This is a genomic window from Algoriphagus confluentis, from assembly GCF_036245625.1.
Classification (GTDB): Bacteria; Bacteroidota; Bacteroidia; order Cytophagales; family Cyclobacteriaceae; genus Algoriphagus; species Algoriphagus confluentis.
In genome coordinates this window covers 114,934-172,604 of the sequence record NZ_BTPD01000004.1, presented here as the reverse complement: position 1 = coordinate 172,604, position 57,671 = coordinate 114,934, and the positions used below count along the sequence as shown (strand labels likewise).

The following is a 57,671-nucleotide window of genomic DNA, read 5'->3' as shown; positions in this document are numbered from 1 at the left end:
CCCACCTGCAGCCCGGCGACCTCAGTCAGGTGGCTTGGCTTCATGCCAAAATCTATTTTGAAGAGCAGGGATTCGGGCTGGGCTTTGAAGCCTATGTTTTGGAAAGTTTGGTGGAGTTTTATGGACAATATGATCCAGAAAAAGACGGGGTTTGGGTCGTGGATGCAGAAGGGAAGATGGTTGGGTTTCTCTGCCTGATGCATAGACCGGATAATCAAGCCCAACTCCGGTATTTTGTGCTGGAAAAGACCTTTCGAGGAATTGGATTGGGAAATCAGTTGATGCAAAGTTGGATGGACTTTTATAAGCAAAAAGGATACTCCTCTGCTTACCTCTACACCACTTCAGGTCTGGACCCCGCCGTTCACCTCTATGAGAAATTCGGTTTCAATAAAGAATCGGAAAAATTCTCGGAGAATTTCGGCGTTCACTTGAAAGAAATGCTTTTCAGACTATCTTAAGGCTTTTCCCAACAGAAGCCATGAAATCGAACCTGCCAGGAGCTGACAGGGAAGTCGGAACCGACATTCCTGGGAATGATTAAAAATCAGGCGAGATTCTCCCGATGCTAATCTGAACAGGCTATATGACAATTAAAAAACCAAATGAGGAACACATGAAAAAGTACCTTTCCATCCTATTGTTTTTTGCATCTCTTCCGTTTTCCTTCGCCCAAAACTGGGATTGGGGTGGGCCTTTAGACCCGATTCAGGCCAAGATGAAGATCAGACATTATCGATTGGAACTGGAGTTGATTCCTGAGACTCAGTCCATCCTTGGATCGAATACGATTACTTTTTCTTCTGATGAAAAATTGGATACGCTGAGGTTTCAGCTCATCGATGAATATGAGGTAAGTCGGGTCTTGATGGATGGAAAGGAAGTTGTGTTTTTTCACCAAAATGATGTTTTGGATATTCTTCCGGTGGATTGTACTTGCGACCAAGTACAGGTTTTTTATGGAGGGAAAACACCCATCGCCCAAAATCCGCCTTGGACAGGTGGATTTACCTGGGAAAAGGATCAGTTGGACAATCATTGGATGGGCCTGTCCAGTCAGGGAGAGGGAGCGAAGATCTTCATGCCTGCCCTAGACCATCCTTCCAGCGAACCCAGCGAAGGGGTAGATTTGATCTTCACTGCACCCAAGCCCTATTTCGTAGCGTCCAACGGGCGCTTGATTCAGACCGAGGAAAAAGGCGCCCATGTTTCCTATCACTGGTCTACTGCCTATCCGATCAATAATTACAATATCAATTTTACGCTGGGAGTATTTCAGGAGGCAAAAATGGAGTTTGAGTCCATTTCCGGAAATAGGATTCCCATGCATGTCTGGGTCCTGCAGGAAAACCGGGCCAAGGCAGAAGAGCTTTTGGAGGTTTTGAAAATCAGCACAGAAACGCAGGAAAAGTACTTTGGGCCTTTTCCATTCCCCAAGGATAAAATAGCCGTAGTCGAAACGCCCTATCTGGGCATGGAGCATCAGACGATCAATGCTTATGGCAATAATTTTCAGTTTGTGGCGATGGGAGAGGTCAATTACGATTGGCTGCTCCATCATGAGCTCGGCCATGAGTGGTTTGGAAATAAGGTGTCCGTAGGAGACTGGGCCGATATGTGGATTCATGAAGGCCTGACTGCCTATGGAGATTGGTTGTTTTACTGGGAGCATGGAGGACCTGAGGCTTACTTTGCCAAAGTCAAATCTGAATCCCGGAATATTCCCCATGCCAAGCCCGTGGTCAGTCCTCCCAATTCGACAGAAGAACAGGCCTATCATCCAGAGATTTATACCAAAGGCGCCATGGTCATCCATTCCCTCAGAGGAGTATTGGGAGATGAGTTATTTTTCCCAGCCATTAAGGCCTTTGTCATGGACGACCGATTTACTTATCAAAATCAAGTCAATACCCGCGATTTCACCGATTTCATTCAAAGCTTTACCGGTCAAGACCTAAGCGGATTTTTCGACCTGTATCTTTACACCACTTCCCTTCCCAAAGTAAAAGTGTCCAAAAAGGGAAAAGACGGCTATGTGGTTTCTTTGCAAGGCATTGATTTTGAAATGCCGGTGGAGGTAGAGACTTCAGAGGGCATTCAGCGAGTGAGTGTGGGGAAAAAAGGCACGGAAGTCAAAAGCAGCACCCCGGTGGTCGTTGACCCAAGAGGTTGGCTGATGCTGGAAAAGTAGTTTCATTCCCTTATTGAGTATTTGAAGGATTTATGTCCTCGATTGGGGACGGGGGTTTTTAAAAGATTTCCCGGTTCCAAAAGGTAGTTTAGATCTAAAAAGCCCTGTTTCTTTTGGATTCAGGGCTTTAATTTTATTTATTGCCCCTTACCCAGTAGCCTTTTTTTATTTTCTCACCTTAATCATTGATTGATGAACTCGCATATTTATGACTCTGGGCTAATCGGAAACTGTTCCTACATCGCCCATATTCAAAAGGACACGAATGTTTCCTGGCTTTGCTTTCCCCGTTTTGATTCAGATTTTGTGTTTGGCAGTATGCTGGATAAAGACCGGGGTGGGGAATTCACCATTTTGCCAGAGGAGGACTTTGAATCCACTCAGAGCTATCTGGAAAACACCAATATTCTCGAGACCACCATCAAAAGCAAAAAAGGAAGCTACCGGGTGACTGATTTCGCTCCCCGATTCAAGAATTTTGACAGATACTTTAAGCCTCTGATGCTCATCCGGAAGCTCGAGCCTATCGAAGGTGCTCCCAAAGTGAAAATCACCTGCCAGCCTGTTTGGGAAAGAGGGACCAAGGAACTCACCCCAAGTATGGGCAGCAATCATATCCGCTATATGGGCCAGGAACAGGAAATCCGCCTGACTACGAATGCACCTTTGAGCTATATCTGCGAGGGAAAAGCCTTTGTCTTGCAGCGTCCTGTGTACTTGGTGTTTACTTATGGGAGACCTCTTGAAGCGCCGGTGGAATCCACCAGTGAGCGGTTTCTCCAGGCTACGACCGAGTACTGGCAGTCTTGGGTCAAGTCCACCAGTATTTCCACTTTTCACCAAAGACTGGTATTGAGATCTGCCTTAATTCTGAAAATTCATCAATACGAGGATACGGGAGCAATTATAGCGGCTTCTACCACCTCTCTTCCTGAATCTCCGGGATCGACCCGAAATTGGGATTACCGCTACTGCTGGATAAGAGATAGCTACTATACGCTGACCTCCTTCAATAGCGTAGGACACTTTGAGGAGTTGGAGAAATATTTTGAATACATCCAGAATCTTCCAACCGGGTCTGATGGACGGTATCAGCCTTTGTATTCGATCACCGGCGATAGCCTGCTGACCGAGGAGATTTCAGATCTTCAGGGCTACTTGGGCAATCAGCCGGTGAGATTTGGCAATCAGGCCTATACCCATATCCAAAATGACCTCTATGGTCAGGTTTTGGTTTCCCTCTTGCCTTTGTATTCCGATCAGCGGTTTACTGCCAAAGAAAAGAGCTATTCGGAACCGATGATCATGAACCTTCTGGATAAGATCGAGAAGACTATGCATGAGAAAGATGCCGGGCTGTGGGAATTCAGAAATCTTGCCCAAGAGCACTGTTACACGTTCTTGTTTCATTGGGCAGGGGCCTGTGCAGCAGCCAAAATCGGCACCCGATTGAAAAACCAGCGCATGTACGATAAGGCCATTCAGCTGAGAGATGAGGCTGTGAAAAAAATCGAGGCCTGCTATCTGCCTGACCGCAAAGCCTACGCTCAAGCGATCGGTTCACGGCATATGGATGCTTCCACGCTCCAATTGATCACCATGGGATATTTTGGCAGGGACCTTGAGCGCGCCAACGACCATCTGAAAGCTTTGGAAGAGGATCTTCTGGCTAAAGATTACCTGTTCTACCGATACAAGCACATGGATGACTTCGGAGTGCCGGAGACTACTTTCCTGATTTGTGCATTTTGGTATATAGAAGCTTTGGCTTGTGTGAATAGATTGGATGAAGCCATTGAAGGGTTTGAGACGCTAAGCAAATATTGCAATCATCTCAATTTATTTTCAGAGGATGTGGATCAGGCCACAGGGAGTCAGTGGGGGAATTTTCCTCAAGCTTATTCTCATGTAGGGCTAATGAATGCCGCTTTCAGGATTGGGAAAAAATTGGATCGTCCGAATTTTCTTTAATGCTTCCAATAGGTTTTCAAGGCAAGAAAAGGTCTTTTTAGGCCTTTTCCTGCCTTATCTCACTGAGTCAGTTTGGTCAAAAGACTCCTTACTTCCCGGAAGGACTTGATGTTGTAATTGGCTTGGGTATAGGCATAGCCCACTCGGATGGTAAAGGCATTTTTCGGCATGGCTTTGAACGTGTCCTCATCCGTCCAATCATCTCCTATAGCGAGGATGAAGTCGTAGGTTTCTCCTTTCATTAGGGCACTGGCTGCTCTCCCTTTGTTGATGTCCGGGCGCTTGATTTCCAGGACCATGTTGCCTTCCAACACTTGGAGGTTGTGTCCGCGTGCCATGTATTTCAAGTGGGAAAAAAGCTCCCTCATCCTCAAATCCCCGAGTCCACTTTCCACTTTTCGATAGTGCCAAACGAGAGAGTGGTGCTTTTCTTCGATAAATGCCCCCGGGGTCCGCTGCACGTAGTAGTCCATTACTTTTCGGATATCCTCTTTCCAGAAGTCATCCACTTCGGCGTACAATTCCCACTGAGCAGGATCTTCTTTTCTCCTCACCCAGACTCCATGCTCGGCGATGAGATCTACGTTTTGACTGTCAAACCATTTGCCCAAGGTATCTTTATCTCTGCCTGAAATGATGACCACCTGAGCCTTTTGGCTGAGTTTTTTGACCAGATTTCGGAGCTCTGTGTCCGGCTTTGCATCTTGTGGATTTCCCACAAAGCCCGTCAGCGTACCATCGTAGTCCAAGAATAAAACCGGGTTTTTGGCACTTTGAAACTGCTCGGTGATTTCTTTTTCTACTTTGCTGTCTACCTCTTTGGAAGTTAGTTCATTTTGTTTGGATTTTACGTGCTCGAGCCGATCCATGAATACTTTTACCCATTGGAAAATATCGTAGCGTTGCAAGACTTCCTGCATGGAAGCCATCCGCGTTTTTTGCTCTGATTCATCCAAAGTAAGACCTTGGTGGATAGCTGTTTTTACCCCTTCCCGGTCATTGGGATTGACTAAGAAGGCATCCCGGAGCTCCTTGGAGGCGCCGGCCATCTCAGATAGGATCAAGACTCCTCCCTGATCTCCCCGGCTGGCCACATACTCCTTGCATACCAGATTCATTCCATCCCGAAGGGGGGTGACCAAAGCAATATCCGACATGCTGTAGAAGGCACTCAATTCCTCAAAAGGAAAACTTCTGTAGAAATAATGCACCGGAACCCAATTGAGCGTGGAATATTCCGCATTGATTCTACCGACCAAGAGGTCGATTTCCTCCCGCAGCTCTTTGTAGGATTTGACCTTGTCCCGGCTGGGGACCACGATCATGATCATGGATACTTTGCCATGGAGTTCCTTATGGTCCTTGAGCAAATCATGAAATGCATGAATGCGCTGGGGAATTCCTTTGGAATAATCCAGCCGGTCAATAGTCAAAATGAGCTTCTGATCGCCGACTTGATTCCGGAAGTTTTTGACGATGTTTTGGGTCTTTTTGCTTTTTGCCTGCTTGACAAACTTCCCATAGTCGATTCCCATGGGAAAAGAATCCACATTGATGATCCGGTTTTCAGCCTGAATGTATCCGCTTTCGCTGGAAAGTCCGGTGATTCTTCCCACTGCACTAAGAAAGTGGCGCATGTCGTCGTAGGTATGGAAGCCGATCAAATCTGCCCCGCAGACTCCCTCCAGCAGTTGTTGTCGCCAGGGGATCATGCGCATGATCTCGTAGGATGGAAAGGGAATATGCTGAAAAAAGGCAATGGTGGCATTGGGAAGCGCTTCTCGAAGCATCTGTGGGAGTAAAAGCAGCTGGTAATCATGCACCCAAATGGTGTCATCCGGATCTGCTTTTTTCAGAATGGCATCACAAAACTTGCGATTGACTTCCCGATAGGATTCCCAATGGTCTGGGTTGTACTCGATGTATTGGGTGAAGTAGTGAAAGGCAGGCCAGAGTGTTTCGTTGCTGAAGCCTTCGTAAAACTTGGTGACGTCTTCCTTGGAAAGAAAGACGGGTGCCATTTTAAGTTCATGGAGTTCGAGAATGATTTCGGCGCGCTGCTCGGGATCCTCAATGGTATTTCCCGGCCAGCCTATCCAGATGTTTTCTCCGGATTTGTAGATGGAACCCAAGCCTGTGGCCAGGCCTCCGGCTGAAGGCTTGAACTCAAATTTGCCATTGCGATGACGAAGGGAAATGGGAAGTCTGTTGGAGACGATGATGGTTTTTGCCATAAGAAAGTAGGTGAAAAACAGAAAAGCAGCAGATAAAGCTACTTATACATTAAAAGGTGATTTACTAATATACATCAAAAAGCCCGAAATTGAAGAAATTTAGAGGGTTTTATCTCAATGGATAGTGGGTAGCCATTATTGTGGGATAAAAATCTATTTGGCTTTGAAGAGTTTTTATCTGATTTATAGAATGGTAAATAAAAAAAAACCTGGTTTAAAACCAGGTTTTCAAACGATTTAAATTCCAAATACTGTCCTAATCTTGTCTACATAGTCGAGCTTTTCCCAAGTGAACAGCTCTACATCCAAGGTGATTTCATCCCGATAGGGAGACAGGAAGGTTTTTGTTACTACTTCGTTTTTCCTGCCCATATGTCCATAAGCAGCTGTCTCTTCATAGATTGGGTTTCTGAGTTTGAGACGCTGTTCGATAGCGTAAGGACGCATATCGAAGATCGCCTCTACTTTTTTGGCTATTTCTCCATCGGTCAAGTTTACTTTGGCTGTGCCGTAAGTATTGATATAGATGCCCATAGGCGCAGCTACTCCGATGGCGTAGGACACCTGGACCAGAATCTCGTCAGCTACTCCGGCTGCCACCATGTTTTTGGCAATGTGGCGGGTCGCATAAGCTGCTGAGCGGTCTACTTTTGATGGGTCTTTGCCGGAGAAAGCACCTCCTCCATGAGCTCCTTTACCTCCGTAGGTGTCTACGATGATTTTTCTTCCGGTCAGGCCGGTATCCCCATGAGGACCGCCAATGACAAACTTTCCTGTTGGGTTGATATGATATTTGATTTCAGAGGTAAACAGTTTTTGTATTTCCGGCTTCAGTTTGGCTTTTACTCTTGGAATCAGAATGTTGATGATATCCGCTTTGATTTTGGCCAGCATGGCCTCCTCGGTATCGAAGTCGTCGTGCTGGGTGGAGACCACGATCGCGTCGATTCGCTGAGGCACATTGTCATCGCTGTATTCGATAGTGACCTGAGACTTGGAGTCGGGTCTCAGATAGGTGATGTCCTTGTTTTCCCTTCTCAACTCGGCAAGCTCCCTAAGGATCATGTGTGAGAGGTCCAAAGCCAAAGGCATGTAGTTTTCGGTTTCAATGGTCGCATAGCCAAACATCATTCCCTGATCTCCGGCGCCCTGCTCTTCGGGGTGGGTCCGCTCTACTCCCTGATTGATATCGGCACTTTGCTCATGGATTGCTGAAAGTACTCCGCAGGAGTTTCCTTCAAACATGTATTCACTCTTGGTATAGCCTATTCGGTTGATCACATCCCGGGCTATCTTTTGTACATCCAAATAGATGTCTGATTTCACTTCTCCAGCCAAGAATACCTGACCGGTGGTTACAAGCGTTTCGCAGGCTACTTTGGAATTGGGGTCGAAGGCCAAAAAATTATCAATCAGTGCGTCGGAAATCTGGTCAGCGATTTTGTCAGGATGACCCTCAGACACTGACTCTGAGGTAAATAAATAGGCCATAAAATTAATTTTTAGCTGCTTTTTTTAAGAACGCCCAAAAATACGGGAACTGAAGGAAATAAAAAACCAGATAGGGAAGCTTGCGGAATTTTATGGGAAAAAGGATAGTTCGATTTGCCGTGTGATTTTTTCGGGTTGCATCCTGAAAGCGGAGAGCTTATCTTTCCTCTTCCCAACTTCAACTGACCTTATGCGTTTATCCCTTTCTATTTCGATTTTCTTGTTTTCGCTCCTGTTCCTCAATTGTGAAAATAAAACCGAGACAGCTGGAGTAGAAATCAAATCTTCGGCAAGCTATGCAGACTTAGAGGCACTTTTTTTAGCCTGGAGGGAATTTGAAAAGCCACCTCTTCTGGAAGGAGCTCCTGACTATCGAAAAGCGACTTTTGAAAAACGGATGCCTGACTTTCAAACCTTACAGACTAAACTCCTTAGAATGGACACCTCCGGCTGGAGTATTTCCGAACAGGTGGACTGGAGAATCGTGCGTGCTGAAATGAATGGTTTTGATTTCAATTACCGAATTCTGAAGCCTTGGGAAAGAGATCCTGCTTTTTATAAATCAATCTGGATGGAGCGAAGCGATGTGCCCGCTCATGAAGGTCCGACCCATCATGGTGTAGTGGAAGTTTGGCAGTATTCTTTTCCTTTGGAAGCAGCAAAAGGGGAAGAGTTTTTGGAAAAAATAAGGGCGGTATCCTCCCTGAATACCCAAGCCAAAGAGAACTTGACCGGAAATGCAAAGGAGCTTTGGGCTGCCGGAATTCCCACAATCAGTCAGCAAGTCCAGGACTTAAAGGAGATTTTGGAATTCCCTGGAGTAAAAGATAACCCGGAATTGGTACAGGCTATCCAAGATGCCATGGGGTCTACCGAGGACTTGGTCAAATGGCTGGAGGAAGAGGCTCCCAAAAAAGACGGACCGTCTGGGATAGGAAAGGAGAATTATACCTGGTATTTGCAAAATGTCCATTGGGTTCCTCTGACTTGGGAGGATGAGGTGATGATCTTGAAAAGGGAATTGGCAAGGGCTTGGAATTCGCTCAAACTGGAAGAGCACCAAAACCGAAATCTTCCTCCTTTGGAGGCTGCAGATTCGCCTGAGGAATTTGAGCAGCTGACCGAGAAGTCCATTCAGAAGATGATGGACTTCCTGGAGAAAGAAGAGATTTTGACCGTGAAGGACTACTTTGAGCCAGCTTTACGCGCGCATCGAGGGAGCTTTGTGCCAAAAGAAAAGCGGAACTTCTTTTACATCGGAATGCATATCGATCCGCTTCCACTTTATTCCCATTTCTACCATTGGTTTGAGTTGGCCATTATGGACAATGAACCTCACAAAAGTCACATTCGAAGAGGGCCGCTATTGTACAATATTTTTGACAGCAGAAATGAGGGAACTGCCACAGCTGTGGAAGAGATGTTTATGGATGCAGGATTGTATGCAGATTCACCCCGATCACGGGAGATTGTATATATCATGATAGCTCAGCGAGCGGCTAGGGGCTTGGGCTCACTGTATGCCCAAGCCAATGAGATGACCATGGTGGAAGCGGGCGGGATTCATTCCAATTATACGCCTAGAGGCTGGATGAAAACGGAGAAAGAGCTTTTGCTTTTTGAGCAGCATCTCTACATGCGGCAGCCTGGCTATGGTTCGAGCTACATTACCGGAAAATACCTTTTAGAAAATGCTTTGGCTGATTTCGCCCGGATTAAGGAAGAAAAGGGAGAGGAATTCCGGCTTCGGGACTTCTTCGATCAGCTAAACGGGATTGGAAGCATTCCGATTGCCTTGGGGCATTGGGAGATGACCGGAGTCGATTCATTTTTAAAAAACTCAAAAAATGAATAATTGGATCAAACTAGGATTGAATTCATCCATTCAGGACTTTAGGTGTCATTTTCTATCAAATCATGTGAAGTGAGCAGGAAAATACTTGAAAAAACTTCAACCACAGGGCTGCTAGGATCTTGATTCCAGCTATTTGATACCAAAATCTCGTGCCTAATGTCTCGTGTCTAAGATCTCTTTTTTCACCAACCCTTCCGTCACCTCATTCATCGCCTTGACTTTGTATTCAAAATCCCCTTTGAGCGTCGCCCGGTAAGCATTCAGGTTTTCCAACAAGTCATCAATTTCCTCTGGAAGTACTTCTTCCAATAATTGGCGAAGCCGCTTGGCAGTCGTAGGAGATTTGCCATTGGTGGAAATGGCAATTTTCAGGTTTCCCTTCGTCACAATGCCTCCGAGGTAAAAGTCGCAGAGCCCAGGCGTATCGGCTACATTCACCAACAAAAAGCGCTCTTTTGCCTCATTTCGAATCTGTCGATTTACAACCTTGTCGTCAGTAGCAGCGATCACGATATGTTTTCCTCCTAAGTATTTTTCGTGATAGGCATCCTCGATGAGGGTGACTGTCTCTTTTCCTTCAGCCAGTTCCAAAAATTCAGGGCGGAAATACTTGGAGACAACTGTCACTTGTGCTTCTGGGCTTGATTTTAGCAAAAATTCCAGCTTTTCAGTTGCCACAAAGCCTCCTCCGATCAATAGGACATTGAGCTCATGGACTTTGAGGAATATGGGGTAGAGATGGTTCATTTTTTAAGAGTCAAGAAATTAGAGACAAGAAGCAAGGCTTCGTAAATAAGGGTTTAAAAGATAACTGCTCAGATAAAAAGAGATACCGCTAGCGCTGAGATAGACAACCTATCTTTAAGTATCTTCTCTATCTTTTTTCCAGCATATCTTAAAAAAAGATAGCCGCGCAGATAAACTGAGATACCTCTAGCGCTGAGATAGACAACCTATCTTTAAGTATCTTCTCCATATCTCGCGTAGCATATCTTTAATTTGATCACTCAGAACACAAACTGATCGTTGAAATAGCCTCACGATACACTTCCGCCAATCGCAAACTTTCACGAACCACTTCTCCCACAATGATCACCGCAGGAGCCTCGACTTGATTCTCCATGGCTTTTTGTTCGATATCATGAATAAAGCCGGCAGTAATCTTTTCCTCTCGGGTAGTTCCACTCTGAATAATGGCCACCGGAAGGTGTGGTTTTCCTGCTTTTCGGTAAGTATCCGCGATTTCACTCAATTTTTTGGTTCCCATCAAGATCACTACCGTAGCTGTCGACTGAGCCGCAAGTGACAGGTCTCGGGAAAGTTCGCCCGCGGTAGTCGTACCAGTGACCACCCAGAAGCTTTCGGAGATACCTCTTTTGGTCACGGGGATGCCCGCATTTGCAGGAACTGCAATCGCGGAGGTGATTCCGGGAATCACGGCCGTGGGAATACCAAAGGCCTGGATGTACTCGACTTCTTCTCCACCCCGACCAAAGACAAATGGATCTCCTCCTTTCAATCGGACTACGTGCCCGTGCTTTCGGGCGAGTTCCACGCAGAGTTGATTCGTGTCTTCCTGTGGGGTGCTGTGCTTACCCACTCGTTTTCCTACGAAAATCTTCATAGCGGTGGCAGGGGCATGCTTCAGCAAAACAGGATCAATCAAGGCATCATACAGGACTACATCTGCCGTGTTTAAGGCCAAAATGCCCTTTAGCGTCATCAATTCAGGGTCTCCTGGACCTGCTCCTACCAGAGTTACTTTTGGACAGATTGCTTGGATCATTCCTGTACCTCCTCCTCCCGATAAGTCTTTAGGAGCCCGTAGATTTCCATCGCCTGCCTGGCATAAGCCTTGGCAAACACTTCATTGGGTTCGTTCTGATTGATCTGATAGACTTTGTCTGCAAAAGTGCCATCCAGCTGAATTTTGCCACTCTCTACAAACTTTTCATCAAATAAGTTGATAATATTCGCATAGCTATTCGTACTGATGTCTTCGCTGAGCAAAAGCGCTTTGGCTGCATTGATCAGCCCTGCATAGTGATGGTAAATGCTGTCAGACCAGCGTCCTTGTTCCAAAGCCTCCTGACCCAAATCGAGCTTTTCCAGGGCCTCCAAAAGCAAGGTCGCCACCAAGTCTATCACTACACCGGCACATTCCCCAACTCCCACAGCTACTTCATACGCCTCCTGATGTCCCCAATCCACTGAATCCGACTCCCTAACCGTGGAGGCATCGCTGAGATCCTTCAGCAAATCATAGAAATACATCTGCCCTTGCTGATCGTAATAGCTGAGAAAGTCTTTGCCTCCCGCATTTTTCTCAAAATCATCAAGCAATACCCGCAGCGCCTGAGGTCCACGACGACTGGGAACCTTGGTCACTTTGTCGGCAAAGCGGCCGTTGCCATCGCCTAGATTTCCTCCACCCAAGAGTACTTGAAGGGCGGGAATGACGGTTTTACCCGCTTTCATGGACATACCCTGAAAACCAATATGCGCCATATTGTGCTGCCCGCAAGCATTCATACAGCCAGAGATCTTGATGACCAAGTCTTGGTTTTTCAGATACTGTGGATATTCCCGCTCGATGACTTTTTCCAATTCCTTGGCAATCCCCGTCGAGCTGGCAATGCCCAAATTGCAGGTGTCTGTACCCGGGCAGGCCGTGATGTCTCCTAGGGAATTGTAGCCTCGTTGGGCAAGGTTGATTTTTTTCAATTCCTGATAAAAGAAGGGAATCAAGTCTTCCCGCACATCTCGAATGAGTATATTTTGACGTAGGGTAAATCTGACTTCTCCCGCAGCGTAATTTTCTACCAAATCCGCCAAAGGTCTGGCTTGATCCAGATAAAAATCGCCCAAAGGCACGCGAACCCCAATGGAAACGTACCCAGCCTGCTTTTGCGGCAGCACATTGGTCAGCTTCCATAGTTCGAAATCCAATCCCAAGTCGGCGGGATTGACTTCCACAGTCGGTGGATTGGGAAGGGTTCTTTCCTGCTCATAGTTTTCAAAATGAAGGGGAAAGCTTTGGAATGGAAGTGCTTTTTTCTCTTTTTCTACCAAATCCAAAAAGGCCTCCAAACCGATCTCTTTGATCAAAAACTTCATCCGAGCCTTATTTCTTCGAGCTCGCTCACCATGCCGATCAAAAATCCGCAAGACTGCTTCGATGAATGGGATCAACTGATCGGTCTCCAAAAACTCGGTAATCAAATCCGCATGTCGAGGTTGAGATCCTAAACCACCTCCTAAAAGGACTTTGAAGCCTCGAAGCTGATTACCATCGACATCTTTGACTTTGGGGATAAAGCCCAAATCATGCATGTAGGCCAGGCCTGTGTCTTCGTCAGTGGAAGAAAAGGCCATCTTAAACTTTCTCCCCATTTCCTGGCAAACCGGATTTCTCAAAAAATAACGGAAGGTCGCATCGGCATAAGGTGTCACATCAAAAGGTTCTTTCGGATCGATTCCGGCAGTTTCTGAAGCTGTGACATTTCGAACAGTGTTACCGCAAGCTTCGCGAAGCGTTACGTCGTCCTTTTCCAACTCTGCCCAAAGCTGCGGTGTTCGATCCAAGCTCACGAAGTGAATCTGAATGTCCTGACGGGTAGTGATGTGAAGACGACCGATGGAATATTCCTCCGAAACCTTGCAAATTCGCCGTAATTGCGCAGCTGTAGCCCGGCCATAGGGGAGCTTGATTCGCACCATTTGCACGCCCTGTTGCCGCTGTCCGTAAACTCCCCGAGCGAGGCGAAGACTTCGGAATTTTTCTTCATCAATTTTTCCTTCACGGAAAAGCGCGATTTTCCGCTCCAGGTCAATGATGTCCCGTTCTACTAAGGGATTTTCCAGTTCGGTTCGAAAGCTTTGCATAACGTATTCTTTTTTTTGAACCCTATCGGGTTTGTAGGTTATAGGTATTTAGAAAAAGCTACGATCCATAGGTCTTGATTCTTCGGTTTCGACCTATTCCTCATAGCGAAGGTCCAAGTCAAGAGGCTTGGGCTAGTTAATAGTTTATTTTAGTTCAAGTCAGGAGACTCAAAACCTGTCCCTTTTGTGGTCTAGCGTCTTGTGTCTATGCTCATCTTACTCTATGAATCCCACAGATACCGTATCAAAACTACCCTCATCAATCAGGATAAAAGCCCCGTTGGATTTATTGGTATGATAGGAGTCATAGTGGACCGGTTTGCTCAGTTTCAATCGGACTTTACCGATATCATTTAGTTTTAAGTGGTCACATTCTTCCGTGCCGGAAAAGTCCGCATGAATCTTTGATTCGATTTGCTCTACTTTGGCCAAAACCCGATTGACTCCGTGCTGCAGGATGTACTTTTGTCCCACTCGGAGATTTTTGGAATTTACTTGGCACAAGGTGGCTGAGATCGATTTTTCGCTGGCAGGCTCTTCCCCAACCTTGACCATCATATCTCCCCGGCTGCAGTCGACCTCGTCCTCGAGTGTGACCACGACAGAGGAACCAACAGCAGCACTTTCCAATTCCTGATCGAAGAAATGGATGCCCTTGATGGTGGAAATATTACAAGAGGGAAGGACAGTCACTCTATCTCCTACTTTCAAGGTGTTTCCGTAAAGTTTCCCCGAAAACCCTCGAAAATCATGGTAAGCTTCTGTTTTGGGCCGGACTACATATTGAACCGGAAATCGAGCTACAGCACTTTCCTGCAAGTCTTGTGGCTCTAAGACTTCTAAATGATCCAATAACGTGTTACCTACATACCAAGGCATGTGATCAGATTTGCGAGTGACGTTTTCACCCTTTAGTGCTGAGACCGGGATGAAGGTGATCTGCTCCTCGGTAAAGTCACTTTTAGCGACTAAGACATCAAAATCTGCCTTGATTTTCAGAAATACATCTTCACTGTAATCCACCAAGTCCATTTTGTTGATTGCAACTACTACATGCGACATGCGGAGCAGGTTGCTGATGAAAAAGTGGCGGTATGTCTGTTCAATAACTCCCTTTCTGGCATCAATGAGGATAATGGCTACCTGAGAGGTGGAAGCTCCAGTCACCATGTTTCGCGTGTACTCCACATGTCCGGGAGTATCCGCTACGATGAAGTTGGTTTTGTTTGTATTGAAATAAATATGAGCTACATCGATGGTGATCCCCTGCTCGCGCTCAGCAACTAGCCCGTCAGTAGCTAGGGAAAAGTCCAGGTAATCGTAGCCTCGCTGCTTTGAGCTACGCTCAATAGCCTCGATTTTGTCCGTGGTCAGGGAATGCGTATCGTAAAGCAAACGCCCAATGAGGGTGCTCTTGCCATCATCCACAGAGCCTGCGGTAGCTATTTTGATGAGTTTTCTGCCTTGTATGTCCATTTTTGATAAATTCTACTTTAGATTATTGGTGAGTTTTAAGATATGCTTCGCGAGATATTGAGAAAATACTTAATATATATTGTCCTTCTATTTCATTTCAAGCGGTATCTCTGTTTATCTGCGCAGCTATTTTTTTTAAGATAGGCTTCGCGAGATATTCAGGAGATACTTTAAGATAATTTCCCCACATATCTCAGCTTTGGCTATATCTCTTTTATCTGCGCAGCTATCTTTTCAAATCATGTCTAGCTTCTTGCTTCTCCTAAAAATACCCCACCTTCTTCCTCGTCTCCATCGCTGCCTCCGATCGCTTATCGTCAATTCTGGCACCACGCTCGGAAGTGGTAGATTCCCGGATTTCGGAGACTACATCATCTAATGAAGTCGCTTCGGAAAGTACTGCTGCAGTACAGGTCATGTCACCGACAGTTCGGAATCTGACCATACGCTCCACTACTTCTTCATGAGCTTCGCGGAAGACATGTTCATTCGCAGTCCAGATCAAACCATCGCGGAAAAACACCTCCCGCTTGTGTGCAAAGTAGATACTTGGAATAGCAATATTTTCGGTGCGGATATATTCCCATACATCCAGCTCCGTCCAGTTGGAAATCGGAAATACGCGGACATTTTGGCCCACGTGAATCTTTCCATTAAGCATGTCGAATAGCTCGGGGCGTTGGTTTTTCTCATCCCATTGCCCGAAGTCATCCCGAACGGAAAACACCCGCTCTTTGGCCCGGGCTTTTTCTTCATCCCGTCTAGCCCCACCGATGCAAGCGTCAAACTTAAACTCTTCGATTGCATCCAGAAGCGTTGTGGTTTGAAGGGTATTTCGGCTGGCATAGCGACCGCGCTCTTCACGGACCTTTCCTTGGTCAATGGAGTCTTGCACCTTTCTGACGATCAGTTCCAAGCCCAATTCATTCACCAACCAATCCCTAAACTCGATGGTCTCCGGGAAATTATGTCCGGTGTCCACATGAAGTAATGGGAAAGGAATTTTGGCAGGAAAAAAGGCCTTTTGAGCCAATCTCACCAAGGTAATCGAGTCTTTTCCCCCAGAAAAAAGCAGAACCGGACGCTCAAACTGCGCCGCTACTTCCCTTAGAATGTGGATCGATTCTGCTTCTTTGGGGTTAGGTATGAATAGGTTTGACATAGAATTTACGATTTACGAAGTACGATTTGCGAGCTGGTTAGAAGCATCTAAACCTTGTTTTCTACTAGTTACTTTACAGATTTTAAGAGGTTGCTAAATCAATTTTCCAATCCGCCATGACGGACAAGTTCTTTCAATTTTCCAATTTTTAAATAATGAATGTCGAAAACTGAATATCGAACGCTAAAGTCTCATCGGACATCCGACATCCCGCATCGGTCACTTGCTGTGCAACCCACACTCCTTTTTCGAATCCTCCCACCACCATCTTCCGGCTCTCGCGTCTTCTCCTGGAAGAATAGCCCGGGTGCAGGGGGCACAGCCGATGCTGATATAGCCCTGATCGTGGAGTGGATTATATGGAATCCGATGCTCCTCGATGTAGGCGATCGTCTGATCAAAGGTCCAGTCCAACAAGGGATTGTATTTGATGATCTGATTGGCTTCGTCCCACTCGATCCGCTTCATCTCGCTCCGGTTGGCACTTTGCTCGGCTCGCAGTCCAGTTACCCAAACGGTATTCCCTGCCAGAGCTCGCTTCAAAGGCTCTACTTTTCGGACAAAGCAGCAGGATTTCCGGTTTTCAATTGACTCATAGAATCCATTGATGCCGATGTCAGCGACCAATTTTTCAACCGAAGCCGTCTCAGGAAAATAGACTTTGATCCTTGTTTTGAACTTACTTTCCGTTCTAGACAATAGCTCCAGGGTTTCGGGGAACAGTCTTCCCGTATCCAGGGAGAAGATCTGAATGGGCATGTTATGCGTAGCAATCAGCTGCGTAATGACCTGATCTTCTTGGCCCAAGGAGGTCGAAAACACCACCTTTCCAGGAAAGAGCTCTGCAATCAAAGCCAATCCTTCGCTAGCGCTGAGGCTTTGGAGTCTTGCTTCAAGATCGGACAAGTTCTGTGGCTGGTTCATTGGATTTTTCTTTGGTTGCATTTTCCCAAACCCGCTCATGGAGGTAATAAAGCAGGATTTTGGACACTACTTCTACCGAGCCGATAGACACTGCCATCACCAATTGCCCAGTGACGATGTAAGAAATCACAATCGTATCGATGGTACCGACGATTCTCCAGGAAATCGACTTCAGCAAGCTTTTAGCATTGCTGTCCTTTCCTGGTTTGGAGGAGAAGAGCTTTTTGGCAAATGAATCTAAAATCATAGCAGACTATACGGTATAGAATAACAAAAGTATATAAACCCTATAAAAATTATAGAGTTTATAAGAAAAAAATTTATTCTCCTTCCAATATATCCTGTAAAGTTTTGTTTTCCAGTATTTTAAGTGTTTCATCCCGGACCTGAGCCATGACCTTATTGATCCCGCAGAGGGCCTCGTTCTTGCATTCGGCGCAGGGTTCGTAGTAGTTGAGGCTTACGCAGGGGAGCAAAGCGATAGGGCCATCGAGGAGTCGAATCACTCGGGAAAGGGGGATGTCTTTGGGTTCTTTGATGAGGTAGTAGCCTCCGCCCTTGCCTTTTTTGCTGCCGAGGTAGCCGGCTTTTCGCAGCTCGAGTAGGATGTTTTCCAAAAACTTATGGGAAATGCCGTGCTCCTCGGCGATGTTGTGAATCAGGACTGTTCCTTCGGCTTTGTGCTTGCCCAGGTAGGTGAGGGCGTGGAGGGCGTACTTGGTCTTTTTGGAAAGCATGATCAAAAATAGGCGAAAAATCGGAATAGCCTAGTACGGGAGTGGGGAGAGAAAAATCCCTGACTTATCGCCAGAGATTGGGTACAAATAACGCTACAAGGGTTCCGAAGCCTTGAAGGGAAAGCTAGTGATTAGATCATCCCTACATAGGGTCCTGCTGGTTTTTGCAGATTGGCAGATACCCCATTAAAGCAACTTTGTTTTAGTGAAAAGGCCTATATAAGAAATATGTATCATTTTAAAATGTTAAAATTGAATGTGTGATAAATCAATTCTCCTTCTTTTAAATTAGGATTATCAGGGTGCATAGGAAATAAATTTAATCCATTTTCATCAATGAAATAATGGTGGCTAAGGTAAGTGTTTTTGGGAAGAACAAATTCCTTGATCAAAGAAAAATCCTCTGGATTATAAATGCTTATTGTAAAATATCTAGGTGTATAGCCAAATTTCATTTTATCCTTGTCATCTGAAATATCTTCTCCAGGCCATCCAAAACGAAAAAGTAGATTGTTGTAATGATCAAAGATTAAGCCTAGATTTTTTGAGGTTTTATACATTAGTTCGATGTTTGAATCTGGTGATTTGGACATTCTTGGCGAAATCCAGTATTCATTTGAAAAATTTTGAAGTAAATTGGATTTTAGAGTAAATTCTTTATAGTTTTTTCCATTAAAATCTATTATAAAAGCTGAGTTGCTTTGGTCATGAAGGAGAATAAGTGAACTCGAAGTAGATGTTAAACCAAAATCAATGGCATCATTATAATCTAAAAGTTTTTTTGGCGCCTTGAATTCTAGGTACTCAAAAATTTCTTTATTTTGATTGAATGTTAAGATTGGAGGATATTCATTCAATGCTGTTATATTTAATTCAGATGGAAGAATATTTTCTAGGTCACTCATCAAAAAATAATATGTGCCTTGGGAATCTTCTTGTATCGAGTTTGAAAATCTTGTCATTGAAACAAAGACTCCACCTAGTTTAGAATGATCAATATATTCATATTTATGAAGGATTTTTCCATCAGAATTTATCAATGCTAATTGATATGCCATTGTGGGAATATAAATACTATCAATATTGGACACATAGAAACCAAGGGGCATACCCAAACCATTTGGTCCTTCCTCTTCTAATTTTATTGTTTTCTTTAGCGTTTTCTTTGAAAGATCAAAAATTGAAATACTTCCCCTATTTGAATTCCACCAATAAAGATCTCCTTGAAAGTACTGTAATGTCCGTGTATATGGTTCAGTGTTAATGTCAATGGATATGGTGCTTGTATCAGAAATATAATCAAGTACGTTGTTAGAAGCCGTTTTTCTTTCTGTGCAACCGATATTAACAATAACGAAAAAAATAAGTAATTTAGTTTTCATTTATTTTTTTTTCAATTGAATCAGGCCTATTCAAAATTCGAATAGACCTGATTCTACATTCTCAATTATTTTTTAATTCATTCAACTACTGGGTAGGTTGTTGAGCAATCTGGTCCCGAATATGCGCAGTATCCATCAGGAGCTGATACAAGGCAAAACTGGACTTCTTCAGACCACATACATAATCTGGTACCTTGAGCTATTGAGTTGTTTGAAATCAAGCCAAGGACAAATAGAGAAAAGCAGGTAAGTACAAGCTTTTTTGTCGTATTTTTCATTTTTCAACATTTTAAGTTTAACAAATTGATTAAAAAGCCGCCGCGCATTGAACCTGAACTAAATGTAATGCCCCCCCCTTGGATTTGTCAAGAATAAACGAATAATTCTTTTTCAAAAAACCATAACTAGTTGATAATCAATCCGATTATTTTAGTTCAAGGAAAAGTTCATTTTTTAACCCGTTGAAATACAATTTGTTAATATGTAATCGGTTTTTAGGTATTAATTCCGATTTATTGTAAATCAACCGTAATAAAAGAAAATCCCCGACTAACGGCCGGGGATCGGGATCAACCTTTGAGTCCCGAAAGCTTTCGGGACTCAAAGGTTTGAAATCAAAAAAGACCTTCGGGGTTCTTGAAAACCCCAAAGTTCTCTTGGATCAAATCATTTCTACACTTCGCTTTACAAAGGCAGTCAAGTCCTTGCCGGTTAGCAAGCCCTGAGAAAGCATCGCCAAGTCAAAGGCCTGCTTGGCCAACTTCATTTGGGCTTCTTCTCCTTCTGCTTTGAGGATTTTGTCTACCACAGGATGGTTACCGTTGATGGCGACTTTGTAGCTATCAGGCAGGCTCCCGTAGAAGCTCATTGGTCCGCCTCCGGTTTGTGCCATGTCTTTCATACGACGCATCCACTCTTCCATGGTGATGGTGACTGGCATTTCCTCAGGACTTAGCCCTTCGATCTCCACGCTGTAGTTTTTGTTGTTGATCGCCTTTTCGAAGAGTTCCTTGACGGATTTGCTCTGATCTTCGGTCAGAAGGTTGGCATAGGTGGAGTCTTTTTGGATGAGCTTTTCCACCACATCAGCATCCACACGCTTGAGTTGGGTTTTCTCCAACTTGGTTTCGATATGCTGGATAAAGTGGCTGTCGATCGGAGAATCAAGTACCAAGACGTCATAGTCTTTTTTATTCGCAGAATCGATAAATCCGTCCTGCTTGTTGAGGTCAGTAGCATAGAGGTAGACTACCTGATCGTTTTTATCGGTCTGCACCGCTTTCACTTTTTCACGGTATTCATCCAGCGTGAAGTACTCGTTTTTGGTGTTCTTGAGCAGGGTAAACTCTTTGCCTTTTTCGTAGAATTTCTCCTCGGAGATCATCCCATACTTCACGAAGAGACCGATGTCATTCCATTTCTCTTCATAGGCCTTGCGGTCTTTTTTGAAAAGTTCGGATAGCTTGTCAGCTACTTTTTTGGTGATGTAGTTGTTGATTTTCTTCACGTTGCCATCAGCTTGCAAGAAGCTTCTGGACACGTTGAGCGGGATATCCGGAGAGTCGATCACCCCGTGAAGCAACATTAAGAACTCCGGCACGATGTCTTTCACCTCGTCAGTAATAAATACCTGACGGCTGAACAACTTGATTTTGTTACGCTGTAGCTCGAATTCGTTTTTGACCTTCGGGAAATACAAGACCCCGGTCAGATTGAATGGATAGTCTACATTGAGGTGAATCCAGAAGAGCGGATCCTCGCTCATCGGATAGAGACTCTTGTAGAATGCGAGGTAGTCTTCGTCTTTCAGATCGCTTGGAGATTTGGTCCAGATCGGGGAAGTGGTGTTGATGATATTATCCACTTCTACGGACTTCCATTTCTTTTCCCCTTTGTCATCGACTCCGTCTTCTACGGATTCGCTTTTGGTGCCAAACTTGATCGGAACGGGCAGGAACTTGCAGTATTTGTCGAGGATGCCCTGAAGCTTCCACTTGTCGAGAAACTCTTCAGAATCTTCGTTGATGTGAAGAATCACGTCGGTTCCTCGGGTCTTTTTCTTCCCTTTTTTGATTTCAAATTCAGTGCTGCCGTCGCAAGTCCAAATCGCTGGTTCGGCGCCGTCCTGGTAGGAAAGTGTCTGAATTTCCACGTTTTTGGCTACCATAAAGGCGGAATAGAAACCCAAACCAAACTTACCGATGATCTCATTGGCGTCTTTGGCGTCCTTGAATTTCTCTACGAATTCGGTCGCACCGGAGAACGCAATCTGATTGATGTACTTTTTGATCTCCTCGGCGGTCATTCCGAGACCTTTGTCAGAAATGGTGATGGTCTTCTTTTTCTCGTCAAAAGAAACCTCTACGGTGATGTCTCCCAATTCGCCTTTGTACTGACCCAAAGTAGCCAATCGCTTGATTTTTTGGGTGGCATCGACTGCATTGGACACGAGTTCTCGAAGGAAAATCTCGTGATCAGAGTACAAGAATTTTTTGATGATGGGGAAAATGTTCTCGGTATGGATCGAGATGGTACCTTTTTCCTGCATGGTATAAATCGGTTTAGTAGTTACAAAATGTTGACGGAATGAGGATATCAATGCCCGTTCCAAGTGAGAAAAAGTGACAAGATGGCATTTTTGAATTGCCACAAAGACACTAAAGGCTATGGGAAAGTCAGAAGGCCGAAACCAGAAGGCTGAAAATTGGAAAAAAGCTCACAGATAACACAGGTTTTCACAGATGGTATTGATCTGTGTTCATCTGAGAAATCTGTGAGAAATATTTCTATGCAACTTCTTAATACCTTACTGCCTTAGTGGCAAATAGGAAAACTCCAAAGGATCCGGAAACTCAAACTCAAACCCCGTCTCCAGAATCTTACTGGAATCAATCAATCGATCCTTGCCTTCGGGTTCATTTTGATAGCTTGCTGGTGGTGTAAAGCCCAATTCTACTGCATTTTTTTCATAGATATCCCTTCGTAGGGGGTGAATTGGCGCTACTCCATTAAAGGCCTCATTCCAAAGTTCCTTCTCAATCACCCAAGCAAGCAGGGCGACTGCATCCCTGCGATGGATAAAGTTGACCCGGGTATGGCCTGCCACATTTTCCTCTCCCGAAAAGTACTTCCCCGGAATCCGGTCATCTCCCAAAAGACCTCCAAAACGCACAATCGCCAAGTCATATTTTCTGTCTTGGGACAACATTTGCTCAGCTCGAAATAGGGTGTCATTACCGGTATTTTCCAGAGAGAGGGGAAAGTCCTCTCCGTATTTTTCCGGGGAATTACCTTCCGGATAGACGCCGGTACTCGAGACAAAAATCACTTTTTGAATGGGAGATTGATCGATCAAAGCTCTGAGGTATTTCAATTGCTCCAAATGAAACTGTCCTTCTCCGGAGCGGGTACGTGGAGGAATATTCACGACGAGGATTTCGGACTGAAACAAGGCATTGAATCCAACGCCTTCCGGATGGGGATTGAGTGAAAAGCGGATGGCTTGAATTCCTTTTTTGGAAAGCCGCTCTTGTTTTTCGGCGGAAGTGGTAGATCCCAGTACCTGAAATCCCTTTTCATTCAGAAGGGCTCCCAAAGGCTCTCCTATCCAGCCTAGACCGATGATGGATATGCTTTTCATGTCTCTTCTATGAGGGAGTGAGGTTGGTTATTGTTTTTTTGGTATATGGGTTGCGCAAAGTTCTGGGTTCAATGTTCAAAGTTCGGGGATTTTACTATCCAATGTTGAAGATTGAATACCGAGGTCCTTTGGCCTTCTCTTTAGTGTCTTCGTGCCTTTGGGTCCAAATCAAACAAAAAACCTCCCCAAAGGAAGGCTTGTTTTAGTCTTTTTTAGGCATGGTCCCCAGGATATAGTCCCAAAGAGGAGAGCTTACTCCAAAGGAAGTGTCCGGATCTTTGTAGTGGTGAATTGCGTGATTGACCCACAGAGCCTTGAAGAAGTTTTTTGGAGGATTGTAGGCATGCACAATGTAATGCACTCCCAAATATGCGGTATATCCCAAAAGAAAGCCCGGAAGGAAGTACAAGGCATAATCTCCCATAATCAAATTGAAGACCAGGTAAAATATCGCAGCATAGGCGGCACTCACGAAGGGAGGCATTGCCAACCGGTCTTTGTCCTTGGGATAATCATGATGCACTCCATGCACCGTGTATTGGAGCTTATCCTTGACCGGAGTGTTAGGTTCCATGTGGAAGAAATGCTTGTGCATCATGTATTCCACAAAAGTGAATGCCAGCAATCCCGCCAGCAAAACAAGCATCCCCACCCACAAACCAATCTCCGTCGAAGTCACTGCATAGTAAAAAGATACTGATGAGATTGCTACAAAGAGCGAAATCGGCACCATAATGTGAGTCCTGGAGATTTTCTCCAGAAGGGGATTAGAAAACATCTTGGCTGAACCGAAATTATCCGGCTTGTCCAATCTTCCAATCTTTTTCATAGTATTCAGTTCAATGATCTGTTTTTCGTATGAGTAACAATGGCACAAAGGTAAGGTTTTTCATCTTTTAAAAATTAAGCGCTGAATGATTTAGATCATATTATTACACAGCACTTAAGGTTTTTGAAATTGTTTCTTCGTAGTAGGACACATATCGGGGGAGAATTTGATGAATATCAAATTCTTTTGCCCGATTCAGAGCGCGCTCTTTGAAGCCCGGCAGATTTTCATCAGCCAGGATGATTTTTGCCTTGGCAGTCATGTCTTCTACGTCGCCCACTGCACAGGCAAAGCCTGTTTTTCCATCCAGGTTGAGTTCTGGAATTCCCCCTGCATTGGAAGAGAGGACAGGTACCTCACAGGCCATAGCTTCCAGAGCGGCCAGGCCGAAACTTTCTTTTTCTGAAGGCATCAAAAACAAATCCGAAACCGACAATACCTCTTCTACCGCCTCTAATTTGCCCAAAAACCTGATATCGTCGCAGGTACCCAATGTCCGGCAGAGCCGCTCCATTCGGTCCCGCTCTGGACCATCACCCACCAGAAGCAGTTTGGTGGGGATTTCTTTTCGGATATTGTAAAAAACCTGAATCACATCTTCCACTCGCTTTACTTTCCGGAAGTTGGACGTGTGGACCAAAAGCTTTTCTCCGTTGGGGCAGATGGCAAGTTTGAAATGTTCTTTTCGCTGCTTTTTGAAACGCTCCAAGTCAATGAAATTGGGAATGACGGTTATTTCCTTTTTGATATCAAAATATTGGTAGGTCTCTTTTTTCAAATCTTCGGAAACTGCCGTGACTCCATCGGACTGATTGATGGAGAAGGTCACCACGGGTTCATAGCTTGGGTCTTTACCGACGAGGGTAATATCCGTTCCATGAAGTGTGGTCACTACTGGAATTTGGATGCCCTCAGTTCTCAATATCTGCTTGGCCATGTAAGCTGCCGAAGCGTGCGGAATAGCATAATGGACGTGAAGCAGGTCGAGATTCTCGTACTTGACCACACTGACCATTTTGCTGGCAAGTGCAAGTTCATAAGGAGCGAATTCAAACAGGGGGTAGCTTTTGATATCTACCTCATGATAGAAGAGGTTTTCGCTGAAAAAATCCAACCTCATGGGCTGCTTGTAAGTGATGAAATGGACTTCATGGCCAATTTTGGCCAGGCCTTTTCCCAATTCTGTGGCTACTACACCACTTCCCCCAAAGGTAGGATAGCAAACAATTCCGATTTTCATAGTGGCGGCTCAAGAGCTTTTTTTTACCAGCAGTTAAACACGCTTGAGCGTGATTTTTGTTCAAAATAAAAGAATTTTATACATCCTGTCTTGAATGCCAGATTGTTGCACTATAAAATAATGCCCTTTTGGGATTGATTTTTACTTCCTATTTTTCAGAAAAATCACCAGTCTAAATGAAAAAAGCCTTTTTATTCCTAGCTATCCTAACGATATTTTTCTCCTGCAGTCCTCCTGAAGAAAAAGAACCGGAAGAAAAGAAAATAGATCCCGAATCCTATTGGGGAAGTAATCCTTGGCCGGAAATTCGGAAAAAAAGAATCAATGAACTTTTACCCCAAGCTCTGAAAAATTCCGGCGTGGAGGTGTGGATGGTGATCTGTAGGGAAAACTACAATGATCCAATAGCTTCCCATGTGGGGGGAGAGAATGCCGGAGGGACGGCTGCTTTTCTGTTTTACAATGACCAAAGCGGATTTCATTCTTTGGTGTTCAGTCCTGAAGGTGAAGCGACTGCTTTGGATGACTTGGACATCCATGATTCGGTGGAGCGGGTAGCCAGAGGTGAATCAGCCGTAGCAAAGGCAGTTGATTTTATCAAAAGCAAAGGATTTCAGACCATAGCCATCAATACTTCTGCTTCCAACGAAATGGCCGATGGCCTCACTCACAGCCAATACCGTGATTTGGCCCAATTGATGGGGTCAGAAGAGAAAAAATTGGTATCCTCTGAGGAATTGGTGTACGAGTGGTTATCCATCAAGCTCCCTGAGGAAGTGGAAATCCTCAAAATGGCTGCTCAGTTGGCCTCGGATTTCCAGCATCAGGCTTATGACATGATTGAACCCGGAAAGACTACCGATGCCGATGTAGCCAAATTCCTTAAGGCCAAAATGGCTGAGTATGGAGTAACCGATGCCTGGCATCCCGACCAAAATCCCAATGTGAACTCAGGCCCGGATCGAGGGCATTCCCATGCCACCACTAAGGTGATTCAGCCAGGCGACGTGATTCAAACTGATTTCGGGGTGAAGCTGTACGGAATGTGGGTTTCGGATATTCAGCGTTTTGCCTATGTGCTCAAAGAAGGGGAAACGACCGCTCCTTCAGATATCCTAAGCTACTGGGAGAATGGAAAGGCAGGAAGCCGGGCCGCTTTGGCGGCAATGAAACCCGGTGTGAAAGGGGAAGATGTGGACCGCGCCCAAAGAGACCTGATGGATGCCAATGGATCGCTTTATGTACCTTGGAGTACCGGACATCCGGTAGGCTATGTGGCCCACGATGTGGGGCCCAATCTGGGAGGGTCAAGATTGGAAAAACCAAGAGCTGCGGCACAAAAGCTGCTCAAACAAGGGATGGTCTTTGCTTTCGATGGGTTTCACTGCTGGAAGCAGTCGGATGGTGCCGAAAAGACCATCTCGGTAGAAGAAATGGCCGTTGTGACCGAGACTGGAGCCGAATACCTGATTACTCCTCAGGAAAATTTGATTCTCATCGGTAAAAAATAATCTGCCGAAAAAACCAAGTGTAAAGTGGAAGTCTTTCCAATGCTTCCTCTTTTTTTATCCTGATTTTAGGGCAAGAAGTGATATGCTTTATCTTTGAGCTTTGATCCAAATTCTCAGCCGTGTACAAGTCCATCCTGAAGCCTTTGCTTTTTTTGAAAAAACCAGAGGATGCTCACCATTTCACTTTCGATCTCACCAAACTCACTTTCAATATTCCCATAATCAGTTCGATTTTGGAGTCAGGATTTGAACTGGATGATCCCAGATTGGAGCGGGAGGTCTTCGGCCTAAAGTTTAAAAATCCCGTAGGATTGGCGGCCGGTTTTGACAAAGACGCCAAACTGATTGATGAGATGGCCATGCTGGGTTTTGGATTTATTGAGATTGGAACCCTCACCCCAAAACCTCAGGAGGGCAATCCTCAACCCCGGCTTTTTCGCCTTCCTCAGGATGAAGCCCTGATCAACCGCATGGGATTCAACAACGGGGGTGTCTTAGAGGCGGTAGAAAGACTCAGAAAAAGAAAATCCCAAGTCATCGTAGGGGGAAACATCGGCAAAAACAAAGTGACTCCCAATGAAAAAGCAGTCGATGATTACCTTTTCTGCCTGGAAGCATTACATACTTATGTGGATTATTTTGTGGTCAATGTCAGCTCTCCCAATACCCCCAATCTTAGGGATTTGCAGGAAAAAGAGCCACTCAAAGCCTTGCTCACCGCTGTGAAAGCTGCCAATGATGAAAAAGAACATCCCAAACCCATCTTGTTGAAGATTGCTCCGGATTTGACTGAGGGGCAGTTGGATGATATCATTGAAATCGTACAGGAAACCAAGATTGATGGGGTGATTGCGACCAATACCACGATTGACCGTTCGGGGTTGAGCACTGACCCGGCCGAGGTGGAGGCTATCGGAGCGGGTGGAGTAAGTGGGAAGGTTCTGAAAAATCGAAGTACTGAGGTGATTCGATACCTTCATACCCAATCCAAAGGTGCTTTTCCCATCGTGGGAGTGGGGGGAATCTTTTCTCCCGAGGATGCTATCGAAAAGCTCGAAGCCGGAGCAAGTTTGGTTCAGATCTACTCGGGCATGATTTATGAGGGACCGGGAGTGGTAAAAAAGATCAAAAAAGGACTTCTGGCCTATTTTTCCCGGTAGGTTGTCTATGTCTAGCCTTTTGGCTAAAATTAAACCTGTACTTTCACCTCAATGGCGTCCCCCAATACCCGTTCAAATACCTTTCGAAAGAAATCTGAAAATGTCAAGAAAAGCCCTAAAAAGCCTTCTGGACCAGGATTTTCTTTGGGCAAGCTGCAGTTCAACCAGTTGGCCTTGGTATCTGGGCTGAGCCTGATTTCCATCAGTATTTTTTTGATGATTGCATTTCTTTCGTATTTGCTCAATGGGCCAGAAGATCAAAGTCTGGTCTTCAATAATCCCGATCAAGCTGTTCGCGAGGCAGCTCGTGACTCCAGAAATTGGCTGGGGTACTTTGGTGCCCAGGTTTCCCATTGGTTGATTTACCGCTGGTTTGGTATTGCCGCTTTTCTTATTCCCCCATTTATTTTCTTCTTGGGTTTCCGGTGGACTTTTAAGTTTTCTTTGGTTTCTCTGACTCGATACACTGTTTTTTCCCTCTTCTTCATCGCTTGGCTTGGCTTATTGATCGGGTATTTGGTCATTTTGGTGGAGGGGTATTCGTATTGGAGTTTTATATCAGGAGGATTGGGCTATGAGTTGGCTAAATTGTCAGCTGATTTTCTGGGGATGGGGACATTTATCCTTATTGTCGCTTCCTTTTTGATCTTTGTGGTCTTGTTTTTCGGTGTGGATCAGTTGAATTGGTTTTCTCCCAAAGCTGAATCAGAACTCGATGCTTTTTCAGAAAACACCACTTCACCAGACGTGAAAAATCCTTTTTCTTCTGAAGAGGAATTAGAGGAAGAAGATATTCTGGATGACGGAAGTGCTTGGGAGGTGAAAAATCTGGAGTTAGAAAAGGCTTTGAATCTGGAAGAGGAGTTGGATGACTCCGAGGAGGAAACGGCGCTGGAGGAAGATATCTTCGATGTGCCACAAGTCAATCTTCTGGATGAAAATATAGCTAAAACTACCCCAGAACCTGCAGCAGGCAACTTCACGGTACACAAAGCAGTTCAAGAGGAAAAAACAGCCATAGAAGTAGAAAATCTGGATCCCTACGATCCTACCTTGGATTTGCCTCGCTATCAATATCCGACTCTTGAGCTTCTGAATGAATACGATGTCAAAAAGGTCACGGTGACACGGCAGGAGCTCGAAGAAAACAAGGATAAGATTGTCACCACGCTGGAAAACTTCCAGATAGGTATTCAGGGGATTCAAGCGACCATCGGTCCTACCGTTACCTTGTATGAAATCGTGCCAAATCCGGGAGTGAAGATTTCCAAAATCAAAAACCTGGAAGACGATATCGCCTTAAGTTTGGCGGCCTTGGGAATCCGGATCATTGCTCCAATACCGGGGAAGGGAACTATAGGAATAGAAGTGCCCAACAAAAACCGGGAACTTGTACCCGCCCGTGCAGTCATCGGCACAGAGAAATTCATGAAGTCAGACAAAGACCTTCCGGTGGCTTTGGGTAAAACCATCGCCAACGAGGTGTTTGTAGTGGATTTGGCCAAAATGCCCCACTTGCTGATGGCCGGTGCTACCGGTCAGGGTAAGTCTGTGGGCTTGAATATGATTTTGGCTTCCCTGATCTATAAAAAGCATCCTTCTCAGCTCAAGTTTGTCCTGGTAGATCCCAAAAAGGTGGAGCTGACTCTTTTCAACAAGATCGAAAGGCACTTTTTGGCCAAACTTCCCGGCTCTGAGGAGGCGATAATCACCGATACCAAAAAGGTAATTTACACCCTGAATTCCCTCTGTATTGAGATGGATAATCGGTACAATCTGCTCAAGGATGCCGGTTGCCGAAACCTCAAGGAGTACAATGCCAAGTTTATCGCCAGAAAGCTGAATCCCGAAAAAGGACATTACTTCATGCCTTACATCGTCTTGGTCATCGACGAATTGGCGGATCTGATGATGACCGCAGGGAAGGAGATCGAGGGCCCAATCGCACGTTTGGCCCAATTGGCCCGAGCGATCGGGATTCACCTGGTAGTGGCCACCCAGCGACCATCTGTCAATGTAATCACCGGTATTATCAAAGCCAACTTCCCCGCCCGGCTGTCCTTCCGGGTTACTTCCAAAATCGACTCCCGAACTATCCTTGATGCGGGTGGGGCAGACCAGCTGATCGGTATGGGAGATATGTTGCTTTCCCAAGGTTCGGAGATGATCCGGCTGCAATGTGCCTTCTTGGATACACCGGAAGTAGACGCAATCTGCGACTGGATTGGTAATCAAAAGGGCTACTCTGATGCGTATCTTTTGCCGGAATTTGAAGGGGAGGAAGGGGATGGTTCCGCGGCGGATGTGGACCTTTCGGATCGGGATCCTTTGTTTGACGATGCGGCTAGGCTAATTGTACTTCATCAGCAGGGCAGTACCTCATTGATCCAGCGCAAGCTCAAGCTCGGATATAATCGGGCCGGACGAATTGTGGACCAGTTGGAAGCCGCAGGGATTGTGGGTCCTTTTGAAGGCTCAAAAGCCCGAGAAGTCCTGGTGCAGGATGAGGCTAGTTTGGAACGGTTATTGAATAGCTTGTAAAAGCCTAACAATCCGTTTCTACCCATCAATTCATGAAACAAGTTTTCCCCTATTTTCTCCTGATTTTTCTGGTTTTTGTGTCTTCTTTTGCCTTCGGGCAAAAGGATCCAAAAGCCAAAGCTATCCTCGACGGGATGAGCAAAAAATACCAAAGCTTAAATGGTTTTACTGCCAATTTTGATTTTACCTATTCAGATGCTGGGGTGGTACAAGACCGGCAGCAGGGCGAACTCGCCGTGAAAGGGCAGAAGTATCGCCTCAAGCTTCCGGATCAGGAAATTTTCAACGACGGGAAGACCGTTTGGACTTTTATCCAAAGTGAGGGGTACAAGGAAGTCACCATCAACGATGTCAGTCAAATGGAGGGGGAACTGACACCTTCCAACATTTATAAAATGTACGAGACAGGCTATAATTACCGGCTTTTGGCAGACAATACCTACAAAGGAAAACCCGTTCAAGTAGTCCTCTTGATAGCTCAGAAGGCCGATTCTCCCTTCAAAGAAGTGAAATTGATGGTAGATAAAAACACCCAGGATTTGCTCGCTTGGGAAATGTCCGATGGGCAGGGAGGAACACTGTCGTATTCCTTTCGGGAAATGAAACAAGCCCCTTCACTTTCCGCAGAGTATTTTGTCTTTGATCCCAAAAAATACCCCGGGATTGAAGTGATTGATTTGAGGTAGGTTTTCGAAGGGGTCAAGTATCATAAGTATCGACGTTTTTTTCGTTTGATTTCAATCAAAATTCTTTCCTCAATACCTCTTCATTCCAAGGACTCAGGTTGACAAAACGAAAAGGTAATGATGGGTAGCTTTCTGTGAATAGCTTGTACTTGGATTGTTTATTTGATTTTTGATCCAGCTTGACTTCCAAGGCTATCGGGTCCTCTATTTCCGGCAGGACAAAATCTACTTCTTTACCATCCGCTGTCCTCCAAAACCTGATTTCCTCTGGCCCAAAACGGTCTGTCAAACTTCTAAAAACCGCATTTTCCCAAAGTTCACCACGATCCATGCGAATTTGAATAGACTGGAAATTCATTAGCAGGCAGTTTCTTAGACCCAAATCCAGGAAATAGATTTTTGGCATTTTGATAAGTTCCTTGCGAACATTAGAGTAGAAGGGTCTGACAGTTTCCACATGAAAACAGATTTGCATGATCCTCAAGTAATTGTGAATAGTCTCTGACCTAGTTTTCAAGGTATTGCTAAGTTCATTTACTTTGATCAATTGCCCGGTTTGCTCTGCAAGAATTCGGAAAAGTTGATAAAAGAGTAGCTCATTCTTAATTCCGGATTCCAGAATATCCCGCTTGACAAAGGAGTCTCTTATGTCCTTCAAAAGCTCTTTTTTCTCTCTTTCATCCTGCTCGATGACCACAGCCGGATAACCACCATAAATCAGGTATTTTTCAAATTCAAGTTTTAAAAAATCCGATTTCACCGATTTGTATTTAGGTGAGGATTTGATTTTTTGATACTCGAGGTGTAATTCTTCTTTGCCCTGAAGAAGAAGTGTTTCCTCAAAGTCGCAGGTGTTTAACCTGAAGATCCGCTTTCGCCCAACCAATGAGTCTTTGAATTTTTCATCCAAATAAAAGGCACTACTTCCACTGACCACCAGTTTGACTTGTGCTCGATGCTCATCGTAAAGCAATTTGATAAAATTGGTAGGATCGCTCAGGTATTGAATTTCATCCAGAAAAAAAACTGTTTTTACCAGAGGATTGTATGAATAGGCCAATAAATGAAGTGGATTGGAATCCAGTTCGGCCAAAAAGCTTTTGTTTTCCAGATTAATATAAACTGTTGGGATATTTTCAGATTTGCACTCAGCCTCGAGCTGCTTCAGTAAGGTAGACTTACCGCTTTGTCTTGGCCCAATCAATAGGGTCGCTTCCTCTCTTTTGAGATGTTCCTTGAGTCTGATGAAAATTTTCCTTCGCATTGGGCTAAACTCATTGAAATTCAGACGTAAATGTATGTATTGTCCGGGTATTATATCTATTGCGATAGAAAAAATATCCGATATTTTTACTAGTCAAATAGTAAAAAAATCAGATTTATCACCGGATAATATAGAGTTTACCCAAGTGGTTCTAAAAAATACAGGGTTGAAGGAAAGACTAAAAAGGCCCTGATTTTTTTTCAAATCCCTCAGCAATTTCCTTCATCGTTTCCACCATTTCCTTCACTTTGGGAAAAAGGGGCTCCAGTACACTGACTATTCCAGGTGCCAAAGGTTCGATGTAGATGAGGGCTTCACTGTCTTTTTTCCATTCCTTGGGCATCTTCAATCCAAACTGCAGCGAAAGCCAAAGAAAAAGGCTGATAAAAAATGCCGTTTGAACGATCCCCAAAATCCCCCCTGCCAGACTATCAAATCCTCCAAGCAGGATGAGATCCATCATTTTTTTCAGGACCCAGCCGGCTAGATTTACCAAGACCAAAGTGATCCCAAAAACAATCAAAAAAGCCAAAATGGGGAAGGCAAAGGTCATTTCATCCAGTCGTGTGGCTAGCCATTTGCTGACCGGGTCCATGAAGTATACTCCCAAAATGATAGCCAATACAAATCCGATCAGGCCCACGATACTCATCAGAAGGCCTTTTTTGTAGCCCTGATAAGCACCCAGGCCGATCAGAATCAGTATGACAATATCGAGTGGAGCCAAGGTTATCCGTTCAGAAGCATTTTTACCTTTTCAGCTATGGCTTTTCCGTCCGCTTTTCCGGCAAGCTGCTTGCTGGCTACTCCCATGACTTTGCCCATGTCTTTTGGACCTACGGCACCGGTGACATTGATGATTTCCTGGACTGCCAAGCCCAATTCTTGATCGGTAAGTGCTTTGGGCAAAAACTCCTGAATGACCTCCAACTCAGCCAATTCAGTTTCCAAAAGGTCATTTCGGCCTTGTTTTTCATAGATCTCGGCGGAGTCCTTTCGTTGCTTGGCAGCTTTGGTCAAAAGTTTCAGCTCGTCATCCTCACTCAGGCTGCCAGAAAACCCTTCCTTGGTTTCTTCCAGCAAAATCAAAGATTTGATAGCTCGAAGGGCTGTCAATCGGACCTTGTTTTTGGCGATCATGGCCGATTTTATTTCAGTTTCTACTTTCTGCTTTAAACTCATTCGTCCTAAGTTTGTGTTACATCTAGATTACCGGGTAAAAATACCCTTTTATCAACCGATATGACAAAACTGAGTGTAAATATCAACAAGATCGCCACGCTGAGAAATGCCAGGGGTGCCAACAATCCCAATGTGGTAAAAGTAGCGTTGGATTGTGAGCGATTTGGAGCGGAGGGAATTACTGTTCACCCAAGACCGGACGAAAGGCATATTCGCTACCAGGATTGCTTGGACTTGGCCAAGGTGGTGACTACAGAGTTCAATATAGAAGGCTATCCTGATCAGCGGTTTATGCAGCTGATCCGTGAAGTGAAGCCAGCGCAAGCGACCTTGGTACCCGATCCGCCGGACGCAATTACTTCCAGCACAGGCTGGGACACGATTGCCCATCAAAGCCTGCTGAAGGACATCGTAGCTGAATTAAAAGAAATCGGTACCCGGGTTTCGATTTTCATCAATCCGGAACCCAAGTATTTCGAACCTGCAAAGCTAACGGGAACCGATCGGGTTGAGCTTTACACAGAACCCTATGCTTCTCACTACCATCAGGATCGGGAAAAAGCAATCAAAGACTATGTTGAAGTGTCCAAACTTGCCCGGGAATTGGGCTTGGGACTCAATGCAGGGCATGATTTGGATTTGCATAATTTGGTTTTCTTAAAAAAGAATATCCCTTGGCTGGAAGAAGTGTCCATTGGCCATGCGCTGATTTGCGACGCGCTCTATTTTGGATTGGAAAATACCATTCAGATGTATAGGAGGCAGTTGGAAGAGTAGGATTTGAAGATTGAAACATTTTAAAAAACTGCCGCCGTAGTGGTTTGGAAGATTAATTGTGGTAAGGTGGTAAAGTAGGAAAAAGGAAAGGTTTCTTACTGGGGACAAACAGAATTCTAGAATTAGACGCGTAAATCGTAATTCGTACTTTGAAAATAAACATGACCTTAAACTTCAAAAAATTAGGCTCCGGTAAGCCTTTAGTCATTCTCCATGGACTTTTTGGTTCTTTGGATAATTGGTTTTCCATAGCCCGTGAACTGGAAAAACACTATACGCTTTACCTTGTGGATCAGCGAAACCACGGAGATTCTCCCCACACAGATGAATGGAATTATCAAGTCATGGTGGAGGATTTGAAGGAGATGTTGGATGAGGAAGCCTTAGAAAAAGTCTACCTAATGGGCCATTCAATGGGAGGAAAGACGGCTATGTTTTTTGCCTCGGCCTATCCTGAGCGGGTAGAAAAGCTGATCGTAGCCGATATTGCTCCGAGATATTATCCCATCCATCATCAGACGATTTTGGAAGGGCTCAATTCCATTGATCTAAAAGCAACCAAAAGCCGGAAAGAAGCAGATGATCAGCTGGCCGAATACATTCAGGAATTGGGAGTCCGGCAGTTTTTGCTGAAAAGTCTGGGGCGAAATTCAGAAGGCTTTGTCTGGAAAATCAACTTGCCTGTCATCACCAAGAATATTGAGGAAGTGGGAAAGGCACTGCCTGAAGAGGCAAAATACGAAGGGCCAACATTGTTCTTGGGAGGATCAAATTCCAACTACATCAAGCAGACTGATCTGCCTGATTTGGAAAAACATTTCTCGAATTACGAATTGGAGTTTGTCGCCAATGCCGGACATTGGCTACATGCCGAGCGACCGGAGGCGGTGATTGAAGAGGTGAGGAGGTTTTTAGAATAAGAAAGGAGCTCAATCGAGCTCCTTTTGCTTAGGCTTCTACTGCGTAGAGTTCTTTTAATTTTTCGACGGTATAATCTACTTCCTCCACTGTGTTAAATCGACTGAAAGAGAATCGCACCGAATCACGCTCAGGATTGTGGTTCAAAGCTCTGAGGACATGTGAACCCACCGTCGCTCCCGAACTGCAAGCAGACCCTCCGGACGCAGAAATTCCTTCCAGATCAAGATTGAAAAGCAGCATACCACGATTGGCTTCAGAAGGGGGCAGACTTACATTCAATACGGTGTAAAGACTTTTTCCCAAGTCTGCGGAAAGACCATTGAACTCTACTCCGGGAATTTCCTGAGTCAGTTTATCGATAAAATGCTTTTTGATTTTCTCCACATGGGCTTGGTGACCGGACATGTCTTCATAGGCAAGCTCCAATGCTTTTGCAATTCCGATAATGCCTATGACATTCTCTGTCCCTCCACGCATGTTTCTTTCCTGAGCTCCACCATGGATAAAAGGATGGATTTTCTTGTCTTTTCTTACAAATAAAAATCCAGAACCCTTGGGTCCGTGAAACTTATGTCCTCCGGCGACGATGGCATCGATGGGAAGATTTTTCAAATCGTGGGCATAATGGCCCATTGTCTGTACGGTATCTGAATGGAAAAAGGCTCCATATTCTTTTGCCAAACCTCCTATTTTCTCCAAATCATTCAGATTTCCGATCTCATTATTCGCCTGCATAAGTGACACCAAGCTGTTGGGATTGGCTTTGAGCAATTTTTCCAACTGACCATGGTCAATTTCTCCTTTGGAATTGACATCCAGAAGGCTCAGTTTAATTTTCCCTTTTTTCTCCAACACCTCCAAGGTATGGAGTACCGCATGATGCTCAAGTGGAGAGCTGATTGCATGGGTGATTCCGTGCGTTTCCACTCCGCAGACCAGCGCAGTATTATCCGCCTCTGTTCCACCTGAGGTAAAGAAAATCTCAGATGGCGTGGCATTGAGCAACTCCGCTACTTTCTTCCTTGATTTCTCAATCGCATTTCTCACTTCCCGGCCGTGGCTATGGACGGAAGAAGGATTGCCAAAATGGGACTTCATGAAAGGAAGCATGGCCTCGATCACCCGATCGTCCATGGCTGTGGTGGCGGCATTGTCAAAGTAAACTTTCATTCTATCTGGGTTGGTGTAGCTGGGGAATTCAGATCAGATCAAAGATGCGCTGACCACTTCTTTGATGTCCAAAATAATCTTTTTGGCCAAATGCTCAGCAGTGGCTTCCGAATCAGACTCGGAATAAATCCGGATGATGGGTTCAGTGTTGGATTTTCTGAGGTGAACCCACTCTTTTTCAAATTCTATTTTTACTCCGTCAATGTCATTGATCGGATGTTTTTTGTATTTGTTTTTGATCTCCAAAAGGATCTTGTCCACATCGATTTCCGGGGTGAGTTCGATCTTGTTTTTGGAGATATAGTAAGTAGGGTAGCTGGCACGGAGCATGGAGATTGACTTGCCGAATTTGGCCAAATGGGTTAAAAACAGCCCGATTCCCACCAAAGCATCACGGCCGTAGTGCGAGGTAGGATAGATGATTCCCCCGTTTCCTTCTCCCCCGATGACCGCATTGACTGCTTTCATCTGATTGACCACGTTGACTTCTCCCACCGCTGCGGCTGTGTAAGTACCTCCTCTTTTGAGAGTCACATCTTTCAGTGCCCGGGTGGAGGAAAGGTTGGAGACGGTGTTTCCTGGGGTTTTGGACAAAACATAATCTGCCACAGCTACCAAGGTATATTCCTCTCCAAACATGGAGCCGTCCTCATTGATGAAGGCTAATCGATCCACATCCGGATCGACAACAATGCCTAAGTCAAAATTTCCTTTTTCCAGCTTTTTGGAGATTTCTCTCAGGTTTTCAGGAAGTGGTTCTGGATTGTGCGGAAAATGACCGTCTGGATTGCAGTACATTTTTTCGATGGTCTCTACGCCCAAAGCCTGCAATAGCTTTGGTACTGCAATGCCTCCGGTGGAATTGACCCCATCTACTACAACCCTGAATTTTCTCTTTTTTACAGCTTCTACATCGACCAATTCCAGACCCAACACATGCTGGATATGTCGATCAATGTAGTCACTGATCTGGGTGTATTTTCCCAGTTTTTTGACCTCTGCAAAGCTAAAGTCCTCTTTTTCGGCCTTTTGCAGAATAGCTTTCCCTTCCTCATCGGAAATAAACTCTCCAATCGAATTGAGGAGTTTGAGAGCGTTCCATTGGATAGGATTATGGCTGGCTGTAAGGATGATTCCCCCACCTGCATTTTCTCTTGGGACAGCATATTCCACTGTAGGGGTGGTGCTCAATCCCAAGTCAATCACATCGATTCCCAGACCCTGAAGAGTGGCAGATACCAGTCTGGAAATCATGTCTCCAGATAGTCTTGCGTCTCTTCCGATGACTACTTTGGGATTGCCAGTTTTCTCAATGACCCAAGCTCCATAGGCGGAGGCAAATTTGACGACGTCAATAGGGGTAAGTCCTTCTCCGGATTTCCCCCCAATTGTTCCCCTAATTCCGGAAATAGATTTGATAAGCGACACGTACAGTTGATTTAAGTAAAAGTGAATTTAAAAAATCCTGTCTCAGGACAGGATTAGATTCATTTGAATTTGGCAAGAACCTTATCGACTTCATTGTCTGGGTTCCCGCAGGTGCTATTGGCATCGACCGTTTTGCCACAGTAGCCACAGGTAGCTCCCTCCTTGTTTAGAAATGGACTTTGAGAAGCACAAGTGCCTTTAAACTCCCCGTTTTTGAGGAAAATAAGTCTCACAGACATCAAAACAAAAAATAGGGCCACGAAGCCAAGGGTAATCAGTACAGTTGCCATAACGGATAAATTTGCGCAAATTTAAAGCTTTACTTCGAAAACGTTCACAACTTCCCTATAGTTTCCCGAGCTATGTCAAATTTGAGTACCCGTGCTGAGCAGTTGGCTGCCCTTGACCGATTATTAACCATCATGGATGAGCTACGTGCTCAGTGTCCCTGGGATAAAAAGCAAACTACCGAGAGTCTCAGACACTTAACTATTGAGGAAACCTTTGAGCTTTCTGATGCTATTTTGGAAGGAAATCCGGAGGAAATAAAAAAAGAATTGGGAGATATTCTTCTTCATATCGTCTTCTATGCTAAAATCGGTTCTGAAGAAGGGAATTTCGATATGGCTACCCTGACGAATGCATTGTGTGAGAAATTAATCCGCCGTCATCCTCATATCTATGGGGATACCCAAGCCAATGATGCAGACACAGTCAGTCAGAATTGGGAGAAAATCAAGCTGAAGGAAAAAGGCAATGTGTCTGTTTTAGGAGGAGTGCCAAAGTCCCTTCCTGCCTTGATCAAAGCGATGCGTATTCAGGAAAAAGCGCGCGGTGTGGGGTTTGACTGGGAAGAAAAGCATCAAGTTTGGGAAAAAGTGGAGGAGGAAATGCAGGAATTCAAAGCTGAATTCAATGCTGCGGCTAATGCTGAGATTGACAAGGAAAAGGCCACTGGAGAATTCGGTGATTTACTTTTTTCTCTGATCAACTACGCCCGGTTTATCGATATCAACCCTGAGGAGGCCTTAGAGCGAACCAATCTCAAGTTTATCAAGCGATTTCAGTATTTGGAAAATTCAGCTAAATCCGCCGGGAAAAATCTCAGTGAAATGACCTTGGCTGAAATGGATGTGTACTGGAATGAAGCGAAAAAGCAGTAGGCAAAAATGGAAGTCTGAAGTATGAAATCAGAAGGCAGAAATTTCAGATTTCATACTTCTGAATTCGGTCCGGTAACCAAGAAATCAATAACTATTTTCTAATAACTCAATAACTCTTTCAAATGCCAAATCAGATTATTTTCACCTCAGAAGCTCCTGCACCAATCGGTCCTTACTCGCAAGCTGTACTTGCCGGCAACACCTTATATGTCTCCGGGCAAATCGCCTTGGATCCGGATACCGGAGAGCTGATCAATGAAAACATTACAGAGGAGACGCATGCGGTGATGAAAAACATGGAAGCTATCCTTCGTGCCGCAGATTTTGGATTCGGGGATGTGGTCAAGTGCACCATTTTTATTCGGGACATGGGACAGTTTGGAACCATCAACGAAGCTTATGGTCAGTATTTTAAGCAAAATCCTCCGGCCCGGGAAACAGTTGAGGTAAGTAAACTCCCTAAAAACGTGAATGTGGAGATCTCCTGTATGGCTGTCAAAAATTAACCTTGAACCTGATTCCTTACCATAGCGAAGCTTTAGTCAGTATTCTTTCCAAAGAAGAAGTGCTGGGACACCTGATGCGGACTACGCGTCAGGTCAACTTCCTGGGTATGGATCCTATGCTAGATGAAAAAATAAAATTTAACGGGATAGTTGGTCAGGAAGGATTCCGAATTTCCCGAATGATCAGGAAAGGCGATTCGTTTTTGCCTCTCCTTTCGGGAAAAGTAGAGGCGACCTCCCGAGGAAGTCTTATTCTAGTAGAATATCGGCCATTTCCAGCCACTGTTTTCTTTCTCTCTTTTTGGAGTGTGATTTTATTTGCTTTTTCAGCCTATTTCTTCTATCAGCTCAACCCAGGCTATGCCCTTATCTGCCTTAGTTTGGCTTTGGGGAATTACGGGTTGGGCTTGCTGTTTTTTCACAGGCAGGTTCGGATTTCCCGAGCTTTATTCCACGAACAGATCAATTTTGAGATGAAGGACAAGGATTAGTTTTTGTCCGGTTGGGCAAAAAGTCCGATTGATCTTATCTTGCGGCTCAAATCACAAAAGACCAAAATATCATGTCCATTCGAATAGAAAAAGATACCATGGGGCCTGTAGAGGTTCCCGCAGATAAATATTGGGGCGCTCAGACTCAGCGCTCAATCAATAACTTTAAAATCGGTGGCGAAAAAAACCGCATGCCAATCGAAATCATCCGCGCTTTTGCCATTCTGAAAAAAGCAGCAGCGCAGACCAATGCCGAATTGGGAGTCATGGAGCAGTCCAAGGCGGATATCATTGGTCAAGTTTGTGATGAGATTTTGGCAGGACAACATGATGATCAGTTCCCATTGGTGGTATGGCAGACAGGTTCAGGCACCCAATCCAATATGAACACCAATGAGGTGATCGCTTATCGCGCTCATGTGTTATTGGGAGGATCTTTGGAAGATGCCAAAAAGAAGATCCACCCCAATGACGATGTGAATAAGTCTCAGTCCTCCAATGATACCTATCCGACTGCGATGCATATAGCGGCCTATCAGATGGTAGTGGAAACGACGATTCCAGGAGTACAAAAGCTGAGAGATACCTTGGCGACGAAGGCTGAGTCTTTCAAAAATGTGGTGAAAATCGGACGAACCCATTTCATGGATGCTACGCCTTTGACTTTGGGGCAGGAGTTCAGTGGCTATGTGGCCCAACTGGATCATGGTTTAAGAGCGTTGAAAAATACTTTGGCACATCTTTCTGAGTTGGCATTGGGTGGAACAGCCGTTGGTACGGGATTGAATACCCCACAAGGCTATTCTGAATTGGTGGCAAAAAAGATTGCTGATCTTTCCGGTCATCCTTTTGTCACTGCTCCAAATAAGTTTGAAGCTTTGGCAGCTCACGACGGCATGGTAGAAGCCCACGGAGCGTTGAAGCAATTGGCAGTATCTCTGATGAAAATCGCCAATGACATCCGGATGCTTTCTTCGGGACCTCGCTCAGGAATCGGAGAGATTTTGATTCCAGAAAATGAACCAGGGTCATCCATCATGCCCGGCAAAGTCAATCCAACCCAAGTGGAAGCCATGACGATGGTTGCTGCCCAGGTAATGGGCAATGATGTAGCCATCACCATCGGGGGCTCCAACGGACATTTTGAACTGAACGTGTTCAAGCCTTTGATTGCAGCTAATTTCCTTCAGTCCGCCAGGTTGATCGGAGATGCCTGCGTATCCTTCAATGACAACTGTGCCATTGGCATTGAGCCCAATACGCCGATGATACAGCGACACTTGGAAAACTCCCTCATGCTGGTGACAGCTTTGAATACCCATATCGGCTATGAAAATGCGGCTGCTATTGCCAAGAAAGCACACAAAGAAGGCACAAGCCTAAGAGAAGCTGCGATTGCTTTAGGCTTGTTGACATCTGAGCAGTTTGACGAGTGGGTCAAGCCTGAGGATATGATCGGAAGTTTGAAATAATAACATTGTGCAAAGAAAAGCCCTCGGAGAAATGATTCTTCGAGGGCTTTTTAATTAGAGTAGGATTGACTATTTGATAATCTGCCGGTTGTCCAGCATAAAGCCCACCGAGAGATACATCAGATTACTCTGGGTAGGTCTATAATTTACCCCGGCTACATTAACTGCTTGGTTTTCTTCGATCAGGTAATCGGTCAGGTAATATTTAAAGCGGATATAGTTCCCGGTTTTTGCTTTGAATTCGATAAATGCAGATGGCAGGAAAATTTTGGTTCTGTCACTAAACCAGATATTGGTTTTTGATTTTTCGTCATTGACATAGGTTTTTTGTTTGTAGTTGATCGCAAACTCATTGCTGATACCAATCCCAACCCAGTTGCCTTTCATGTCCCCAAACTTCAGGGCAACAGGTATGCCCAGATTGTAGGTCCTCTGCTTGACCCTTACCGAATCATTGAGGTCAGTAATCAATCCGACATTTCGAATGTCAACTCCGAAATAAAAACCGGCTTTGTCACTGAAGTCCTTATGCAGCGTGATGGCATAGTTGAAGAAGGGAGTGAATCGCACCACGTTGTTGGTTTCCAGTCCAGTTGCTTTGACCGATCCCAGGGAAAGAATAGTTTCTGTGGAAGAGGCACTATACCAGCTTTTTGTGTTGGTTTCCTGCGCCCAAAGAGTTGCGGAGGAAATCAAAAGAAGGAAAGAAAGTAGAATTTTTTTCATAAGAATGGATTTTAAAAACTGAAGAATAAGGTACGATTTTAACTGAAGAATAAAATCTTCCTATTCAACTTTTGCCTTAAATTCTGGAAAGAATGCGGTCAATCGAACTTTTTCTCCCAAAACCTCTCCTCCTCAGGAAGTTGCTCAAGATATTCTATGGTCTGCTCGTATCCTTTTTGTAGGATTTCTTTCCATTTTTTCTCATCGAGTAACCCCACCCCTTTGAGACTTAGCTCAAAATAGTGAGATACTTTGGACTTCGTTATTTCCTGTCGCTGTTGGCTGTTGAGCATGAGAGAATTGATGATCAGGGATCCCAAATTGGGGAGTTTATATTGTTTTTTGCTCAGGATTTTGTCCCAGAACAAGCTCCAATTGCTTGGTGTATTTTCGAATTCTACCTTTCTGTCAATCAATCCCGAGAGTGAAACAGCGATGATATTGGAAATGGGATAGCGGTACATGGGTTCGATGGGGAGATTTTCCATGACTGCTCCATCCACATGCAGGTATTGGTCGATGACTACCGGAGGGAAAACTCCCGGAATCGCCATACTGGCCAAGACCTGCCTCCAAATTGGACCCCTGTCATGGATTTTGGCAGTGGCACGGGAATAATTGGTTGATACGCAGTAAGAGTTGACCCAGATATCTTCCATTTCATAGTGCTTGTACAAGTTTTGGACAAAGCGTTTTACTTTTTTTCCGGACAAAATTGACACTAGAGGAAGGGATAGATCATTTGAGGTAAGTTTGGACCTCACTGCATGCTGAGTGATGGATTCGATCTTTTCAAAATCAAAATCGGAAAAGCTCATAGATATCCCATAGATCGCACCTGCGCTAGTGCCGCCGAGAAAATCGATTTCAACTCCCTTTTCCTGCAAGGCTTTTACTACCCCCAGATGGGCATAGCCTTTGGCACCACCTCCCCCCAAAACCAAGCCGGTGGCATTGTTGGTGATGATTCGGCAGAATCTCCTAATATCCTTAAGGTTGCCCTGTCGCACATGAATATGCAGATTGATTGTTCTTTTTTCCAACCAGGCCGAGGTTCCAATAGGCATGTCGGCCTCTCTTTTATGAAGAAATAGCAGGTATATCTTTTTATTCAGGATGCTTTGCGAGTAGAGATCCAATTCTCTTTCAATAGGATAGAGATCGGAACTTGCGCCAAAATCAGTGGCTAAAATCACCAAATCAGCATAGACCAAACACTGATGAGACCAGTTGGGATTGTTTTCGCTACACAAAAGAATATTCACCCCAGCATAGCGCTCGAGCGAGTCGAAAAAGTCCTGATCTGAAATGTTTTCTTGGGATTCGTGATCAAAAACCTGTACAGGGATTTGATTTTCCATGAAATAGGATTGCATATCGGATGTCCATGGGCTTAAATCATGGTCTGCCTGTAAGTTGATCAAGGCGATATTTTTGGGAGGGGAAGACTGATTCTGCTGAAACGTGTTTCTTCTCAAGCGATTGATCACAAATTGGGTCATCGAATTGGCCAGACTTGGGTTTTTCCCAACCAGCTCCAAATATTCGTGTTGATCCAATTCCAGCACCATAGATTTACGTATAGCCAAAACAGAGGCCATTCGTGGCTCCCCTGTAAAAAGAGCAAACTCCCCTACGGGTTCTCCCTCACCGATATCTCCGAGGATTCGCGTGCCTCTCGCCTCTTCCTTGATGGCCCTTAGTCTTCCGGATAGCACAATGTAGAGCGCATTGTGGCGGTCACCCTGATGAAATAGATACTCTCCAGTAGTTAAATATTTTTTGGTGCCTATGTTTAGAATTTGATCTATAAAATCCTCGCTTAGTGTTCCAAAAAGTTTATGAAAAAGCTGATTAGAAGGGGTTGGACTACTTTTCATCGATGGGGGTTATCTGGGTTTATTTTTTCAAAAAGGTTTCATGTCATCAATCTGAGATCCGCATGACTCAATTATACTACTAAATGTAGTCTATAAAAATTAAAAGATGTAGTAGGGGTTTTCCAAAATTTCTAATGAAAATAGAATAGGGAAGCCAAAAAATAGACACCATCGCGAAGTAGTAGCCCCGACGGGAATCCCTGCCGGCCGTCAGGCGGGGAACCCATATCTAAAGTTTAGGAAACTTCTATTCTATCCCCGTCCGACCGCGTCAGCCGGGCGGGCATTGAACTACATGGTCAGTTTTTCTTTCAAAAACCGTCTTCCTGCAGAAGATTTAAAGAATTTCTCTCGTTGAATTGCTTCCGACAAACTTTCAAATTCTTCAAAATAGACAATTTTAAAAGGGATGTAGGGACGAATAGATTTAGTTTGTCCGCTATTATGTTGCTTGAGCCTCAGCTCCAAGTTTTTACAATGTCCTTTATAGAAATAATCGTAGGACAAGCTTTTGAGGATATAAGCATAAAAAATCTCCTTCATAGCTTAAAAGGTGAAAGTAGCCCCGACGGGAATCCCTGCCGGCCGTCAGGCGGGGAACCCATATCTAAAGTTTAGGAAACTTCTATTCTATCCCCGTCCGACCGCGTCAGCCGGGCGGGCATTGAACTACATGGTCAGTTTTTCTTTCAAAAACCGTCTTCCTGCAGAAGATTTAAAGAATTTCTCTCGTTGAATTGCTTCCGACAAACTTTCAAATTCTTCAAAATAGACAATTTTAAAAGGGATGTAGGGACGAATAGATTTAGTTTGTCCGCTATTATGTTGCTTGAGCCTCAGCTCCAAGTTTTTACAATGTCCTTTATAGAAATAATCGTAGGACAAGCTTTTGAGGATATAAGCATAAAAAATCTCCTTCATAGCTTAAAAGGTGAAAGTAGCCCCGACGGGAATCGAACCCATATCTAAAGTTTAGGAAACTTCTATTCTATCCATTGAACTACAGGGCCATATTACATTTTGACAATTTGAAAACTCATTAATTTTATCTTAACATCAATTAGATTGTTCGAGCCTTTATCTTTTTTCAACCAAAGAACTATCAATTCTATCCCCGTCCGACTTGTGTCAGCCGGGCGGGCCCGTCAGACTTGTGTCAGCCGGGCGGGCATTGAACTACAGGGCCTGGAAAGGATTCGCAAGATAAGCGATTTGATAAAAAACCTACAAATATTCTGAGCTCAACTTGTGGCTTTCCAATCATTTACCCTATCTTTGCACTCCAAATTTAGGATGGACGGGTTCCATCCACTCACTTAATCTAAACAATTATGTCCGTAAAAATCAGATTAGCACGTCGGGGCAGAAAAAAACAAGCCATTTATGACGTCGTTGTAGCTGATGCAAGAGCTCCACGAGATGGACGCTTCATCGAAAAACTCGGAACTTACAATCCGAACACTAACCCTGCTTCCATTACAATCAACAATGAGCGCGCTCTTACCTGGTTGTTGAACGGAGCTCAGCCAACTGATACCGTGAAGGCGATGCTTTCCTACAGAGGTGTCATGCTGAAGAAACACCTTCAGATCGGTGTATTGAAAGGTGCAATCACTCAAGAACAGGCCGATGCTAAGTTCGATGCTTGGATCACTGAGAAGGATGCTAAAATCGAAGGCAAAAAAGATAAGTTGGCTACTGCAAAAGCAGACGCTCGTGCGAAGGCACTTGCTGCTGAAGCTGCCAAGAACCAGGCTCGTTTGGATGCCATCAAAGCAAGAGAAGATGAGCAAAAGGCTTTGCTAGCTGCTGCTGAAGCTGCTAACAATCCTGCTGCTGCTGAGGCTGCTGCCGAAGAGGCTGCGCCTGAAGCTACCGAAGCTCCTGCAGAAGGCGGAGAAGCTGAAGCTTAATAGAATCAATTTTCCATGAACAAGGAACAGTGCTTTCATGTAGGCCGTATTGCCAAAGTTCATGGACTTCGTGGTGAAGTAAATGTGGTGCTCGATGTAGACTATCCTGAGGATTACGAAGGATTGCAGCACCTCTTCCTCGAGCAAAAAGGCCGATTGGTTCCCTTCTTTCTGGAGCATTTTGTGATCCAGCACGGAGGTAGGGCCCTAGCCAAATTTGAGGAACTGAACACCATCGAGCAGGTGGAAATGCTGGTAGGATTGGAAGTGTACCTTCCCCTCACCGAGCTCCCCGAGCTGGAAGAGGATCAATACTACTACCACGAGCTGATTGGATATGAGGTTTTTGACCAAACCCTAGGTCTGATTGGCCCTGTGCAGATCATTTACGATTTGGAAACACAGGATCTCCTCGGAGTGACCCACCAGGGTAAAGAAGTCCTGATTCCAATTCAGGAGGGAATTATCCAAAAGGTGGATAAGGCAGCAAAAAAAGTTTACTGCCAGTTACCTGAAGGTTTACTTGACATTTATCTGGAAGACTGATGCATATCGACATCATCACCGTTGTGCCAGGACTCTTAGAAGGACCTTTTTCCCATTCGATCCTGAAAAGAGCCGAGGACAAAGGACTTGCAAAGGTCCGGTTGCATAACCTTAGAGACTATGCGACAGGCAAGCAAAAGCAGGTGGATGATTATGCATTCGGTGGTGGTGCCGGGATGGTGATGATGATCGAGCCGATTGCCCGATGCATCGAAGCCCTTCAAAAGGAACGTCAATACGATGAAATCATCTACATGACGCCGGATGGAGAGACTTTTGACCAACCCATGGCCAATGACCTCTCGCTCAAGAAAAACCTCCTGATCCTCTGCGGTCATTACAAAGGGGTCGATCAGCGGGTGAGAGATAAGTTTATCACCAAGGAAATCAGCATAGGAGATTTCGTCCTTTCCGGAGGAGAATTAGCGGCAGCTGTAGTGGCTGATGCGGTGATTCGCCTGATTCCGGGAGTGTTGAATGACGAGACTTCGGCTTTGACAGATTCCTTCCAAGATAATTTGCTGGCTCCACCGGTATATACCCGGCCTGCCGAGTACGAAGGAATGAACGTTCCGGAGGTATTACTCTCAGGACATGAAGCCAAGATAAGCGAATGGAGATTTGAAGCGTCGGTTCGCCGAACCAAAGAAAAACGGCCTGATCTGCTGAAGGGCACAGGCTGGGAATAGGCGAGACAGGATTTAAAAAGAAGTAATTCATTTCAGCCGCTGCGGCGGTAACTGCGAAAGCATAAAAACATAAAGCTATGAGCGATCTAATGAAAATTGTAGAAGCGGAATACAGCGAGGCGAGAGCCAAATTCCCTTCTTTCAAAGCCGGTGATACCATCAACGTACACGTACGAATCAAAGAAGGTAACAAGGAGCGTATCCAGCAGTTTCAGGGAACTGTGATCCAACGTAAAAACCCGAATACCAACGGAGAGACTTTCACCGTGCGTAAAGTATCCAACGGAATAGGCGTGGAGCGTATTTTTCCTATCATTTCTCCAGCCATCGAGCAGATCGACGTGGTGAGAGAAGGTAAGGTAAGAAGAGCCCGATTGTTCTACTTGAGAGGACGTCAGGGTAAAGCTGCACGTATCAAGGAAAAAATCAGACCAAGAAACTAAAACAGGTTTGACTTCTGATAAAAAAGGAACCCAATTTTGGGTTCCTTTTTTGGTTTTGGGTAAATTGAACCAAACATTCCCGCAATGAACTCCTCCATTTCCTTCACTGATCCCGGGGCTATTCTCGGCAGAACCTTCCTCCGCATCGCACAGGTAATCTTGGTGATTCTAGCGGTTGGTGCCGGATACATGGCCTATTTGGGAAGTGAGGGACTTTTTTCGGATTGGAATATCGAGATTGATTCAGACTTTGTGGAGTTCTTTCCTGGTGTAGATCCAGAATCCTGGATTATTTATCTTTTTCTGGGCCTAGCCCTTAAGTTTTTATTTTGGTTTGGGATTTTGGCTTGGTTGGAGAGGAAGATATGATCAATTCTGAATCATTTTTAGAAAAACCCTCCTCTGAATATGCAGGATAATCGCTTAATAACTTAGCCCCTCACCTATTTGAACCTTACAGGATCTGAGAAAATACTAGGTCTAGAGGTGGTTTTATAAACCAAAAATATAGAATTGAGTGTGTTCTATAATGCTTCAACTTTTTTAATGGGTAGAAAAATAAAATATTTTTAAGTTAAGTTTTGTTTTCTAATTTTTTTTTTTTTCAAATTAGTCAAACACTTAAACTTAATTTGTATGAAAAAAATTAAAAATTTTGCTAAGACATTATTTATTTTGGTCTTTTTTAGTGGAATGATGGTCACTTTTGCATCAGTGGCAGCAGATTGCTGTCAAGCCAACTCAACAGGGTGTTTTGATCGTTTCGGGACTTATTATCCAGGAGATAGATTAGGTACAAGGCCTTGTGGTCCAATTCAATAATTGTTAATTTCCTAGAGATTATTTGCGCACATTTCTGTGCACAAATTTTTCTTTTTCAAGCTAATGAAAATAAAACTATACGTCATCCCTCTATTTATTTTTATCATTCTCCCTTTCGCTTGTTCAGAAAAAATAAGGATTGGTGAAAATCCCCTTCTCGAGTCGGAAAAAATCGAATTTGAGGAATTAAGAATTCCCAGAAAAGTCCGATATAAAAATGGTAAACTTGTAGTTTCGGAAAATTCACGTATTTCTCCAGACTTACCACTTATTCATGTAATCGATAGTAAAAAAATGTCCTATATGTTTTCTCAGGGCAAGAATGGATTTGGCCCTGGGGAAATTTCGGATGCAACAGACTTTGACCTTGGGTTTAATGACTCAACATTTTGGGTTTACAGTGCTGTAGAAAAAAGAATAAGTGAATTTTCTTTATTTGAGAAGTCCGATTTAGCGATAAACCAAATCAAACAACCTGTAAATTTTTTCAAGGCCTATTCCTGTCTTTTTCTGACTGATTCGACTTTTATAGGAATCTTTGTTGATTCTCCTTATCAATTGGTAGAATTTGGTTTGGATAATGAATTTGAAAAAGGATATGGAACTCTTGAGAATTTTACAGGAAGAAAAGATCTTGATAATTTCAACTTAGCACAGATTAACTCAGGGTGGTTTAATTCAAACGCTGATAAATCTGTTTTTGCGATTGCATCTATATTTTATGATAAAATTGATGTTTTTGACACTAAAACTAAAGAGTTTAAAGTGATTTATGGCCCAGAACCTGAACTGTTTGATTTTGAACTTTATCAGGATGAAAGCGGGGCATCTGTAATCTGGGCAGTGGATACTCCTTATCAGTACCGTGACATTGAGTTGGGTAAGGATAAAATATATGCATTATATGGTGGTATTAGTGAGCCTGAGATAAATAGAACTTCTGAGATAGCTAGGAACTTAAGGGTTTTTGATTTCGATGGAAATTTACTTGAACAATATTATTTGGATCGATCACTAGTTAGTATTGCTATAGATTTTGAAAATAAAAAAATGTATGGAATAACAACTGATAAAGAACCGGGTATAGCTGTTTATTCCTTACCTGATTAGGTAGGGTTTCTTCAGAATAATCTAAATGTTTTTAAATTTAATTGACCTGGATATTTTTTGAGGGACCCTAAATTAGCTTCCATATCTCTTGCCATTTTTCTCCCTTTCCTCCACAATTCCCTATCTTTGCCCCCTGATTTTCAGAAACCCCAACCCGGTTTTTCGGGTTGTTAATCAAGAAATTTGTCCTCATGTCCAGAGAAGTTCGCGTACGTTTCGCTCCATCTCCCACAGGACCACTCCATATCGGAGGGGTCCGAACCGCCTTGTATAACTACCTTTTTGCCAAAAAAATGGGAGGTAAATTCCTCCTACGGATCGAAGATACCGATCAGGGTCGATTCGTTCCCGGTGCGGAAGGCTACATTCAGGAATCCCTGGAATGGTTGGGAATTGCTCCTGAGGAAAGCCCTTGGAATCCCGGCATTGTTGGTCCATACCGACAGTCGGAGCGAAAGGAAATGTATAAGCAGTATGCCTTGGACTTGATCGAGAAGGGCCATGCCTACTATGCCTTTGATACCGCCGAGGAGCTGGAAGCCATGCGGGAGCGCCTGACTGCCGCACGAGTGGTGCAGCCTCAGTACAATGGCATCACCCGCACCCAAATGAAAAACTCCCTCACGCTTCCTGCGGAAGAAGTGAAGGCCAGATTGGAATCAGGGGATCCCTATGTGATCCAGGTAAAAATCCCTTTGAAGGAAGACGTTCGCTTAAATGATATGATCAGAGGTTGGGTGATGGTGCATAGTTCTACCCTAGACGACAAAGTCTTGATGAAGTCTGACGGCATGCCGACCTATCACTTGGCGAATATTGTGGACGACCACCTGATGGGCATTACCCACGTGATCCGTGGAGAAGAATGGCTGCCCTCTGCACCTTTGCATGTGTTGTTGTACCAGTTTTTCGGATGGGAGGATACCATGCCTCAGTTTGCCCATTTGCCGCTTTTGCTTAAGCCGGATGGCAATGGCAAGCTCAGTAAGCGGGATGGAGATAAGTTAGGCTTTCCGGTTTTTCCTTTGAATTGGACGGATCCCTATTCGGGCGAAAAATCTCATGGTTTCCGGGAGCAGGGCTATTTGCCGGATGCGTTTTTGAACTTTCTGGCCTTCTTGGGTTGGAACCCGGGAGATGATCGGGAGATCTTTTCTCTGGATGAATTGGTGGATGCTTTTTCTATTGATCGGATCGGTAAGTCGGGAACCAAGTTTGACATTGCCAAAGCCAAATGGTACAACGAGCAGTACCTGAGAACCAAACCCGATTCCGTATTGGTTGAGTTTTTGACAGCTTCGGCTCAAATGGAAAATGTCGAAATCCCATTAGAAAAGGCTTTTGCCATAGTAGCTCTAGTGAGAGATCGGGTAACTTTCCCAGCCGAACTTTGGAAAGAAAGCCGATTTGTAATGGTAGCTCCTACCGAATTTGACCAAGATGTGGCTGCCAAAAGGTGGAATAGGGATGCAGTGAAGGTACTTGCAAGCTATGCCGGGGCTTTGGATGGATTTACCGGCCCATTTGATGCTGCAAACGCGAAAAGTCTGTTGGAATCCACGGCAGAAGCAGAGGGGATTAAGCTAGGCAAAGTGATGCAAGCCATACGCTTGGCAGTCACAGGAATGGGTGGCGGACCGGATTTGATGGAGGTTTTTGCTATCTTGGGTCCTGCTGAAGTGGCCAAAAGAATCCGCTTTGCGTTAGAGACATTGACTAAAGTAGATTGAGATGACTAAGAAGAAAAAAAAGGAAGAGGATCCTAAGGTTCATGAAGAACTGAAAGGATTCAAGATGGAAATCAACTCTTTCGGAGAGATATCAAGCAGTTTTCCCATAGATAAAATCAACGAATTCCTAAACAAAAACGTAGAGGATAAAAAGCTGAAGGATCGGGATGATTTGAAAGAGTCATGATTCAGAAAAAGATCTAAACTAAAAGCTCCAAATTGGAGCTTTTTTTATATAATTGGTTTTCAAACTTCATAATTATGGCAAAATACTTAGTTGTTTTGTTTTGGCTTTCCTTATCCTTTTCCTTTGCACAATCTGGAAACATCAAAGGAAAAGTGACCGATTCCAGTTCAGGTCTACCTTTGGCTGACCTTCACGTGTTTATACCCGGGTCTACTTTTCAGGCATTTACCGATTCTTTGGGGCTATTTTCAATTGTGGGTGTTCCGGAGGGGAAGTGGCTTTTGGAAGCTAGGGCCTATGGTTGGCAGAGTTTCTTGGAAGAAAGTGTAGTCAAATCGGGTAAAGAGACCACTTTGGAAATTTCCCTAGATCCTATTTCCGGTTTTGCGCCAGTCAAAGGGGCTTTTTCTGAAAAGAAAAGAAAAAAGCTTCTCGATCAGTTGATCCTAGACTTTGTAGGAAAAGACTACAAAAATCTGGAAATCGGATTGCTAAACCCCGATAAAGTCATCTTTGAATCCCTTGATGATAAATCTGTAAAGGTGTCTTCAATGGGCCCCTTGTTTTTCTCCAACAACAGCAGTGGTTACCTTGTGTCTGTTTATTTTCCTGACTACATGCTGGGCAATTTGGACAGGAATACGTTTACCACCACCTATTTTGAGCTTCCAAGTGATGCTCAAGTGGATGATTTCAGGAAGAAAACCCGTCTGAGCATTTATGAAAACTCCCCCAATCGATTCCTTTCACTGCTCATGGAAGGAAAAGTGGAGGCTTTTCCCTCCAATCCCAATCCTTCTGTTTCCTTTGGCAAGGCCGATGGTGACTTTTTATTGGAGGTTGACAAGCCACTGAATGTCAATTTAGGAGCGGGGAAAAATGGAAGCATTTCCTTTTCCGGAAATCAGCTGGAAGTAAAATTGAATGGATCTCCGGTCAATGCTAAGGATTTGGAATTGGGAGGGGCATTTGCTGGAATGAATCCTATCTTGGGACTGCCATCCAACTTCAATGGAGACCGCTTGGTCAAGCTGGCCAACTTGGAGAAAAACCGGCAGATGATGGAGGAAAGAGTCTATGTGCAGACTGACCGGAAAAACTTTTGGCCCGGAGAGAAGCTCTATTTCAAAGCCTATCTTGCGTATGGAAACCCTCTACTGGCTGACGAAATGAGCAAGGTACTTCATTTGGAGCTGGTAGATACGACCGGGTACATTTGGGAGCATCAGATCACAGAAATCAAAAATGGGACAGCTTCAGGTTCTTTGACGATTCCGGTAGATATTCGGCAAAGCACCAATTTTTTCCTCAAGGCTTACACGGCATGGAGCAGAAACTATGCCGATGCGGTCCATTTTACCCCTATCCAAGTGATAGACTTTGGAAGTCAGGTACCCGCATCGGAGATCGAAGAAACCAGTCATGGCATCGCCGTCTTTTCCGACCGATTGAATTATCAGGGAGGGGATCGGGTAAAAATGAATATTATGGCACAGGATGCCAATGGGCAACCAGTCAATGCGAACCTTTCGATTTCGGTTACTGATTTGAGGCAAAGTGCATTTATTCCAGCCTATCAAGGAATTGATTTTAGTTTAGAAATGAAGGAGCCAAATAGTTCAGCTCCTCTTCCTGAAGAATATCCTTTGGAAAAAGGATTTGTCTTGGAAGGACAGCTTTTGGATAGGACCGGCAGTCCCAAGCAGGGTTCGGTCAAGGCATTCATCAATGGCTATGAAGATGTCAGAGATTTCAAATCTGATGCTCATGGTGTTTTTTTGATGCCACCCGCTACTTTTGAGGAGGAGTTTGAGATCAATCTTCAGGCCACAGACCGGGATGGGAGACCAATGAGGGACATCAGTTTGGAGCTTAAGAAATATTCCACCACCGACGAGTTTGTTACCTATTCTTTTCCAAAACCTGAATTAAGGGAGGTCAATAAGGAAGTCAAATGGGGACCTCTGCCTCCCTTGGAGGAAAAGGAAATTTTGATGGAAGAAGTAACCATAGAAGATGTCAAAGAACCTTCTATCGGCCCGATGATTTACGGGATACCAGATCGGGTGGTAGAGATGGAGGATGTTTTTCTCAACGGAACCACCATACAGTTTATCTATGCATTAATGGGCCAAGTGCCGGGGATGATGGTATATGGCAATCCTCCTACCATTCGTTTTAGAGGAGGAGAGCCTTTGGTTTTGATCAATGGTTCACCGGTAAATGGATCCTCAGGAGAAACTGTCACCGAAAATAGCGGGAACAGTGTTTACAGTGTTTTGGAAAGTCTTGACGTGTTTTCCATTGATAAGGTAGAAGTAGTTCGTAGAGTGGTGCCAGCATATGGAGATTTGGGTAGGTTTGGGGTAATCTCCATCTTTTTGAAAAGTGGAATGGATCGGGTAAGGGCCATGGAAGCCAATATGAATCAATTCACCTTGTTTAAGCTTCAAGGATTTCCCAAGAAGGAGTCTTTTAAAGAAAGTGAATCATACAGATCTACCCATCCCTTTTATTCAGGATTGAAGCCCACGCTTCTCTGGCAACCGGAATTGATCACCCAATCCTCTCAAATGAGCAATTCACTGGAATTTGACTTAAACCCTACCTCTGGACCAGTCCTCGTTGAAGTCCGGGGAATTACCGAACTTGGACAGCCCCTTTGGGGCCGTTTTGTACTCAACAAACAGAAATAGATCATCCAATCGAAACTTACCAACTATCCTCCATGCAAAAATCACTGGTACTAACCCTTCTTTTTGGGGTTTTCTTGATCTCCCCTGTTTTTTCTCAAACCGGCACCATTTCCGGTGTAGTCAAAGATGCCGAAACGGGGGAAACCTTACCTTTTTGCAATGTCTTTATCAATAACACCACCATCTCCACCGTCACGGATATGGATGGAAGCTATACACTCAGCAATTTGGAGCCCGGTCCTGTGGAATTGGGCTTTTCTTTTTTGGGGTACGAATCCCAAAGCAAGACAGTAACCCTGAGTCCCGGGGGAAAGCTTACGGTCAATTTGAACATGAAGCCTTTTGCCCAGGAACTGACCGATGTGGAAATCAAAGCCAAGCGGGATAAAGCCTGGGAAAGAGACCTAAGAAAATTCCAGAATCTCTTCATCGGGATTGACGAAGCAGCATCCAAAACAGAAATATTGAATCCTTGGGTAGTGGATTTTCCCACTTCTGAAGAGAAAAACTCCTTTGTGGCCAAAGCCGAATTGCCTCTGGAAATCCAAAACAACTATCTCGGTTACAAAATTACCTTTGACCTCAGGGAGTTTTTTGACTCTCCTACACAATCCAGAATCTCAGGATCGGCCCGATTTGAAGAACTGACTCCAGAATCCGACCTTCAAAGGTCTTCTTGGGAGAAAAACCGGGCGGATGTCTACCGCAAATCCCCGATGAATATGTTTCGGGCACTGCTGAATGGGACAGCCGAAAGGGAAGGATTCTATCTCTATGGAGACAAGCCAGGAGGCTCCGAAAGCATGAATATGCGGACAGATATCTTTGCCAATGAACTCGGAAAGTCTGTGGTGCCATATAAAGCTGATCCCTTGGTGGTTCCCACCAGTCCTCCCGGAACCTTTCTGATCAATCTCAAAGGAAGAATTGAAGTGCACTACCAAAAAGGCTATGCTCAAGCTAATACGTACAGAGACGCTCCCTATCCTGTTTCTTGGCTGGAAGTAAGAGGGGGTCAGGTGAAAGTTCGGGAAAACGGCATGGTGCTCAATGCTCAGGATTTGGTCTTTTCGGGAGATATGGACCGCAAGCGGATTTCCAATCTCCTGCCTTTGGACTATGATGCAGAGAGAGCTATTCAACTTCAGGATCTGGCCAAAACAGCCAAAAACTATCAGGAAAAAGTCTATCTGCATACCGACAAAGCCTATTACTATGCAGGCGATCAGGTGTATTTTCAGGGATATTTTGCCTATGGAAATCCTTACCTGAGAGATGAACTCAGCAAAGTCCTTCATGTGGAATTGATCTCCATGGACAGGGATATGGTCATTGAAAAGAAGTTTCCAATCCGGGACGGGGTCGTGACCGGAGATTTTTACCTTCCGGATACCTTAAGCCAAAAGAGGTATTTTCTCCGTGCCTATACCAACTGGAATAGAAACTATGGCCCGGGGCATTATTTTCAGCAGCCATTGGCCGTGTTGTCTCCTTACGACAGGGTTGCCCCAGCCTCTGCCCAGCAGGGATTTAAAAATCAGGGAATCGTCCTCCAAACCAGCAAGAGTGAGGGTTTGGAGGCAAGGGAAAAAGTCAGTTTGACCATTGCGACCCAAGGACCCAAAGGCCAAGCTATTTCTGCCCGTTTATCCGTAGCCGTCACTGATGCGAAGGAGATAGTTCCCATTTCCCGCCCAGTCGAAATGAACCAAACCTTGGATTTGGGAGGAGTGTCTGAAGAAATGGGGTTGGAACGTTTTTCTTATCCGGTGGAAAAGAGTCTAATTCAGGAGGGGATCGTCCGGGATGCCAAAGGAAAAGGTAGTAGTGCTCAGGTCACGGCTTTTGTCAATGATTTCCAGGGAATGATCGACTTGGAAGCCAATAAGGATGGCATATTTAGGCTGGAAGAAATGGAATTTTATGGTCCGATGAAATTGGCCTTCTCAGCTACAGACAACAAAGGCAAGCCTCTGCCAGATATTGAGCTTCAGGATCAACTCAAGGCTCCTGTGGCCTTGCCATCTGATCCCCAGTTTCCAACAATCATCCAAACGGATCTTCCCATAAGGCCTTTGGAAAAAGAGGAGGAAATGGAAGAGTTGGAGGAAGTCGTAGTGGAAGAAAAGGGGGAGGTGCTCCGGCAGGCCATCTATGGGAAGCCTGATTTCGTAGTCACGGGTGAAGAGCTGACCATCACCGGAAATACATCCGATTTGGTGGCAAGCTTGGCTGGAAAAGTACCCGGAATGCGGGTCACTTTGGTAGGAGCCACCGGACAGCAGCAGATTCGGCTGAGGGGTGGTTCTGGTACTGTCACCGGTTCTTCGGAGCCCGTAGTGATGCTCAATGGTTCCATCATGGCCTCCACCGGTACCAGTACAGCCGCTGATAACCTGAGAAATATCAATCCTTTTGACATTGACCGGGTGGAAGTGGTGACCCGGATAGCTTCCATGCTGGGAGATCAGGGTAGAAACGGTGTGATTGCTGTGTATTTGAAAGAAAACGGCAATTCTGCTTTACCATTCGCCGGAAAAGGAATCAAAGAGTTTGTCATCGAAGGCTATCAGCCTCCGGGGACTTTCTTTACGGTAGATTACACCGTGGAAAAGGATACGGCTATTCCTGATTTCAGACAGACTTTGTATTGGAACCCATTTTTGGTTACTGACGAGTCCGGAAAAGTGGATATCAGCTTCTTCACCAATGACCGTCCAGGTCCGGTTTTGATTGAGGTAAGAGGAATGGGGGCCAATGGAGAAATTCTTTTCGGTACTTTTCTGATCAATCGGCAATAGGTAAGCTTTGAAAAATACCTAGTTTTGGGCATGAAGAGGCGTTTGTTGATTATTCTGTTGTATTGTCTTCCGCTCACGGCTTGGGCCCAACTCAGTGTGGGAATCCGTGGAGGCTATGCCACCTCTTCCTATAGCTATCAGCCTACGGCAGGTTTTAGAAGCAGATCAGTGGAGGGGATAGGCGCTCCGACTTTTGCTCTAGTGGTGGAGTATTTCAATTCCAAAAATGCCGGAGTTGAATTCAATGCCCAACAATTGACAATTGGTTTCCGGCAGATTGATGAGGAAGCAGTAAATCAGACTGAATTTACTTATTTCAAGTTTCCGCTGTTGGCCAGTTTTTTTGCAGGGAGATCAGGAAGATTTCAGATCAAAATCGGTCCCCATCTCGGATTCCTTTCAGAAGTAGTGGATATCTCGCGGGAGTTTTCCGGGTCCAATCCCGCAGAGCTTCCCACTTATGGTCAGCCGGGGGACAACCCCAGAGGCTTGATGTACGGGATCACGGCTGGGGCTGGTATTTCCAAACTTTTTGGGAAAAGCACGATTTCCGGAGAGGTGAGATTTGCTTATGATTTCACCAATCCTGAGTCTCAGGACCGAATTTATGACATGAATTCCACCAATCTGGAGTTTACCCTAGCCTATCTTTTCCGGATAAAGGAAAGGAAGTAATCGCTGGAAAGCCAAAAAGTACTCCTTAACTTTGGTATCATAGACCAACCTATCTAAACCTTGAAAATCCAAATCATCAACGGTCCGAACCTTAATCTCTTGGGGAAAAGAGAACCGGAAATATACGGAAGTGAAACCTTCGAGAATTATTTCGAAGGACTCCA

The 57,671-nt window shown here is 44.6% G+C and carries 52 protein-coding genes and 1 tRNA gene (2 of these 53 only partly in view); 27 read left to right on the top strand and 26 right to left on the bottom strand.

Annotated elements, in window-relative coordinates; translation table 11 throughout:
* The 3 genes from AAA943_RS07225 to AAA943_RS07215 form a co-directional block, all read left to right on the top strand.
* Nucleotides 1-461: the 3' portion of a GNAT family N-acetyltransferase gene (locus AAA943_RS07225; protein WP_338223563.1), read on the top strand. It extends 31 nt beyond the left edge of the window; 461 of the gene's 492 nt are visible here — the last part of the coding sequence; its start codon lies off the left edge, out of view; the stop codon is at nucleotides 459-461.
* 155 nt (nucleotides 462-616) lie between these two features.
* A complete protein-coding gene (locus AAA943_RS07220; RefSeq protein WP_338223562.1) occupies nucleotides 617-2,191 on the top strand; it encodes a M1 family metallopeptidase in 1,575 nt (524 codons plus the stop codon).
* Between the two features lie 192 nt (nucleotides 2,192-2,383).
* The gene (locus AAA943_RS07215) at nucleotides 2,384-4,162 is read left to right on the top strand and encodes a glycoside hydrolase family 15 protein (RefSeq protein ID WP_338223561.1); all 1,779 of its coding nucleotides are present in this window, start codon (nucleotides 2,384-2,386) and stop codon (nucleotides 4,160-4,162) included.
* A gap of 59 nt (nucleotides 4,163-4,221) precedes the next feature.
* On the opposite strand, the gene AAA943_RS07210 is transcribed toward AAA943_RS07215, so the two are convergent.
* Together AAA943_RS07210 and metK are read right to left on the bottom strand one after the other, a co-directional pair.
* Nucleotides 4,222-6,396 (bottom strand): bifunctional alpha,alpha-trehalose-phosphate synthase (UDP-forming)/trehalose-phosphatase, encoded by a 2,175-nt coding sequence (locus tag AAA943_RS07210; protein WP_338223560.1) that lies wholly within the window; start codon nucleotides 6,394-6,396, stop codon nucleotides 4,222-4,224.
* Between the two features lie 237 nt (nucleotides 6,397-6,633).
* Complete coding sequence (gene metK, locus AAA943_RS07205) at nucleotides 6,634-7,887, bottom strand: methionine adenosyltransferase (protein WP_338223559.1); 1,254 nt, start codon at nucleotides 7,885-7,887, stop codon at nucleotides 6,634-6,636.
* A 190-nt stretch (nucleotides 7,888-8,077) separates the two neighbouring features.
* Between metK and AAA943_RS07200 the strand changes: the two genes are divergently transcribed.
* Nucleotides 8,078-9,742 carry a hypothetical protein gene (locus AAA943_RS07200; RefSeq protein WP_338223558.1) on the top strand — a complete coding sequence of 555 codons (1,665 nt, stop codon included), beginning with the start codon at nucleotides 8,078-8,080 and terminating at the stop codon, nucleotides 9,740-9,742.
* Nucleotides 9,743-9,895: 153 nt separating this feature from the next.
* Here AAA943_RS07200 and AAA943_RS07195 read toward each other — a convergent pair whose 3' ends face one another.
* The 13 genes from AAA943_RS07195 to bshA all read right to left on the bottom strand — a co-directional run bounded on the left by AAA943_RS07195 (nucleotide 9,896) and on the right by bshA (nucleotide 25,017).
* On the bottom strand, nucleotides 9,896-10,489 hold the full coding sequence (locus AAA943_RS07195; protein ID WP_338223557.1) for a precorrin-2 dehydrogenase/sirohydrochlorin ferrochelatase family protein: 594 nt from the start codon (nucleotides 10,487-10,489) through the stop codon (nucleotides 9,896-9,898).
* Nucleotides 10,490-10,745: 256 nt separating this feature from the next.
* Complete coding sequence (gene cobA, locus AAA943_RS07190; protein WP_338223556.1) at nucleotides 10,746-11,528, bottom strand: uroporphyrinogen-III C-methyltransferase; 783 nt, start codon at nucleotides 11,526-11,528, stop codon at nucleotides 10,746-10,748.
* A complete protein-coding gene (locus AAA943_RS07185; RefSeq protein ID WP_338223555.1) occupies nucleotides 11,525-13,627 on the bottom strand; it encodes a nitrite reductase in 2,103 nt (700 codons plus the stop codon). Before AAA943_RS07185 ends, cobA begins: the two co-directional genes overlap by 4 nt.
* Nucleotides 13,628-13,843: 216 nt before the next feature.
* Nucleotides 13,844-15,103 carry a sulfate adenylyltransferase subunit 1 gene (locus AAA943_RS07180; protein ID WP_338223554.1) on the bottom strand — a complete coding sequence of 420 codons (1,260 nt, stop codon included), beginning with the start codon at nucleotides 15,101-15,103 and terminating at the stop codon, nucleotides 13,844-13,846.
* Nucleotides 15,104-15,365: 262 nt separating this feature from the next.
* Complete coding sequence (gene cysD / locus AAA943_RS07175) at nucleotides 15,366-16,265, bottom strand: sulfate adenylyltransferase subunit CysD (RefSeq protein ID WP_338223553.1); 900 nt, start codon at nucleotides 16,263-16,265, stop codon at nucleotides 15,366-15,368.
* Between the two features lie 219 nt (nucleotides 16,266-16,484).
* A complete protein-coding gene (locus AAA943_RS07170; protein ID WP_338223552.1) occupies nucleotides 16,485-17,189 on the bottom strand; it encodes a phosphoadenylyl-sulfate reductase in 705 nt (234 codons plus the stop codon).
* Nucleotides 17,158-17,436, bottom strand: a complete 279-nt coding sequence (locus tag AAA943_RS07165; protein ID WP_338223551.1) for a DUF2061 domain-containing protein — start codon at nucleotides 17,434-17,436, stop codon at nucleotides 17,158-17,160. Before AAA943_RS07165 ends, AAA943_RS07170 begins: the two co-directional genes overlap by 32 nt.
* Nucleotides 17,437-17,509: 73 nt before the next feature.
* Entirely contained in the window at nucleotides 17,510-17,926 is a 417-nt protein-coding gene (locus AAA943_RS07160; RefSeq protein WP_338223550.1) for an RrF2 family transcriptional regulator, read from the bottom strand.
* Nucleotides 17,927-18,159: 233 nt separating this feature from the next.
* Nucleotides 18,160-19,308 (bottom strand): DUF4221 family protein, encoded by a 1,149-nt coding sequence (locus tag AAA943_RS07155; RefSeq protein ID WP_338223549.1) that lies wholly within the window; start codon nucleotides 19,306-19,308, stop codon nucleotides 18,160-18,162.
* A gap of 661 nt (nucleotides 19,309-19,969) precedes the next feature.
* A complete protein-coding gene (htpG, locus tag AAA943_RS07150) occupies nucleotides 19,970-21,856 on the bottom strand; it encodes a molecular chaperone HtpG (protein WP_338223548.1) in 1,887 nt (628 codons plus the stop codon).
* Between the two features lie 258 nt (nucleotides 21,857-22,114).
* On the bottom strand, nucleotides 22,115-22,948 hold the full coding sequence (locus tag AAA943_RS07145; protein WP_338223547.1) for a Rossmann-fold NAD(P)-binding domain-containing protein: 834 nt from the start codon (nucleotides 22,946-22,948) through the stop codon (nucleotides 22,115-22,117).
* A gap of 202 nt (nucleotides 22,949-23,150) precedes the next feature.
* Complete coding sequence (locus AAA943_RS07140) at nucleotides 23,151-23,777, bottom strand: sterol desaturase family protein (protein ID WP_338223546.1); 627 nt, start codon at nucleotides 23,775-23,777, stop codon at nucleotides 23,151-23,153.
* A 103-nt stretch (nucleotides 23,778-23,880) separates the two neighbouring features.
* Complete coding sequence (gene bshA / locus AAA943_RS07135) at nucleotides 23,881-25,017, bottom strand: N-acetyl-alpha-D-glucosaminyl L-malate synthase BshA (RefSeq protein WP_338223545.1); 1,137 nt, start codon at nucleotides 25,015-25,017, stop codon at nucleotides 23,881-23,883.
* A gap of 176 nt (nucleotides 25,018-25,193) precedes the next feature.
* Here bshA and AAA943_RS07130 point away from each other — a divergent pair, with 176 nt between their 5' ends.
* The 4 genes from AAA943_RS07130 to lolA1 all read left to right on the top strand — a co-directional run bounded on the left by AAA943_RS07130 (nucleotide 25,194) and on the right by lolA1 (nucleotide 30,915).
* The gene (locus AAA943_RS07130; protein WP_338223544.1) at nucleotides 25,194-26,528 is read left to right on the top strand and encodes a M24 family metallopeptidase; all 1,335 of its coding nucleotides are present in this window, start codon (nucleotides 25,194-25,196) and stop codon (nucleotides 26,526-26,528) included.
* Nucleotides 26,529-26,647: 119 nt separating this feature from the next.
* Entirely contained in the window at nucleotides 26,648-27,688 is a 1,041-nt protein-coding gene (locus AAA943_RS07125) for a quinone-dependent dihydroorotate dehydrogenase (protein WP_338223543.1), read from the top strand.
* 51 nt (nucleotides 27,689-27,739) lie between these two features.
* On the top strand, nucleotides 27,740-30,229 hold the full coding sequence (locus AAA943_RS07120; RefSeq protein ID WP_338223542.1) for an FtsK/SpoIIIE family DNA translocase: 2,490 nt from the start codon (nucleotides 27,740-27,742) through the stop codon (nucleotides 30,227-30,229).
* A 32-nt stretch (nucleotides 30,230-30,261) separates the two neighbouring features.
* On the top strand, nucleotides 30,262-30,915 hold the full coding sequence (gene lolA1, locus AAA943_RS07115; protein WP_338223541.1) for an outer membrane lipoprotein periplasmic chaperone LolA1: 654 nt from the start codon (nucleotides 30,262-30,264) through the stop codon (nucleotides 30,913-30,915).
* Nucleotides 30,916-30,970: 55 nt separating this feature from the next.
* Here the strand turns inward: lolA1 and AAA943_RS07110 are convergent, their stop codons facing one another.
* The 3 genes from AAA943_RS07110 to AAA943_RS07100 form a co-directional block, all read right to left on the bottom strand.
* Entirely contained in the window at nucleotides 30,971-32,179 is a 1,209-nt protein-coding gene (locus tag AAA943_RS07110) for an ATP-binding protein (protein ID WP_338223540.1), read from the bottom strand.
* Nucleotides 32,180-32,357: 178 nt separating this feature from the next.
* Nucleotides 32,358-32,906 carry a CvpA family protein gene (locus AAA943_RS07105; RefSeq protein WP_338223539.1) on the bottom strand — a complete coding sequence of 183 codons (549 nt, stop codon included), beginning with the start codon at nucleotides 32,904-32,906 and terminating at the stop codon, nucleotides 32,358-32,360.
* A gap of 2 nt (nucleotides 32,907-32,908) precedes the next feature.
* Entirely contained in the window at nucleotides 32,909-33,361 is a 453-nt protein-coding gene (locus tag AAA943_RS07100; protein WP_338223538.1) for a GatB/YqeY domain-containing protein, read from the bottom strand.
* 60 nt (nucleotides 33,362-33,421) lie between these two features.
* Here AAA943_RS07100 and AAA943_RS07095 point away from each other — a divergent pair, with 60 nt between their 5' ends.
* Together AAA943_RS07095 and AAA943_RS07090 are read left to right on the top strand one after the other, a co-directional pair.
* Nucleotides 33,422-34,138 (top strand): pyridoxine 5'-phosphate synthase, encoded by a 717-nt coding sequence (locus tag AAA943_RS07095; protein ID WP_338223537.1) that lies wholly within the window; start codon nucleotides 33,422-33,424, stop codon nucleotides 34,136-34,138.
* A gap of 161 nt (nucleotides 34,139-34,299) precedes the next feature.
* Nucleotides 34,300-35,058, top strand: coding sequence for an alpha/beta fold hydrolase (locus AAA943_RS07090; RefSeq protein ID WP_338223536.1), 759 nt, complete (start codon nucleotides 34,300-34,302; stop codon nucleotides 35,056-35,058).
* Nucleotides 35,059-35,086: 28 nt separating this feature from the next.
* Here the strand turns inward: AAA943_RS07090 and AAA943_RS07085 are convergent, their stop codons facing one another.
* From AAA943_RS07085 to AAA943_RS07075, 3 genes are read right to left on the bottom strand one after another with little or no spacing between them, the layout of a single operon-like run.
* Entirely contained in the window at nucleotides 35,087-36,229 is a 1,143-nt protein-coding gene (locus AAA943_RS07085; RefSeq protein ID WP_338223535.1) for a cysteine desulfurase family protein, read from the bottom strand.
* Nucleotides 36,230-36,262: 33 nt separating this feature from the next.
* Nucleotides 36,263-37,657 (bottom strand): phosphoglucosamine mutase, encoded by a 1,395-nt coding sequence (gene glmM, locus AAA943_RS07080; protein ID WP_338223534.1) that lies wholly within the window; start codon nucleotides 37,655-37,657, stop codon nucleotides 36,263-36,265.
* Nucleotides 37,658-37,716: 59 nt separating this feature from the next.
* Nucleotides 37,717-37,947 (bottom strand): hypothetical protein, encoded by a 231-nt coding sequence (locus AAA943_RS07075; RefSeq protein ID WP_338223533.1) that lies wholly within the window; start codon nucleotides 37,945-37,947, stop codon nucleotides 37,717-37,719.
* Nucleotides 37,948-38,019: 72 nt separating this feature from the next.
* Here AAA943_RS07075 and mazG point away from each other — a divergent pair, with 72 nt between their 5' ends.
* The 4 genes from mazG (at nucleotide 38,020) to fumC (ending at nucleotide 41,289) form a co-directional block, all read left to right on the top strand.
* Nucleotides 38,020-38,820, top strand: coding sequence for a nucleoside triphosphate pyrophosphohydrolase (mazG, locus tag AAA943_RS07070; RefSeq protein ID WP_338223532.1), 801 nt, complete (start codon nucleotides 38,020-38,022; stop codon nucleotides 38,818-38,820).
* A gap of 122 nt (nucleotides 38,821-38,942) precedes the next feature.
* Nucleotides 38,943-39,326 (top strand): RidA family protein, encoded by a 384-nt coding sequence (locus AAA943_RS07065; protein WP_338223531.1) that lies wholly within the window; start codon nucleotides 38,943-38,945, stop codon nucleotides 39,324-39,326.
* Nucleotides 39,327-39,328: 2 nt separating this feature from the next.
* Nucleotides 39,329-39,817, top strand: a complete 489-nt coding sequence (locus AAA943_RS07060) for a hypothetical protein (RefSeq protein WP_338223530.1) — start codon at nucleotides 39,329-39,331, stop codon at nucleotides 39,815-39,817.
* Between the two features lie 71 nt (nucleotides 39,818-39,888).
* Nucleotides 39,889-41,289 (top strand): class II fumarate hydratase, encoded by a 1,401-nt coding sequence (gene fumC, locus AAA943_RS07055; RefSeq protein ID WP_338223529.1) that lies wholly within the window; start codon nucleotides 39,889-39,891, stop codon nucleotides 41,287-41,289.
* Between the two features lie 69 nt (nucleotides 41,290-41,358).
* On the opposite strand, the gene AAA943_RS07050 is transcribed toward fumC, so the two are convergent.
* From AAA943_RS07050 to AAA943_RS07030, 5 genes are all read right to left on the bottom strand, one after another.
* A complete protein-coding gene (locus tag AAA943_RS07050) occupies nucleotides 41,359-42,015 on the bottom strand; it encodes a hypothetical protein (RefSeq protein ID WP_338223528.1) in 657 nt (218 codons plus the stop codon).
* A 98-nt stretch (nucleotides 42,016-42,113) separates the two neighbouring features.
* Nucleotides 42,114-43,895: a patatin-like phospholipase family protein gene (locus AAA943_RS07045; RefSeq protein WP_338223527.1), complete on the bottom strand. Its 1,782-nt coding sequence runs from the start codon at nucleotides 43,893-43,895 to the stop codon at nucleotides 42,114-42,116.
* Nucleotides 43,896-44,186: 291 nt separating this feature from the next.
* Nucleotides 44,187-44,438 carry a GIY-YIG nuclease family protein gene (locus tag AAA943_RS07040; RefSeq protein WP_338223526.1) on the bottom strand — a complete coding sequence of 84 codons (252 nt, stop codon included), beginning with the start codon at nucleotides 44,436-44,438 and terminating at the stop codon, nucleotides 44,187-44,189.
* A gap of 126 nt (nucleotides 44,439-44,564) precedes the next feature.
* On the bottom strand, nucleotides 44,565-44,816 hold the full coding sequence (locus tag AAA943_RS07035) for a GIY-YIG nuclease family protein (RefSeq protein WP_338223526.1): 252 nt from the start codon (nucleotides 44,814-44,816) through the stop codon (nucleotides 44,565-44,567).
* A gap of 17 nt (nucleotides 44,817-44,833) precedes the next feature.
* Nucleotides 44,834-44,905 (bottom strand) — tRNA-Arg (locus AAA943_RS07030).
* A gap of 321 nt (nucleotides 44,906-45,226) precedes the next feature.
* Between AAA943_RS07030 and AAA943_RS07025 the strand changes: the two genes are divergently transcribed.
* The 13 genes from AAA943_RS07025 to aroQ all read left to right on the top strand — a co-directional run.
* A complete protein-coding gene (locus tag AAA943_RS07025; RefSeq protein ID WP_338223525.1) occupies nucleotides 45,227-45,808 on the top strand; it encodes a 30S ribosomal protein S16 in 582 nt (193 codons plus the stop codon).
* A gap of 15 nt (nucleotides 45,809-45,823) precedes the next feature.
* Nucleotides 45,824-46,354, top strand: a complete 531-nt coding sequence (gene rimM / locus AAA943_RS07020) for a ribosome maturation factor RimM (protein ID WP_338223524.1) — start codon at nucleotides 45,824-45,826, stop codon at nucleotides 46,352-46,354.
* Nucleotides 46,354-47,043 (top strand): tRNA (guanosine(37)-N1)-methyltransferase TrmD, encoded by a 690-nt coding sequence (gene trmD / locus AAA943_RS07015; protein ID WP_338223523.1) that lies wholly within the window; start codon nucleotides 46,354-46,356, stop codon nucleotides 47,041-47,043. The genes rimM and trmD overlap by 1 nt, the downstream gene beginning before the upstream one ends.
* 77 nt (nucleotides 47,044-47,120) lie before the next feature.
* Entirely contained in the window at nucleotides 47,121-47,486 is a 366-nt protein-coding gene (gene rplS / locus AAA943_RS07010) for a 50S ribosomal protein L19 (protein ID WP_338223522.1), read from the top strand.
* An 84-nt stretch (nucleotides 47,487-47,570) separates the two neighbouring features.
* Nucleotides 47,571-47,855 carry a hypothetical protein gene (locus AAA943_RS07005; RefSeq protein WP_338223521.1) on the top strand — a complete coding sequence of 95 codons (285 nt, stop codon included), beginning with the start codon at nucleotides 47,571-47,573 and terminating at the stop codon, nucleotides 47,853-47,855.
* Nucleotides 47,856-48,122: 267 nt separating this feature from the next.
* Nucleotides 48,123-48,308 carry a hypothetical protein gene (locus AAA943_RS07000; protein WP_338223520.1) on the top strand — a complete coding sequence of 62 codons (186 nt, stop codon included), beginning with the start codon at nucleotides 48,123-48,125 and terminating at the stop codon, nucleotides 48,306-48,308.
* A 63-nt stretch (nucleotides 48,309-48,371) separates the two neighbouring features.
* Nucleotides 48,372-49,418: a BF3164 family lipoprotein gene (locus tag AAA943_RS06995; protein ID WP_338223519.1), complete on the top strand. Its 1,047-nt coding sequence runs from the start codon at nucleotides 48,372-48,374 to the stop codon at nucleotides 49,416-49,418.
* 191 nt (nucleotides 49,419-49,609) lie between these two features.
* Nucleotides 49,610-51,148: a glutamate--tRNA ligase gene (gene gltX / locus AAA943_RS06990; RefSeq protein ID WP_338223518.1), complete on the top strand. Its 1,539-nt coding sequence runs from the start codon at nucleotides 49,610-49,612 to the stop codon at nucleotides 51,146-51,148.
* A gap of 1 nt (nucleotide 51,149) precedes the next feature.
* On the top strand, nucleotides 51,150-51,335 hold the full coding sequence (locus AAA943_RS06985) for a hypothetical protein (RefSeq protein ID WP_338220781.1): 186 nt from the start codon (nucleotides 51,150-51,152) through the stop codon (nucleotides 51,333-51,335).
* Between the two features lie 74 nt (nucleotides 51,336-51,409).
* Nucleotides 51,410-54,031 (top strand): carboxypeptidase regulatory-like domain-containing protein, encoded by a 2,622-nt coding sequence (locus AAA943_RS06980; protein ID WP_338223517.1) that lies wholly within the window; start codon nucleotides 51,410-51,412, stop codon nucleotides 54,029-54,031.
* Between the two features lie 32 nt (nucleotides 54,032-54,063).
* Nucleotides 54,064-56,832, top strand: a complete 2,769-nt coding sequence (locus AAA943_RS06975; RefSeq protein WP_338223516.1) for a carboxypeptidase-like regulatory domain-containing protein — start codon at nucleotides 54,064-54,066, stop codon at nucleotides 56,830-56,832.
* A 30-nt stretch (nucleotides 56,833-56,862) separates the two neighbouring features.
* Entirely contained in the window at nucleotides 56,863-57,507 is a 645-nt protein-coding gene (locus AAA943_RS06970) for an outer membrane beta-barrel protein (protein ID WP_338223515.1), read from the top strand.
* Nucleotides 57,508-57,567: 60 nt separating this feature from the next.
* Nucleotides 57,568-57,671, top strand: the beginning of a protein-coding gene (gene aroQ, locus AAA943_RS06965; protein WP_338223514.1) for a type II 3-dehydroquinate dehydratase. Its footprint extends 325 nt past the window's final position; only the first 104 of its 429 coding nucleotides appear in the window; it begins with the start codon at nucleotides 57,568-57,570; the stop codon falls past the right edge of the window.

Coding starts and splice junctions, on each gene's coding strand:
- cysD (WP_338223553.1), bottom strand. CDS start 16,265: ATGTCAAACCTATTCATACCTAACCCCAAAGAAGCAGAATCGATCCAC.
- bshA (WP_338223545.1), bottom strand. CDS start 25,017: ATGAAAATCGGAATTGTTTGCTATCCTACCTTTGGGGGAAGTGGTGTA.
- rplS (WP_338223522.1), top strand. CDS start 47,121: ATGAGCGATCTAATGAAAATTGTAGAAGCGGAATACAGCGAGGCGAGA.
- AAA943_RS07220 (WP_338223562.1), top strand. CDS start 617: ATGAAAAAGTACCTTTCCATCCTATTGTTTTTTGCATCTCTTCCGTTT.
- AAA943_RS07000 (WP_338223520.1), top strand. CDS start 48,123: ATGAAAAAAATTAAAAATTTTGCTAAGACATTATTTATTTTGGTCTTT.
- AAA943_RS07200 (WP_338223558.1), top strand. CDS start 8,078: ATGCGTTTATCCCTTTCTATTTCGATTTTCTTGTTTTCGCTCCTGTTC.
- AAA943_RS07130 (WP_338223544.1), top strand. CDS start 25,194: ATGAAAAAAGCCTTTTTATTCCTAGCTATCCTAACGATATTTTTCTCC.
- AAA943_RS06980 (WP_338223517.1), top strand. CDS start 51,410: ATGGCAAAATACTTAGTTGTTTTGTTTTGGCTTTCCTTATCCTTTTCC.
- AAA943_RS07120 (WP_338223542.1), top strand. CDS start 27,740: ATGGCGTCCCCCAATACCCGTTCAAATACCTTTCGAAAGAAATCTGAA.
- AAA943_RS07035 (WP_338223526.1), bottom strand. CDS start 44,816: ATGAAGGAGATTTTTTATGCTTATATCCTCAAAAGCTTGTCCTACGAT.
- AAA943_RS07090 (WP_338223536.1), top strand. CDS start 34,300: ATGACCTTAAACTTCAAAAAATTAGGCTCCGGTAAGCCTTTAGTCATT.
- htpG (WP_338223548.1), bottom strand. CDS start 21,856: ATGCAGGAAAAAGGTACCATCTCGATCCATACCGAGAACATTTTCCCC.
- AAA943_RS07215 (WP_338223561.1), top strand. CDS start 2,384: ATGAACTCGCATATTTATGACTCTGGGCTAATCGGAAACTGTTCCTAC.
- AAA943_RS07045 (WP_338223527.1), bottom strand. CDS start 43,895: ATGAAAAGTAGTCCAACCCCTTCTAATCAGCTTTTTCATAAACTTTTT.
- AAA943_RS07110 (WP_338223540.1), bottom strand. CDS start 32,179: ATGCGAAGGAAAATTTTCATCAGACTCAAGGAACATCTCAAAAGAGAG.
- AAA943_RS07195 (WP_338223557.1), bottom strand. CDS start 10,489: ATGAACCATCTCTACCCCATATTCCTCAAAGTCCATGAGCTCAATGTC.
- mazG (WP_338223532.1), top strand. CDS start 38,020: ATGTCAAATTTGAGTACCCGTGCTGAGCAGTTGGCTGCCCTTGACCGA.
- AAA943_RS07065 (WP_338223531.1), top strand. CDS start 38,943: ATGCCAAATCAGATTATTTTCACCTCAGAAGCTCCTGCACCAATCGGT.
- AAA943_RS07180 (WP_338223554.1), bottom strand. CDS start 15,103: ATGGACATACAAGGCAGAAAACTCATCAAAATAGCTACCGCAGGCTCT.
- AAA943_RS06985 (WP_338220781.1), top strand. CDS start 51,150: ATGACTAAGAAGAAAAAAAAGGAAGAGGATCCTAAGGTTCATGAAGAA.
- AAA943_RS07085 (WP_338223535.1), bottom strand. CDS start 36,229: ATGAAAGTTTACTTTGACAATGCCGCCACCACAGCCATGGACGATCGG.
- AAA943_RS07005 (WP_338223521.1), top strand. CDS start 47,571: ATGAACTCCTCCATTTCCTTCACTGATCCCGGGGCTATTCTCGGCAGA.
- trmD (WP_338223523.1), top strand. CDS start 46,354: ATGCATATCGACATCATCACCGTTGTGCCAGGACTCTTAGAAGGACCT.
- AAA943_RS07170 (WP_338223552.1), bottom strand. CDS start 17,189: ATGAACCAGCCACAGAACTTGTCCGATCTTGAAGCAAGACTCCAAAGC.
- AAA943_RS07025 (WP_338223525.1), top strand. CDS start 45,227: ATGTCCGTAAAAATCAGATTAGCACGTCGGGGCAGAAAAAAACAAGCC.
- AAA943_RS07155 (WP_338223549.1), bottom strand. CDS start 19,308: ATGAAAACTAAATTACTTATTTTTTTCGTTATTGTTAATATCGGTTGC.
- AAA943_RS07095 (WP_338223537.1), top strand. CDS start 33,422: ATGACAAAACTGAGTGTAAATATCAACAAGATCGCCACGCTGAGAAAT.
- gltX (WP_338223518.1), top strand. CDS start 49,610: ATGTCCAGAGAAGTTCGCGTACGTTTCGCTCCATCTCCCACAGGACCA.
- AAA943_RS07165 (WP_338223551.1), bottom strand. CDS start 17,436: ATGATTTTAGATTCATTTGCCAAAAAGCTCTTCTCCTCCAAACCAGGA.
- AAA943_RS07100 (WP_338223538.1), bottom strand. CDS start 33,361: ATGAGTTTAAAGCAGAAAGTAGAAACTGAAATAAAATCGGCCATGATC.
- cobA (WP_338223556.1), bottom strand. CDS start 11,528: ATGATCCAAGCAATCTGTCCAAAAGTAACTCTGGTAGGAGCAGGTCCA.
- AAA943_RS06975 (WP_338223516.1), top strand. CDS start 54,064: ATGCAAAAATCACTGGTACTAACCCTTCTTTTTGGGGTTTTCTTGATC.
- AAA943_RS06970 (WP_338223515.1), top strand. CDS start 56,863: ATGAAGAGGCGTTTGTTGATTATTCTGTTGTATTGTCTTCCGCTCACG.
- AAA943_RS07140 (WP_338223546.1), bottom strand. CDS start 23,777: ATGAAAAAGATTGGAAGATTGGACAAGCCGGATAATTTCGGTTCAGCC.
- AAA943_RS07160 (WP_338223550.1), bottom strand. CDS start 17,926: ATGCTTTCCAAAAAGACCAAGTACGCCCTCCACGCCCTCACCTACCTG.
- rimM (WP_338223524.1), top strand. CDS start 45,824: ATGAACAAGGAACAGTGCTTTCATGTAGGCCGTATTGCCAAAGTTCAT.
- AAA943_RS06995 (WP_338223519.1), top strand. CDS start 48,372: ATGAAAATAAAACTATACGTCATCCCTCTATTTATTTTTATCATTCTC.
- AAA943_RS07145 (WP_338223547.1), bottom strand. CDS start 22,948: ATGAAAAGCATATCCATCATCGGTCTAGGCTGGATAGGAGAGCCTTTG.
- AAA943_RS07210 (WP_338223560.1), bottom strand. CDS start 6,396: ATGGCAAAAACCATCATCGTCTCCAACAGACTTCCCATTTCCCTTCGT.
- AAA943_RS07040 (WP_338223526.1), bottom strand. CDS start 44,438: ATGAAGGAGATTTTTTATGCTTATATCCTCAAAAGCTTGTCCTACGAT.
- metK (WP_338223559.1), bottom strand. CDS start 7,887: ATGGCCTATTTATTTACCTCAGAGTCAGTGTCTGAGGGTCATCCTGAC.
- AAA943_RS07050 (WP_338223528.1), bottom strand. CDS start 42,015: ATGAAAAAAATTCTACTTTCTTTCCTTCTTTTGATTTCCTCCGCAACT.
- fumC (WP_338223529.1), top strand. CDS start 39,889: ATGTCCATTCGAATAGAAAAAGATACCATGGGGCCTGTAGAGGTTCCC.
- AAA943_RS07075 (WP_338223533.1), bottom strand. CDS start 37,947: ATGGCAACTGTACTGATTACCCTTGGCTTCGTGGCCCTATTTTTTGTT.
- lolA1 (WP_338223541.1), top strand. CDS start 30,262: ATGAAACAAGTTTTCCCCTATTTTCTCCTGATTTTTCTGGTTTTTGTG.
- AAA943_RS07185 (WP_338223555.1), bottom strand. CDS start 13,627: ATGCAAAGCTTTCGAACCGAACTGGAAAATCCCTTAGTAGAACGGGAC.